Annotated in this window: 41 protein-coding genes, 1 tRNA gene and 1 pseudogene; 26 read left to right on the forward strand and 17 right to left on the reverse strand. The window is 69.0% G+C overall.

Annotation, left to right across the window (positions count from 1 at the left end):
• A partial coding sequence (topA, locus tag ACWDTP_RS11640; protein ID WP_450019696.1) for a type I DNA topoisomerase occupies positions 1-2,351 on the forward strand: 2,351 nt, incomplete at its 5' end.
• A gap of 6 nt (positions 2,352-2,357) precedes the next feature.
• On the opposite strand, the gene ACWDTP_RS11645 is transcribed toward topA, so the two are convergent.
• Complete coding sequence (locus ACWDTP_RS11645; protein WP_450019767.1) at positions 2,358-4,013, reverse strand: adenylate/guanylate cyclase domain-containing protein; 1,656 nt, start codon at positions 4,011-4,013, stop codon at positions 2,358-2,360.
• Positions 4,014-4,046: 33 nt separating this feature from the next.
• On the opposite strand from ACWDTP_RS11645, the gene ACWDTP_RS11650 reads away from it, so the two are divergent.
• Together ACWDTP_RS11650 and ACWDTP_RS11655 are read left to right on the forward strand one after the other, a co-directional pair.
• On the forward strand, positions 4,047-5,255 hold the full coding sequence (locus ACWDTP_RS11650; protein ID WP_450019698.1) for a DNA polymerase III subunit delta': 1,209 nt from the start codon (positions 4,047-4,049) through the stop codon (positions 5,253-5,255).
• A 74-nt stretch (positions 5,256-5,329) separates the two neighbouring features.
• Positions 5,330-5,402: transfer RNA gene (locus ACWDTP_RS11655), tRNA-Thr, on the forward strand.
• 25 nt (positions 5,403-5,427) lie between these two features.
• On the opposite strand, the gene ACWDTP_RS11660 is transcribed toward ACWDTP_RS11655, so the two are convergent.
• Positions 5,428-5,796 (reverse strand): carboxymuconolactone decarboxylase family protein, encoded by a 369-nt coding sequence (locus ACWDTP_RS11660; protein WP_450019700.1) that lies wholly within the window; start codon positions 5,794-5,796, stop codon positions 5,428-5,430.
• A 48-nt stretch (positions 5,797-5,844) separates the two neighbouring features.
• Here ACWDTP_RS11660 and ACWDTP_RS11665 point away from each other — a divergent pair, with 48 nt between their 5' ends.
• The 12 genes from ACWDTP_RS11665 (at position 5,845) to eccE (ending at position 21,430) form a co-directional block, all read left to right on the forward strand.
• A complete protein-coding gene (locus tag ACWDTP_RS11665) occupies positions 5,845-6,762 on the forward strand; it encodes a class I SAM-dependent methyltransferase (protein ID WP_450019702.1) in 918 nt (305 codons plus the stop codon).
• Between the two features lie 186 nt (positions 6,763-6,948).
• Entirely contained in the window at positions 6,949-8,718 is a 1,770-nt protein-coding gene (gene eccA, locus ACWDTP_RS11670) for a type VII secretion AAA-ATPase EccA (RefSeq protein WP_450019769.1), read from the forward strand.
• Positions 8,715-10,271, forward strand: coding sequence for a type VII secretion protein EccB (gene eccB / locus ACWDTP_RS11675; RefSeq protein WP_450019704.1), 1,557 nt, complete (start codon positions 8,715-8,717; stop codon positions 10,269-10,271). The genes eccA and eccB overlap by 4 nt, the downstream gene beginning before the upstream one ends.
• Positions 10,268-14,263 carry a type VII secretion protein EccCa gene (gene eccCa, locus ACWDTP_RS11680; protein WP_450019706.1) on the forward strand — a complete coding sequence of 1,332 codons (3,996 nt, stop codon included), beginning with the start codon at positions 10,268-10,270 and terminating at the stop codon, positions 14,261-14,263. The genes eccB and eccCa overlap by 4 nt, the downstream gene beginning before the upstream one ends.
• Positions 14,260-14,571 carry a PE family protein gene (locus ACWDTP_RS11685; RefSeq protein ID WP_450019708.1) on the forward strand — a complete coding sequence of 104 codons (312 nt, stop codon included), beginning with the start codon at positions 14,260-14,262 and terminating at the stop codon, positions 14,569-14,571. Before eccCa ends, ACWDTP_RS11685 begins: the two co-directional genes overlap by 4 nt.
• Before the next feature lies 1 nt (position 14,572).
• Positions 14,573-16,165, forward strand: a complete 1,593-nt coding sequence (locus ACWDTP_RS11690) for a PPE domain-containing protein (RefSeq protein WP_450019710.1) — start codon at positions 14,573-14,575, stop codon at positions 16,163-16,165.
• A gap of 49 nt (positions 16,166-16,214) precedes the next feature.
• Positions 16,215-16,508, forward strand: a complete 294-nt coding sequence (esxG, locus tag ACWDTP_RS11695; RefSeq protein ID WP_450019712.1) for a type VII secretion system protein EsxG — start codon at positions 16,215-16,217, stop codon at positions 16,506-16,508.
• 33 nt (positions 16,509-16,541) lie between these two features.
• Entirely contained in the window at positions 16,542-16,829 is a 288-nt protein-coding gene (locus tag ACWDTP_RS11700) for a WXG100 family type VII secretion target (protein ID WP_450019714.1), read from the forward strand.
• Positions 16,830-16,841: 12 nt separating this feature from the next.
• Positions 16,842-17,696, forward strand: a complete 855-nt coding sequence (locus ACWDTP_RS11705) for an ESX secretion-associated protein EspG (protein ID WP_450019716.1) — start codon at positions 16,842-16,844, stop codon at positions 17,694-17,696.
• Positions 17,697-17,727: 31 nt separating this feature from the next.
• Positions 17,728-19,140 (forward strand): type VII secretion integral membrane protein EccD, encoded by a 1,413-nt coding sequence (gene eccD, locus ACWDTP_RS11710; protein WP_450019718.1) that lies wholly within the window; start codon positions 17,728-17,730, stop codon positions 19,138-19,140.
• The gene (mycP, locus tag ACWDTP_RS11715) at positions 19,140-20,510 is read left to right on the forward strand and encodes a type VII secretion-associated serine protease mycosin (RefSeq protein ID WP_450019720.1); all 1,371 of its coding nucleotides are present in this window, start codon (positions 19,140-19,142) and stop codon (positions 20,508-20,510) included. The genes eccD and mycP overlap by 1 nt, the downstream gene beginning before the upstream one ends.
• Positions 20,507-21,430 carry a type VII secretion protein EccE gene (gene eccE / locus ACWDTP_RS11720; RefSeq protein WP_450019722.1) on the forward strand — a complete coding sequence of 308 codons (924 nt, stop codon included), beginning with the start codon at positions 20,507-20,509 and terminating at the stop codon, positions 21,428-21,430. Before mycP ends, eccE begins: the two co-directional genes overlap by 4 nt.
• Here eccE and ACWDTP_RS11725 read toward each other — a convergent pair.
• Positions 21,427-22,305, reverse strand: a complete 879-nt coding sequence (locus tag ACWDTP_RS11725; RefSeq protein WP_450019724.1) for an amidohydrolase family protein — start codon at positions 22,303-22,305, stop codon at positions 21,427-21,429. The two genes, eccE and ACWDTP_RS11725, sit on opposite strands and share 4 nt — an antisense overlap.
• A gap of 71 nt (positions 22,306-22,376) precedes the next feature.
• Here ACWDTP_RS11725 and ACWDTP_RS11730 point away from each other — a divergent pair, with 71 nt between their 5' ends.
• Together ACWDTP_RS11730 and ACWDTP_RS11735 are read left to right on the forward strand one after the other, a co-directional pair.
• Entirely contained in the window at positions 22,377-23,141 is a 765-nt protein-coding gene (locus tag ACWDTP_RS11730) for a trans-aconitate 2-methyltransferase (RefSeq protein ID WP_450019771.1), read from the forward strand.
• A gap of 66 nt (positions 23,142-23,207) precedes the next feature.
• Complete coding sequence (locus ACWDTP_RS11735; protein ID WP_450019726.1) at positions 23,208-24,056, forward strand: alpha/beta fold hydrolase; 849 nt, start codon at positions 23,208-23,210, stop codon at positions 24,054-24,056.
• Here the strand turns inward: ACWDTP_RS11735 and stf0 are convergent.
• From stf0 to ACWDTP_RS11750, 3 genes are all read right to left on the reverse strand, one after another.
• Positions 24,051-24,854: a trehalose 2-sulfotransferase gene (gene stf0, locus ACWDTP_RS11740; protein ID WP_450019728.1), complete on the reverse strand. Its 804-nt coding sequence runs from the start codon at positions 24,852-24,854 to the stop codon at positions 24,051-24,053. The genes ACWDTP_RS11735 and stf0 overlap by 6 nt on opposite strands.
• Before the next feature lie 78 nt (positions 24,855-24,932).
• Entirely contained in the window at positions 24,933-26,300 is a 1,368-nt protein-coding gene (locus tag ACWDTP_RS11745) for a sulfatase family protein (RefSeq protein WP_450019730.1), read from the reverse strand.
• Positions 26,301-26,379: 79 nt separating this feature from the next.
• Complete coding sequence (locus tag ACWDTP_RS11750) at positions 26,380-26,862, reverse strand: hypothetical protein (protein WP_450019732.1); 483 nt, start codon at positions 26,860-26,862, stop codon at positions 26,380-26,382.
• A gap of 57 nt (positions 26,863-26,919) precedes the next feature.
• Here ACWDTP_RS11750 and ACWDTP_RS11755 point away from each other — a divergent pair, with 57 nt between their 5' ends.
• Positions 26,920-27,579 carry a phosphatase PAP2 family protein gene (locus tag ACWDTP_RS11755; RefSeq protein ID WP_450019734.1) on the forward strand — a complete coding sequence of 220 codons (660 nt, stop codon included), beginning with the start codon at positions 26,920-26,922 and terminating at the stop codon, positions 27,577-27,579.
• Here the strand turns inward: ACWDTP_RS11755 and ACWDTP_RS11760 are convergent.
• Entirely contained in the window at positions 27,533-29,005 is a 1,473-nt protein-coding gene (locus ACWDTP_RS11760) for a bifunctional phosphatase PAP2/diacylglycerol kinase family protein (RefSeq protein WP_450019736.1), read from the reverse strand. The two genes, ACWDTP_RS11755 and ACWDTP_RS11760, sit on opposite strands and share 47 nt — an antisense overlap.
• A 59-nt stretch (positions 29,006-29,064) precedes the next feature.
• On the opposite strand from ACWDTP_RS11760, the gene ACWDTP_RS11765 reads away from it, so the two are divergent.
• The 3 genes from ACWDTP_RS11765 to ACWDTP_RS11775 are packed head-to-tail and all read left to right on the forward strand — an operon-like array spanning position 29,065 to position 31,184.
• Positions 29,065-29,664, forward strand: coding sequence for an ArsR/SmtB family transcription factor (locus ACWDTP_RS11765; RefSeq protein ID WP_450019738.1), 600 nt, complete (start codon positions 29,065-29,067; stop codon positions 29,662-29,664).
• Positions 29,655-30,479, forward strand: a complete 825-nt coding sequence (locus ACWDTP_RS11770) for an SRPBCC family protein (RefSeq protein WP_450019740.1) — start codon at positions 29,655-29,657, stop codon at positions 30,477-30,479. Before ACWDTP_RS11765 ends, ACWDTP_RS11770 begins: the two co-directional genes overlap by 10 nt.
• 51 nt (positions 30,480-30,530) lie before the next feature.
• Positions 30,531-31,184, forward strand: coding sequence for a L,D-transpeptidase family protein (locus tag ACWDTP_RS11775; protein ID WP_450019742.1), 654 nt, complete (start codon positions 30,531-30,533; stop codon positions 31,182-31,184).
• A 1-nt stretch (position 31,185) separates the two neighbouring features.
• Here the strand turns inward: ACWDTP_RS11775 and ACWDTP_RS11780 are convergent, their stop codons facing one another.
• The gene (locus tag ACWDTP_RS11780; RefSeq protein WP_450019744.1) at positions 31,186-31,644 is read right to left on the reverse strand and encodes a nuclear transport factor 2 family protein; all 459 of its coding nucleotides are present in this window, start codon (positions 31,642-31,644) and stop codon (positions 31,186-31,188) included.
• 226 nt (positions 31,645-31,870) lie between these two features.
• Here ACWDTP_RS11780 and ACWDTP_RS11785 point away from each other — a divergent pair, with 226 nt between their 5' ends.
• Positions 31,871-33,733: an Hsp70 family protein gene (locus ACWDTP_RS11785; protein WP_450019746.1), complete on the forward strand. Its 1,863-nt coding sequence runs from the start codon at positions 31,871-31,873 to the stop codon at positions 33,731-33,733.
• Here ACWDTP_RS11785 and ACWDTP_RS11790 read toward each other — a convergent pair.
• From ACWDTP_RS11790 to ACWDTP_RS11810, 5 genes are read right to left on the reverse strand one after another with little or no spacing between them, the layout of a single operon-like run.
• Positions 33,724-34,725 (reverse strand): ABC transporter ATP-binding protein, encoded by a 1,002-nt coding sequence (locus ACWDTP_RS11790; protein ID WP_450019748.1) that lies wholly within the window; start codon positions 34,723-34,725, stop codon positions 33,724-33,726. The genes ACWDTP_RS11785 and ACWDTP_RS11790 overlap by 10 nt on opposite strands.
• Positions 34,722-35,708 carry an ABC transporter ATP-binding protein gene (locus ACWDTP_RS11795; protein ID WP_450019750.1) on the reverse strand — a complete coding sequence of 329 codons (987 nt, stop codon included), beginning with the start codon at positions 35,706-35,708 and terminating at the stop codon, positions 34,722-34,724. The genes ACWDTP_RS11790 and ACWDTP_RS11795 overlap by 4 nt, the downstream gene beginning before the upstream one ends.
• Positions 35,705-36,667 (reverse strand): ABC transporter permease, encoded by a 963-nt coding sequence (locus ACWDTP_RS11800; protein WP_450019752.1) that lies wholly within the window; start codon positions 36,665-36,667, stop codon positions 35,705-35,707. Before ACWDTP_RS11800 ends, ACWDTP_RS11795 begins: the two co-directional genes overlap by 4 nt.
• A gap of 3 nt (positions 36,668-36,670) precedes the next feature.
• Positions 36,671-37,648, reverse strand: a complete 978-nt coding sequence (locus ACWDTP_RS11805) for an ABC transporter permease (protein ID WP_450019754.1) — start codon at positions 37,646-37,648, stop codon at positions 36,671-36,673.
• Positions 37,648-39,282, reverse strand: coding sequence for an ABC transporter substrate-binding protein (locus ACWDTP_RS11810; protein WP_450019756.1), 1,635 nt, complete (start codon positions 39,280-39,282; stop codon positions 37,648-37,650). The genes ACWDTP_RS11805 and ACWDTP_RS11810 overlap by 1 nt, the downstream gene beginning before the upstream one ends.
• Positions 39,283-39,734: 452 nt before the next feature.
• Between ACWDTP_RS11810 and ACWDTP_RS11815 the strand changes: the two genes are divergently transcribed.
• Both ACWDTP_RS11815 and ACWDTP_RS11820 read left to right on the forward strand, forming a co-directional pair.
• Positions 39,735-40,616 carry a glycoside hydrolase family 16 protein gene (locus tag ACWDTP_RS11815; RefSeq protein WP_450019773.1) on the forward strand — a complete coding sequence of 294 codons (882 nt, stop codon included), beginning with the start codon at positions 39,735-39,737 and terminating at the stop codon, positions 40,614-40,616.
• Positions 40,617-40,674: 58 nt separating this feature from the next.
• Positions 40,675-41,382 (forward strand): hypothetical protein, encoded by a 708-nt coding sequence (locus ACWDTP_RS11820; RefSeq protein ID WP_450019758.1) that lies wholly within the window; start codon positions 40,675-40,677, stop codon positions 41,380-41,382.
• Here the strand turns inward: ACWDTP_RS11820 and ACWDTP_RS11825 are convergent.
• From ACWDTP_RS11825 to ACWDTP_RS11840, 4 genes are read right to left on the reverse strand one after another with little or no spacing between them, the layout of a single operon-like run.
• Positions 41,363-42,388 (reverse strand): zinc-binding dehydrogenase, encoded by a 1,026-nt coding sequence (locus tag ACWDTP_RS11825; RefSeq protein ID WP_450019759.1) that lies wholly within the window; start codon positions 42,386-42,388, stop codon positions 41,363-41,365. The genes ACWDTP_RS11820 and ACWDTP_RS11825 overlap by 20 nt on opposite strands.
• On the reverse strand, positions 42,364-43,962 hold the full coding sequence (phnE, locus tag ACWDTP_RS11830) for a phosphonate ABC transporter, permease protein PhnE (RefSeq protein ID WP_450019761.1): 1,599 nt from the start codon (positions 43,960-43,962) through the stop codon (positions 42,364-42,366). Before phnE ends, ACWDTP_RS11825 begins: the two co-directional genes overlap by 25 nt.
• A complete protein-coding gene (gene phnC / locus ACWDTP_RS11835; protein ID WP_450019763.1) occupies positions 43,959-44,777 on the reverse strand; it encodes a phosphonate ABC transporter ATP-binding protein in 819 nt (272 codons plus the stop codon). Before phnC ends, phnE begins: the two co-directional genes overlap by 4 nt.
• A 6-nt stretch (positions 44,778-44,783) precedes the next feature.
• The gene (locus tag ACWDTP_RS11840) at positions 44,784-45,749 is read right to left on the reverse strand and encodes a phosphate/phosphite/phosphonate ABC transporter substrate-binding protein (protein WP_450019765.1); all 966 of its coding nucleotides are present in this window, start codon (positions 45,747-45,749) and stop codon (positions 44,784-44,786) included.
• A gap of 151 nt (positions 45,750-45,900) precedes the next feature.
• Here ACWDTP_RS11840 and ACWDTP_RS11845 point away from each other — a divergent pair, with 151 nt between their 5' ends.
• Together ACWDTP_RS11845 and ACWDTP_RS11850 are read left to right on the forward strand one after the other, a co-directional pair.
• Positions 45,901-46,614 (forward strand): GntR family transcriptional regulator, encoded by a 714-nt coding sequence (locus ACWDTP_RS11845; RefSeq protein ID WP_450019766.1) that lies wholly within the window; start codon positions 45,901-45,903, stop codon positions 46,612-46,614.
• Between the two features lie 138 nt (positions 46,615-46,752).
• Positions 46,753-47,083, forward strand: a pseudogene (locus ACWDTP_RS11850) (hypothetical protein); the annotation flags it as partial.

A 47,083-nucleotide genomic window follows, 5' to 3' on the forward strand; every position in this document is an offset into this window, starting at 1 on the left:
CGCAGGAAACCCGCCGCATCCTGGACCGGCTGTACGGCTACGAGGTCAGCCCGGTGCTGTGGAAGAAGGTGGCGCCGAAGCTGTCGGCGGGCCGCGTGCAGTCGGTGGCCACCCGTGTCATCGTGCAGCGCGAGCGCGAGCGGATGGCGTTCCGCAGCGCGGGCTACTGGGATGTCAGCGCCGAGCTGGACGCCGGCGTCTCCGACCCGCAGGCCACCCCGCCCAGGTTCACCGCCAAGCTCAACACGGTCGACGGGCGCCGGGTCGCCACCGGGCGCGATTTCGACTCGCTGGGCCAGGTCCGCAAGCCCGACGAGGTGCGGGTGCTCGACGAGAGCGCCGCCGTCGCGCTGGCCGCCGGTCTGCGCGGGGCCCAGCTGGCCGTCAGCTCGGTCGAACAGAAGCCGTACACGCGCCGCCCCTACGCGCCGTTCATGACCTCGACGTTGCAGCAGGAGGCGGGTCGCAAGCTGCGGTTCTCCTCGGAGCGCACCATGAGCATCGCGCAGCGGCTGTACGAGAACGGCTACATCACCTATATGCGTACCGACTCGACGACTCTGTCCGAGTCCGCCATCGGTGCCGCGCGTAACCAGGCCCGCCAGCTCTACGGCGAGGAGTACGTGCATCCGACGCCGCGGCAGTACACCCGCAAGGTCAAGAACGCGCAGGAGGCGCACGAGGCCATCCGGCCCGCCGGTGACGTGTTCCAGACGCCTGGGCAGCTGCACGCCCAGCTGGAGACCGACGAGTTCCGGCTCTACGAGCTGATCTGGCAGCGCACCGTGGCCTCGCAGATGGCCGACGCCCGCGGCACCACGCTGTCGCTGCGGATCGCCGGAGCCGCCCGGAGTGGTGAACAGGTCGTGTTCAATGCCAGCGGCCGCACCATCACCTTTCCGGGCTTCCTCAAGGCCTACGTCGAGAGCATCGACGATCTGGCCGGCGGCGAGTCCGACGATGCCGAGAGCCGGCTGCCGAACCTGACCCAGGGGCAGCGGGTCGACGCCGCCGAGCTCACCGCCGACGGGCACCAGACCAGTCCACCGGCGCGCTACACCGAGGCCTCGCTGATCAAGGTGCTCGAAGAGCTGGGCATCGGGCGGCCATCGACGTACAGCTCGATCATCAAGACCATCCAGGACCGCGGTTACGTGCAGAAGAAGGGCAGCGCGCTGGTGCCGTCCTGGGTGGCGTTCGCGGTGGTCGGCCTGTTGGAGCAGCACTTCGGCCGACTGGTGGACTACGACTTCACCGCGGCCATGGAGGACGAACTCGACGAGATCGCCAACGGCCAGGAGCGACGCACCAACTGGCTCAACAACTTCTACTTCGGTGGCGATCACGGCGTCGACGGTTCGATCGCCCGCGCGGGTGGGCTCAAGAAGCTCGTCGGAGGCAACCTCGAAGAGATCGACGCGCGGGTTGTCAACTCCATCAAGCTCTTCGACGATTCCGAAGGTCGCGCCGTCAACGTCCGGGTGGGCCGCAACGGTGCGTATCTGGAGCGGATGATCATCGATCCCGATGCCCCGGATGGCGAGCTCAAGCCGCAGCGCGCCAACCTCAAGGATGAGCTGACGCCCGACGAGCTCACCCTGGAGCTCGCCGAAAAGCTGTTCGCCACACCGCAAGAGGGCCGCTCGCTGGGTGTCGACCCGGCCACCGGGCACCAGATCCTGGCCAAGGACGGGCGCTTCGGCCCGTACGTGACAGAGGTGCTGCCCGCGCCGCCGGACGACGATGACGGCACCGCGGGAACTCCGGCCAAGAAGGGTAAGAAGCCGACCGGGCCGAAGCCGCGCACGGGTTCGCTGCTGCGGTCGATGGACCTGGAGACGGTGACCCTCGAGGATGCGCTGCGACTGCTGTCGCTGCCGCGGGTGGTGGGTGTGGATCCCTCCAACAACGAGGAGATCACCGCGCAGAACGGCCGTTACGGCCCATACCTCAAGCGCGGCACGGACTCTCGCTCGCTGGCCAATGAAGAGCAGATGTTCACCATCACGCTCGACGAGGCACTCAAGATCTACTCGGAGCCGAAACGCCGTGGCCGCCAAGCCGCCTCGGCACCGCCGCTGCGCGAGCTGGGCACCGATACCGCCTCCGGTAAGCCGATGGTGATCAAGGACGGCCGGTTCGGCCCGTACGTCACCGACGGTGAGACCAACGCCAGCCTGCGCAAGGGTGATGACGTGCTGTCGATCACCGATGAGCGGGCCTCGGAGCTGCTGGCCGACCGCAGGGCCCGCGGGCCGGTGAAGAAGGCCGCGAAGAAGGCGGCCAAGAAGACCCCGGCGAAGAAGGCTCCGGCCAAGAAGGCCGCGACCAAGGCGGCCAAAAAGGCCTGACCGGGGTCAGCCGGTCAGATCGCCCTCGGTGATATCGGCGGCGAGATCGCGTGGCAGCACCAGGTTCACCGGGCGGGCCAGCTGGGTCGGTGCGGTGCGGCCGCGCAGTTCGACGATCTCGCCGACATCCCAGCACAGCGCCTCGGCGTCGAGCGCGCCGCTGACCGCGATCGCCGAGGCCAGCACGTGGCCTTCCTCCAGTTTCGCCAGCTCGGTCAGCCGGGCGGCCTCGTTGACCGGATCGCCGATCACGGTGTATTCGAACCGGGCCTGCGCGCCGATGTGGCCCGCGATGGCCCGCCCCGCCGAGACGCCGATGCCGAATTCGGTGTCGCTGCCCAGCACCTTCACCAGCTCGTCGTGCAGTTCACGGGACGCCGCCAGGGCCCCGCCGGAGGCGTCGGGATGTTCGATCGGGGCGCCGAAGATGGCCAGGGCCGCATCGCCCTGGAACTTGTTGACGAACCCGCCGTGCTTGTTGACAGCGTCGACGATGACCCGGAAGAACTCGTTGAGCAGGTTGACCACCTCGCCGGCCGGGATCGTCGACGCCAGATGCGTCGACCCCACCAGGTCGACGAACAGCACGGCCACATCGCGTTCCTGGCCGCCGAGTTCGGTGCCGCGTTCCAGCGCCCGGCGGGCCACGTCCTCGCCGACGTAGCGGCCGAACAGGTCGCGCAGCCGCTGCCGCTCGGCCAGATCGCGCACCATGTCGTTGAAGCCGGCCTGCAGCAGGCCGAGCTCGCTGGCGTCGTAGATCTGCATGTGCGCGTTGTAGTTACCGCGCTGGACCTCGCCGAGCGCCCAACGCAGCTGGCGCAGCGGGTCGGCGATCGACATGGCCACCAGGACCGTGCTGGCCAGGCCGATCGCCAGGGCGGCGATGGCCAGGATCAGCAGCGGCGTGGTCAGCCGGTCGGCCGTGGCGGTCAGGATGGAGAACTTGCTGGCCACCAGGGCCAGCACGATGCCGAGGACCGGCACGCCGGTGGACAGCACCCAGGTCAGCACCTGACGCAGGATCACCCCCGGCGCCCGGAAGTTCTCCGGAACGCCGCCCCGCAGCGCGGCCACCGCGACCGGCCGCAGCACCCGTTCGGACTGCAGGTAGCCGATGATGGCGGTGGCGGTGGCGCCCAGCGCGGTCGCGACCGCGACGACCGGCGCCGACTGGCTGGCCACCGGCCAGCTGGCCACGATGAACACGATCGAGCCGAGGCACCAGTTGGTGACGCTGATCAGCGTCCGGAAGAAGGGCATCCGCAGCGCCCTGGTGCGGGCCAGCTCGGTGATGCCGGGGTCGCTCTCGGCCAGCAGGGTGTCCCGGCGCTGCCAGCGGATGACCGGGATGAGCAGCCGCAGGCTCAGGTAGGCGCCGAGGATGAACGACACGAAAAGGTAGCTCAGGAAGATCGCCAGGTTGGCCGCGGGCAGGTCCTGCAGCTGGATGCGGTCCTCGGGGGGCAGGCCGAAGCGCAGGAACCCGAGCACGAACAGCGCCCCGATGATGTCGGCCTGCAGCATGCCCAGCGTGAACACCGGCCACGGGGTGCGCGCCACCCAGCGCGCGAATGAACCTATTCGCGCGATCGGGATGGGCTCCGTGGTCACCCGTTCACCGTATCGGGCCACGGGGACGTTGAGCGCCGTCGTGAGCAGGTTGGGTCGGCCTGAGCACTACTGTTGGAGACGATGAGCGGGGTGTTTTCGCGTCTGGTGGGCCAGCACGCGGTGGAACAGGAGCTGGTGGCGGCGGCCGCCGCGGCGCGGGGTGATTCCGCCCACAACGGCGTGACCACGGGCACCATGACACACGCCTGGCTGATGACCGGGCCGCCCGGATCCGGGCGTTCGGTGGCGGCGCTGTGTTTCGCGGCCGCGCTGCAGTGCACCGCCGAGGGCAGGCCCGGGTGCGGGGAGTGCCGCGCCTGCACCACGACGATGGCCGGCACCCACGCCGACGTGCGGCGCATCGTCCCCGAGGGGCTGTCCATCGCGGTCCGGGAGATGCGCGAGATCGTTCAGATCGCGTCCCGGCGGCCGGGCACCGGCCGCTGGCAGATCGTGGTGATCGAGGACGCCGACCGGCTCACCGAGGGGGCGGCGAACGCGCTGCTCAAGGTCGTCGAGGAGCCGCCGCCGTCGACGGTGTTCCTGCTGTGCGCGCCGTCGGTCGACCCCGAGGACATCGCCATCACCCTGCGGTCGCGGTGCCGGCACGTGGCGTTGACGACGCCTCCGGTGACGGCCATCGCCGATGTCCTGATCTCCGGTGACGGGCTGCCCGCCGACGAGGCGCGCTGGGCGGCATCGGTCAGCGGGGGACATGTCGGCCGGGCCAGGCGGCTGGCGACCGATCCCGAGGCCAGGGAACGGCGAAAACGGGCGCTGGGGCTGGCCAGGGATGCCGCGACGCCGTCGCGGGCGTATGCGGCCGCCGAGGAGATGGTCGCGGTGGCCGAGGCGGAGGCGCTGGCCCTGACCGCCGGCCGCAACGAGACCGAGACCGAGGACCTCAAGACCGCGCTCGGCGCCGGGGGCACCGGCAAGGGCACCGCCGCGACCACCCGCGGCACCGCCGGGGCGCTCAAGGAGCTGGAGAAGCGGCAAAAGTCGCGGCAGACCCGGGCCTCCCGCGACGCGCTGGACCGTGCGCTGATCGACCTGGCCACCTACTTCCGCGATGCCCTGCTGGTGTCGTCGGGGGCGTCCGCGGTGACCGCCAACCATCCCGATATGGCCGACAAGGTGGCGGCGATGGCCGGTCACGTGCCGCCGGACCGGTTACTGCGCTGTATCGAGGCGGTGCTGGAATGCCGGGAGGCGCTGGCCGTCAACGTCAAGCCGAAGTTCGCGGTCGACGCCATGGTGGCCACCGTCGGGCAGGCGCTGCGCGGCTGAGCCAGGAACTGACTTTGGTTGCACAGTGGCGCTGCCGTAGACTCGTCCCGCCCGGAGCGCTCGTCGCCCGGCACGCCGCCTTAGCTCAGTCGGTAGAGCGATTCACTCGTAATGAATAGGTCGGGGGTTCGATTCCCCCAGGCGGCTCCGAAGTTCTCCCGTGCGCAGCGGATCACTCCCCGGACAGCGCTTCCCTGGCGACATTGCGGGCGGTGTTGGCGGCGGGGAAGCCGGCGTAGCCGGACGAGTGGTAGACAACCTCGGCGATCTCGTCCTCGGTGAGGCCGTTGTTGCGGGCGATCGTGACGTGGGACCTCAGTTCGTCTGTGGCTCGCAGGGCGATCAGGATGCCCAGCGTGACCAGGCTGCGGTCCCGGCGGCTCAGCCCCTCGCGGGCCCACAACCGGCCGAAGACGTTGTCGATACCGATCTCCAGCAGTTCGTCGGCGAACCCGCCGTCGCGGCCCAGCCCGTCATCGGGGACCGCATCCGGCAGCAGTTCGCGGAAAACCTGAAGACCCTGTGCGCGTACGTCTGTCATGGCAGTCAGCTTGGCACGCTGTCAGCTCGGCGGCGTACTCTCGCGGCGGTGCAAAGCGAGCTAAATCGATCAGATCGAACCGACACCGATTCCTGGGACATCACCACCAGTGTCGGGCAGACGGCGCTATTCGTAGCGGCGTCAAGGGCTTTGGAGCTGCGAAAGCCCGATCCGCTGGCCACCGACCGGCTCGCCGAGGTGTTCTGCCGGGCCGTCGGCGGCGAGTGGGTCGACGCCATCGACGGCACCGATCCCGACCATCCGCTGCGGACCGAGTTCGGCGAGCATTTCGTGAACTTCCAGGGTGCGCGGACCAAATACTTCGACGAGTACTTCCGGACCGCGGCGGCGGCCGGGGCCACCCAGATCGTGGTGCTGGCGGCCGGGCTGGACTCGCGGGCCTACCGGCTGGACTGGCCGGACGGCACCGTGGTCTACGAGCTGGACCTGCCCAAGGTGCTGGAGTTCAAGCGCGCGACGCTGGACGGCAGCGGCCGGACCCCGATCGCGGAGCGTCGCGAGGTCGCGATCGATCTGCGCGACGACTGGCCCGCGGCGCTCGTGGCGAACGGATTCGATCCGGCACGGCCCTCGGCGTGGATCGCCGAGGGGTTGCTGATCTATTTGCCCGCCACAGCACAGGAACGGCTGTTTGCCGGTATCGACGGACTGGCCGCACCGGGAAGCTTCGTCGCGGTCGAGGAGTCGGCGCCGATGCCGCGCGAGGCGTTCGAGGCCAAACGGGCCGAGGCGACGTCCGCCGGCGAGAAGGATTCGTTCTTCCGGCTGGTCTACAACGAGCAGCACGCCCCGGCCGGGCAGTGGTTCGGGGCCAGGAACTGGACCGCGGAGACGACGGCGCTGCCCGAGTATCTGCGCCGGGTCGGACGGCCCATCCCCGGGCCGGACAGCGAGGCGGCCCTGATGACGGCCACCATCAGCCTGGTGACCGCCACCAAGACGTGAGCTGATTCACCGTCTTCGCCCACTGGGTGCATCTCGACACTTAAGTTATGCAATGCTAACTTCAGCAAAAGTTAGCTTAGCCATACATAAGGGAGAGATCCGGGGGCGTCGTCGCTCCCGTATACGCATATGGGTAGTGACACGCTCTCGGCTCCGTCTCACGGAGCGCCCCGGCTGGACCGCGACGTGGTCAGCCGCTTTGCCACCTGCTGCCGCGCGCTCGGCCTGACGGTCAACGACCGGCAACGCCCGGCGGATCTGGCCGCGGCCCGGTCAGGGTTCGCTGGATTGACCCGCCTGGCGCACGATCAGTGCGACGCCTGGATCGGCCTGGCCGCCTCGGGTGACGTGTCGGCGCCCGTGATCGACGCGGTATGGCGCACCGCCGGCAACGCCGGGCTGCTGCAGCGCGAGATCGACCTGGCCGCCGGTGAGCTCGGCTTCGTCTACGACACCGGCCTGTATCTGCGCTTCCGCGCCACCGAACCCGACGACTTCCAGCTCGCCTATGCCGCCCGGCTCTGCGAGGCGGGCGAGCTGGCCAAGGCACATGAGCTGGTCGCCCAGGTGGCCGAGGCCAGGCCAGGCTGGCTCGACGCGACCTGGCTGCGGGTCGCGGTCAACTACCGCGCACAGCGCTGGTCGGATGTGGTCCGGCTGCTCACCCCGGTGGTCACCGACACCTCGCTGGAGGCCGTCACCACGCATGCCGCCCGCGTCACGCTCGGCATCGCGCTGGCGCGGCTCGGGATGTTCGCGCCCGCGCTGTCCTACCTGGAGGATCCGTCCGGGCCGGTCGCGGTCGCCGCCGTCGACGGCGCCCTGGCCAGGGCGCTCACCCTGCGCGGGCAGGGGGAGGACGAGGACGCCGGTGAGGTCCTGCAGGATCTGTTCGCGGCCCACCCCGAGAACGCCCAGGTCGAGGAGGCCCTGTCGGACCCGACGTTCGGCATCCCCACCACGACCTCGGCGCGGATCGAGGCCCGCAGCGACCCGTGGGATCCCGAGACCGAGCCGTCGGAGGCCGACTTCGTCGACCCGGGGGCCAAGGAGCGCAAGGCGCACCTGCTCATCGAGGCCGAGGCCGAGCTGGCCGAGTTCATCGGCCTCGAAGAGGTGAAGTTCCAGGTGGCCAGGCTCAAGAGCTCGGTGGCGATGTCGATCCGGCGCCAGGAGCGCGGTCTGACCGTCGCCCAGCGCACCAACCACCTGGTGTTCGCCGGGCCGCCCGGCACCGGGAAGACCACGATCGCGCGCGTCGTCGCCAAGATCTATTGCGGGCTGGGGCTTCTCAAGAAGGAGACGGTCCGCGAGGTGCACCGAGCCGACCTGATCGGTCAGCACATCGGTGAGACCGAGGCCAAGACCAACGCGATCATCGACAGCGCGCTCGACGGTGTGCTGTTCCTCGACGAGGCCTACGCGCTGGTGTCCACGGGCGCCAAGAACGACTTCGGCCTGGTGGCGATCGACACCCTGCTGGCCCGGATGGAGAACGACCGCGACCGGCTCGTGGTGATCGTCGCGGGCTACCGCAAGGACCTCGACATGTTCCTGGACACCAACGAGGGCCTGCGTTCGCGGTTCACCCGCAGCATCGACTTCCCGTCGTACTCCTCGCCGGAGCTCGTCGAGATCGCCGAGCGGATGGCCGAGAAGCGCGACAGCACGTTCGAGAAGGCCGCCCACGACGATATGGAGCGGCTGTTCGGCTACCTGGCCGAGGCCACCACTCCGGATATGAACGGTGTGCCGCGCCGCAGCCTCGACATCGCGGGCAACGGCCGGTTCGTCCGAAACCTGGTCGAACGGTCCGAGGAGGAGCGCGAATACCGCCTCGACCATTCCGACCACGACGACTTCACCGACGAGGAGATGATGACGATCACCGCCGGTGACGTGACCAATTCGGCTGCCCCGCTGCTGCGCGGCCTGGGTCTGACGGTGCCGGCATGACCGAGCCCGATATGGATGACCGCCGGTCCTTCTCCTCGCGCACACCGGTCAACGAGAACCCGGACGGGGTGGACTACCGGCGGGGTTTCGTCACCCGCCACCAGGTGTCGGGATGGCGATTCGTCATGCGCCGCATCGCATCCGGGGTGGCACTGCACGACACCCGGATGCTCGTCGACCCGTTGCGCACCCAGAGCCGGGCCGTGCTGACCGGTGCGCTGATCGTGATCACCGGCCTGATCGGCTGCTTCGTGTTCTCCTGGATCCGTCCCGGCGGTGCGGCAGGCGAGGATACGGTGCTCGCCGACCGGGCCACCGCGGCCCTCTACGTCCGGGTCGGTGAACAGCTGCATCCGGTGCTCAACCTGACCTCGGCCCGCCTGATCGCCGGCCGGGCCGACAACCCGACCACGGTCAAGACCAGCGAGATCGACAAGTACCCGCGCGGCAACCTGCTCGGCATCCCCGGCGCGCCCGAGCGGATGGTGCAAAGCACCGCGCGCGACGCCGATTGGACTGTGTGCGATGCGGTTTCGGGCGCCGACGCCGGCGTGACACTGATCGCCGGGGCGCCCGCGTCGGGTGGTGAACGCGCCATCGCGCTGCCCGAGGAGCAGGCCGTGCTGGTGCACAACGGCGCGGGGCCGCACCCGGGTGACTGGCTGCTCTGGGACGGCAGGCGCAGCCCGATCGACCTCGGCAACCGTGCCGTCACCGATGCGCTCGGCCTCGGCGCTTCGATCCCCGCCCCGCGCCCGGTCGCGGCCGGGCTGTTCAACGCGATTCCCGAAGCCCCCGCGCTGACCGCTCCGCCCATCGCCGACGCCGGTGCGCCGACCGGCTACGAGCTGTCCACACCGGTGCCGGTGGGCGGTGTGGTGGCCGCCTACGACGCCGACAACACCGTCCGCTACTACGCCGTGCTGTCCGACGGGCTGCAGCCGGTCTCGCCGGTGCTGGCCTCGATCCTGCGCAACACCGACTCCCATGGGCTCGATCGGGCCCCGCGGATCGGGCCCGACGAGGTGTCGCGGATGCCGGTGTCGCGGGCCATCGACACCGCCCGCTATCCGGCGCAGCCGGTGAAACTGGTCGCGGCCTCGGCCGCGCCGGTGACCTGCGCCCAGTGGGCGAAGCCCGAGGGGGCCACCGAGAGCCGGCTTTCGGTGCTCTCCGGTGCGGCGCTGCCGGTGCCCGACCGGCCGCACACCGTCGGACTGGTCGGGGCGGGCAGCAACGGCGCCGCCAGCCGGGTCGCACTCGAGCCGGGCAGCGGATACCTGGTGCAGACCGTGGGCGCCGAACCGGGGTCACCGACCGCTGGCGCGCTGTTCTGGCTGAGCGACACCGGTGTGCGGTACGGGATCGACACCGCCGGCGACGATAAAACCGTTGGGGCACTTGGCCTCAACCCGCCGGCCCTGCCCATTCCGTGGTCGATGCTGACCCAGTTCGCGGCCGGCCCCACGCTGTCCCGCGGCGATGCGCTCGTCGCGCACGATGCGCTGTCACCCGATACGAATTCCGCGCGCATGGAGGCCACCACCCGATGAGCAGGCTGATATTCGAGCACCAGCGTCGCCTGGCTCCGCCCGTCGCCCGCAAGGGCACGATCGCCATTGAGCCGCCGCCCCAGTTGCCCCGGCTGGTCCCGCCGTCGTTGCTGCGCCGGGTGTTGCCGTTCCTGATCGTCATCCTGATCGTCGGCATGATCGTGGCGCTGGTCGCCACCGGGATGCGGCTGATCTCGCCGACCATCCTGTTCTTCCCGTTCGTGATGTTGCTGGCCGCCACCGCGCTGTACCGCGGCGACGGTAAGAAGATGCGCACCGAGGAAGTCGACGCCGAACGTGCCGACTATCTGCGCTACCTGTCGGTGGTGCGCGACAACGTCCGGGCCCAGGCCGCCGAACAGCGTGCGGCCCTGGAGTGGTCGCACCCCGAACCCGGGCTGCTGGCCGCCATCCCCGGGTCGCGCAGGCAGTGGGAGCGCGATCCCCGCGACCGTGACTTCCTGGTGCTGCGCGCCGGGCTGCACGACGCGCCGCTGGACGCCGCGCTCAAGGTGAAAGACACCGCCGACGAGATCGACCTGGAGCCGGTCTCGCACAGCACTCTTCGCGGTCTGCTCGACGTGCAGCGCACCGTGCGCAACGCGCCCACCGGTATCGACGCCGGCAAGCTGGCCAGGATCACCGTGATCGGCGAGCCCGACGAGGTGCGCGCGGCCCTGCGGTCCTGGATCGCCCAGGCCGTCACCTGGCACGACCCGAGCATGCTCGGGGTGGCGCTGGCCTCACCCGATATCGATTCCGACGCCTGGTCGTGGCTGAAATGGCTTCCGCACACCGACGTTCCGGGACAGGCCGACGGTGTCGGCCCAGCCCGCTACCTGACCGCGAGCGTCGCCGAGTTGCGCGGGCTGCTGGAACCCGAGCTGGCCGACCGGCCGCTGTTCCCGGCCGAACCCGAGCACGCCGTCAAACATCTGCTGGTGCTGCTCGACGATCCGCAGGCCGACCCCGACGACATCGCGCGCCGGCCCGGCCTGACCGGCGTGACCCTGATCCACCGCTCCGAGCAGCTGCCCAACCGCGACCAGTACCCGGACCCGGAGCGCCCCATCCTGCGGATCGCCGACGGGCGCATCGAGCGCTGGCAGATCAGCGGATGGCAGCCCTATGTCGACGTCGCCGACGCGTTGTCGGCCGCCGAGGCCGCCCACATCGCGCGCCGGCTGTCGCGGTGGGACTCCAACCCGGGCTACATCCGGTCCAGCTCGACCGGGGGTGCCACGTTCAACACACTGCTCGACATTCCCGACGCCTCGGCGCTCGATGTCGCCGCGCTGTGGGCGCCGCGCACCCGCGACGAGGAACTGCGGGTGCCGATCGGGGTCACCGCGACCGGGGAGCCGCTCTACTTCGACCTCAAGGACGAGGCCGAGGGCGGTATGGGCCCGCACGGCCTGATGATCGGGATGACCGGCTCCGGCAAGTCCCAGACCCTGATGTCGATCCTGTTGTCGTTGTTGACCACGCATTCGGCCGATCGGCTGATCGTGATCTACGCCGACTTCAAGGGTGAGGCCGGCGCCGACATCTTCCGGAATTTTCCCCAGGTCGTCGCGGTCATCTCGAATATGGCCGAGAAGCGGTCGCTGGCCGACCGGTTCGCCGACACCCTGCGCGGTGAGGTGGCCCGGCGCGAGCAGCTGCTCAAAGAGGCGGGCCGCCGGGTCCAGGGCAGCGCCTTCAACTCGGTCACCGAGTACGAAGCCGCGATCGCCGCCGGCCATGACCTGCCGCCGATGCCGACGCTATTCGTCGTGGCCGACGAGTTCACCCTGATGCTCGCCGATCACCCGGAATACGCCGACCTGTTCGATTACGTCGCGCGTAAGGGCCGGTCGTTCCGGATCCACATCCTGTTCGCCTCACAGACCCTGGATGTGGGCCGGATCAAGGACATCGACAAGAACACGTCGTACCGGATCGGGCTGAAGGTGGCCAGCCCCACCACCTCCCGCCAGATCATCGGCGTCGAGGACGCCTACCACATCGAGTCCGGGCGCGAACACAAGGGCGAGGGCTTTCTGGTCCCCGCCCCCGGCGCGGTGCCGATCAAGTTCCGCAGCACCTACGTCGACGGTATCTACGACCCGCCGCGGGCCCAGAAATCCATTGTGGTGCGGGCACTTCCGCAGCCGCGAGTGTTCACCGCGTCGCGGGTGGAGCCGGAGCCCGACACCGTGATCGCCACCAACGGTGTCGAGGTCGAGCCGGCGCCGCCGCGAAAGCTGATCGCCACCGTCGGCGATCAGCTGGCCGGCTACGGCCCCCGGGCACCCAAACTGTGGCTGCCGCCGCTGGACGAGTCGATCCCGCTGGCCGAGGTGTTGAGCCGTTCCGAGGTCGAGCCCGGTGCGCTGCGCTGGCCGCTGGGCGAGATCGACAAACCGTTCGAGATGCGTCGCGATCCGCTGATCTTCGACGCGAACTCGTCGGCGGCGAACATGTTGATCCACGGCGGTCCGCGGTCGGGCAAATCGACTGCCCTGCAGACGTTCATCCTGTCGGCGGCCGCCCTGCACTCGCCGCGTGAGGTCAGCTTCTACTGCCTGGACTACGGCGGCGGCCAGCTGGCCGGCCTTGGCGATCTGGCCCATGTCGGCAGCGTCGCCTCCCCGCTGGAACCCGAGCGGATCCGCCGCACGTTCGGCGAGCTCGAGCAGCTGTTGCGGGCCCGTCAGCGGCAGGGGGCGGCCGGCCGGCACAGCGCGGGCCCGGCGGGGAGATTCGACGACGAGTACGGAAACGTATTCCTGGTCATCGACAACCTGTACGCGTTCAGCCGGGACAACACCGACACGTTCAACACCCGTAACCCGTTGTTGGCCAAGGTGACCGAACTGGTCAACAGTGGTATGGCATACGGCATCCACGTGGTGATCGCCACGCCGAACTGGCTTGAGGTGCCGTTGGCCATGCGCGACGGTCTCGGGCTGCGGCTGGAACTCAAACTGCACGATTCGCACGACAGCATCGTGCGGGTGGTAGGGGCGCTCCGTCGGCCCGCCGACGGTGTGCCCGCCGATCAGCCGGGCCGGGGCCTGACCATGGCCGCCGAACACTTCCTGTTCGCCGAGCCGATGCCCACCGATGTCGCCGTGATCAACTCGCGCTACCCGGGGGTCGCCGCACCGCCGGTGCGGTTGCTGCCGACCGATCTGGCGCCCGGCGTCCTCACACCGCTCTACCCGGCGCCCGAGCAGATCGTGATCGGTCAGCGCGAGGAGGACCTGGCGCCGGTCACGGTCGACTTCAAGGACAACCCGCTGCTGTTGGTGTTCGGCGATTCCAAGTCGGGCAAGACGACGCTGCTGCGTCACCTCATCCGCACGGTCCGGGAGAACTCGCGCCCCGACGAGGTCGCGTTCACGGTGATCGACCGGCGGCTGCATCTGGTGGACGAGCCGTTGTTCCCCGACAACGAGTACACCGCGAACATCGACCGGGTGCTGCCGGCCATGCTGGGACTGTCGTCGATCATCGAGAGGCGCCGTCCGCCCGCGGGTTTGAGCCCACAGGAACTGCGCGGCTGGAGCTACCCGTCGGGACCGGACGGCCACACCCACTACCTGATCATCGACGACGCCGACCAGATCCCCGACGGTCCAGCGGTCAGCGGCCCGTTCGTGGGGCAGCGGCCGTGGACCAACATCGTCGGTCTGCTCGCCGAGGCGTCCGATCTGGGGCTGCGGGTGATCGTCACCGCGCGGGCCACCGGATCGTCGCATGCGGTGATGACCGCGCCGCTGCTGCGCCGCCTCAACGATCTGCAGGCGACCACGCTGATGCTGTCGGGCAATCCCGCCGACAGCGGCAAGATTCGCGGGCACCGGTTCGTCCGGTTCCCGGCCGGGCGCGGCATGCTGCTCGGCGACGGGGACGCGCCCGATTACGTCCAACTCGTCAACCCGCTGGGCGATACCGCGCTGTCAGCGAGCAACGGGGCCAACAACACAGGGAAGGAATACCGATGACACTGCGTGTAGTCCCCGAGGGGCTGACCGCGGCCAGCTCGGCCGTCGAGGCGCTCACCGCGCGGCTGGCGGCGGCCCACGCCGCGGCCGCACCACTGGTTTCGACCGTGGTCCCACCCGCTGCCGATGCGGTCTCGCTGCAGACCGCCACGGGCTTCAGCGCGCACGGTGCGCAGCACGCGGCGCTGGCCGCCCACGGCGTCGAGGAGCTCGGCCGTTCCGGCGTCGGCGTGGCCGAGTCCGGCGCCAGCTACGTCACCGGCGATGCGATGGCCGCGTCGTCGTATCTGATCGCGCGCGGCGGCTGAGATGACCGCCCCCATCTGGATGGCGCTGCCACCCGAGGTCCATTCGGGGCTGCTCTCCAGCGGCCCCGGGCCGGGGTCGCTGCTCGCCGCCGCGGGGGCGTGGCAGTCGTTGAGCGCCGAATATTCTGCTGCCGCAGCCGAACTCACCGGAGTGCTGGGTGGGGTTCAAGCCGGTTCCTGGCAGGGCCCGAGCTCCGAGCAGTACGTCGCGGCGCACGGGCCCTATCTGACCTGGCTGGCTCAGCAGAGTGCGAACAGCGCCGTCGCGGCCCTCCAGCACGAGGCGGCGGCCGCCGCCTATACGACCGCGCTGGCCGCCATGCCCACCCTGCCCGAGCTGGCGCTCAACCATGTCATGCACGGTGTGCTGGTCGGCACGAACTTCTTCGGGATCAACACGATTCCGATCGCGCTGAACGAGGCCGATTACGTCAGGATGTGGGTCCAGGCGGCCACCACGATGAGCACTTACCAGGCGGTGTCGGGGGCCGCGGTCGCCGCGTCCCCGGTCGCTACCCCGGCCCCGTTCCTGCTCAAACCCGGTGTGGGGGAGGCGGGGACGGCTTCCGCCGACGTCCAGCAACTGGCTTCGCAGGCGCAGGCCACCGATTCCGGTTCGGCGCTGAACTTCTCGGACTGGCTGTCGGATCTGCTCGAGCAGTATCTGCAGGGCGTGCCGGGCGGACAGGACATCATCGACTTCCTCAAGGATCCGCTGGGCAACCTCGGGCAGTTGATCACCGACTTCCTGACCAATCCGTCGGCGGCGCTGACCACCTGGGGACCGTTCCTGTTCGCCGTGGCCTATCAGGTGTTCTTCAACCTGGTCGGCTGGCCCACCTGGGCGATGATCCTGACCGCGCCGTTCCTGATCCCCGTGTTGGTCACCCTGGGGGTCACCGGGCTGGTGCTGCTCATCGACCATGTTCAGCAGCCGCCTGCCGAGGCCGCCGCGCCCGCCGAGGTCCCCGCCGAGGCCGCCGCGACGCCGAGGTCCGACCATCCGGCCCTGCCGGTCGCCGCGATCTCGCCCGCCGGGATCGGCGCGGCGGGATCGGCCGCGGCCGCCCCCGGTGCGGCGCCGACGGCGGCCACCCCGGCCGCGCCCGCGGCGGCGGCGTCGCCGTTCGTGCCCTACGCGGTGGCCGGCGGCGATCCCGGTGAGGGGTTCACCCCGACGCTGCGGGACAAGACCAGTGCCCAGGCCCCGGCCTCCGGCATCCCGGCGGCCGCCTCGGGTGTCGCGGCCTCGCTGGCCTCGCGGCGCAAGCGCAGGCGCAAACGCGGTGCCGAACTGGAGGATCACGCCTACGCCGACGCGTATATGGACTACGAGGAGTCACCGGACCCGGATCCGGCACCGCGGCCCGACACCGGGGTCCGCGCGTCGGAACGCGGCGCGGGCCCGATGGGATTCAGCGGCACCGCGACCAGAACCGGCGCGGCGGCCACCGGGCTGACGACGCTGGCAGGCGACGGCTACGACGACCGCCCGGTCAGTCCGATGCTGCCGGGGACCTGGGAGCCCTCCGAGAACGCGGCCTCGGACGCCGAGGCGCCCCCGCCCGATCCGGAAGGGGGAACGCGCAGCTGACCGCTTCACATCTGCCGATGCACCACCACCCGTCACGAAAGGAAAAACCATGAGTATGTTGGACGCCCACATTCCGCAGCTGGTCGCCTCCGAGGCCGCGTTCGGCGCCAAGGCCGCGCTGATGCGCAGCACGATCGCCCAGGCCGAGCAGGCCGCCATGTCGGCCCAGGCCTTCCACATGGGCGAGGCCTCCGCGGCGTTCCAGGCCGCGCACGCCCGGTTCGTCGAGGTCTCGGCGAAGGTCAACGCCCTGCTCGACATCGCGCAGGTCAACCTCGGCGATGCCGCGGGCACCTACGTGGCGCAGGATGCCGCCGCGGCCAGCACCTACACCTCCGTCTGACCGATCTAGATCCACACGGATACAGGAGTTTCGATGTCTCAGATCATGTACAACTACCCGGCCATGCTCGCGCACGCCGGTGAGATGAACACCTACTCGGGTGCGCTGCATGCCGTCGGCGCCGACATCGCCAGTGAGCAGGCCGCCCTTGGCAGCGCCTGGCAGGGTGACACCGGTATGACCTATCAGACCTGGCAGGCACAGTGGAACCAGGCGATGGAGGAACTGGTTCGTGCCTACCGCTCGATGGCGATAACCCACGAGACCAACACCATGTCGATGAGCGCCCGCGACCAGGCCGAAGGGGCCAAGTGGGGCTGATGCAGCCGAACCGTGGGAGCTAACGCTGTCGAGCTGACCACCGACCAGGCCTGGTATCTCGCCGATGTGCTCGGCGCCGGTGCCTTCCCGTGGGTGCTGGCGATCACGCCGGCCTACAGCGAACCGGCGCAGCGGTCCGGCTTCGCGGCCGAACAGACCGCCGACCTGACCCGGATGGGTGTGCTCGGCCCCGGTGGTGAGGTCAACTCGCAAGTCGCCCAGTGGATTCGGCTGGTCTGCCGGGCGTCGCAATGGCTGGACCTGCGGTTCGTGTCCGGTCCCGGTGATCTGCTGCGCGGCATCGTGGCGCGGGCGGCCGACGGCCGCACCGTGGTGGCGCTGCGCAACGCGCAACTGGTGACCCTCACCGAGATGGACGTCGGCCACCCACACGCACTGGTGCCGGTGCTCACCGCCGGCCTGTCACAGCGCAGGCCGGCCCGGCTCGAGGAGTTCGCGTTGCCCGCCGCGGCGGGGGCCCGCGCCGACGAGCAGATCCGCAACGGCACACCGTTGGGGGAGGTGCTGGAATTCCTCGGGATTCCGGCGTCAGCCCGCCCGGTGGTGGAGACGGTGTTCGACGGACGGCGCACCTACGTCGAGATCGTCGCCGGGGAGCACCGTGACGGTCACCAGGTCAGCACCCAGGTGGGGGTCAGCGTGATCGACACCCCGGCCGGGCGGATCCTGGTCTCCCCGTCGAAAGCCTTCGACGGGGAATGGGTTTCGACCTTCTCTGCGGGCAGCGCCGATGCGATCGCGGCTGCGGTCGAACGGCTCACCGCATCGCTGCCCAGCGGCTCCTGGTTCCCCGACCAACCGCTCACCCGTGACTTCAACGAGTCGCGGTACTCGAAATCCCCCTAACTCCCGAGAATCACCCCCAGAAAGCATAGGAATGTCCGAGAACACTGTGATGCCGATCGTCCGGGTGGCCGTGCTGGCCGCCGGAGATGACGGCGGCCGGCTCACCGAGATGGCTCTTCCGTCTGAACTGCCGCTGCGCGAGATCCTGCCCGCGGTCCAGCGCATCGTCCTACCCGCCAACGGTGAGGGGACGGACGCCCCGGACCCGGTGCGGCTGAGCCTGGCCCCGGTCGGAGGTGTGCCGTTCAGCCTGGACGCCACGCTCGACACCGTGGGGGTGGCCGACGGTGATCTGCTTGCCCTGCAAGCTGTTCCGGCCGGCCCGCCGGCCCCGCGCATCGTCGAGGACATCGCCGACGCCGCGGTCATCTTCTCGGCCGCGCGTCGACGCCCATGGGGGCCTTCGAGTATCGCGCGGGGCGCGGCACTCGCGCTGATCGGTTTGATCCTGATCGGCACCGGCGTGGCGCTGGCCCACCGGGTCGTGACCGGCGAACTGCTGGGGCTGTTCGTGGTCAGCGGCATCGCCGTGGCCGCGGCGCTCGGTGCGTTGGCGGTCCGGGGCCGGTCGCCTGCCATGGCGACCGCGCTGGCGGTGACCGCGCTGATCCCCATCGCGGCGGCGTTCGCGCTCGCGGTGCCAGGCGATTTCGGTGCCCCGAACGTATTGTTGGCCGCGGCCGCGGTGACCGCATGGTCGCTGATCAGTCTGGCCAGCCTGCCCGACGAGCGCGGGATCGCCGTGTTCACCGGATCTGCGGTGAGTGCGACCGGCGTGCTGCTGGTCGCCGCGGCGGCCACGCTGTGGGAGCTGTCCTGGACCGTCCTCGGCTGCGCCCTGGTGCTGCTGGGGCTGGTGGTCACGGTGCAGGCCGCCCAGCTCTCGGCGATGTGGGCCCGGTTCCCGGTTCCGGTCATCCCGGCACCGGGCGATCCGACGCCTGCCGCGCAACCGCTTTCGGTTCTCGCGGACCTGCCGCGCCGGGTCCGGGTCAGCCAGCTGCATCAGATCGGTGTGATCGCGGCGGGTGTGCTGCTCGCGGCCTGCGGTTCGCTCGCCCTGGCCGGCGGGCCGTCCGTCTCGCCGTGGGCCTGGTACATCGTGGTGGCCGCGGCTCTCGGCGCCGCGCTGCGGGCCAGGGTGTGGGATTCGGCGCCGTGCAAGGCACTGCTGCTCGGCCAGTCCTACCTGGTGACCGTCGTGCTGTTGGTGGCGTTCGCGGTCGACGGGCGCTATCAGGCCGCATTGTGGGCGCTGGCCGCGCTCGCCGGGCTGGTACTGGTCTGGGTGGTCGCGGCACTCAACCCGAAAATGGCCGACCCGGAGACCTACTCGCTGCCGATGCGCCGCCTGGTCGGTTTCGCGGCCACCGCGATCGACGCATCGCTGATCCCGGTGATGGCGTTCCTCGTCGGGCTGTTCAGCATGGTCCTCGACAGGTGATGAGCAAGAGCCTGGGCGTCCTGGCGACGGCCGGCCTGGTGCTGTTGACCGGCTGCCCGGCGGCGGGTGCGGTCACCCCGCCCGAGGTCGACCCGCAGGTCGCACCGCCGTCCGGTGGTGCGGGCCCGGTGCAGCCGATGACACAGCGCGGTGCCTGCGTGACCACCAGCGTGCTGCCGGGCACCGATCCGGGGATGGCCAGCCCGAACCAGCTGGCGCTCAACCTGTCCGGTGCCTGGCAGCAGAGCCGCGGGCAGGGGCAGACGGTCGCGGTCATCGACACCGGTGTGCAGCCCGGCCCGCGGCTGCCGAATGTCGATGGCGGCGGTGACTTCATCGAATCGACCGACGGCTTGACCGACTGCGACGGGCACGGCACCTCCGTCGCAGGCCTGATCGCCGGTCAGCCCGGCCCCGACGGCTTCTCGGGGGTGGCCCCGGCCGCCCGGCTGATCTCGATCCGGCAGAACTCGCCCCGGTTCGCACCGCGCACCCCGGCCGCCGACGCCGCCGAGGCACGTGCCGCGGCCGACGTCGGCAACCTGGCCAGGGCCGTGGTGCGGGCCGCCGATATGGGTGCCCGGATCATCAACATCTCCGTCGTGACCTGCCTGCCCGCCGACAAATCGGTCGACCAGGCCGGACTCGGTGCGGCACTTCGCTATGCCGCGGTGGAGAAGGACGCCGTGATCGTCGCGGCCGCCGGGAACACCAGCGGCGGCGTCACCACGGGATCGTCGTGCGAGTCCAATCCGCTGTCGGGCAGCCCGATCGATTCCCGCAACTGGGGCGGCGTCACCTCGGTGTCGATCCCGTCGTGGTGGCAGCCCTATGTGCTGTCGGTCGGCTCGCTGAACTCCGCGGGCCAGCCGTCCGGATTCACCATGGCCGGTCCGTGGGTGGGGATCTCGGCCCCCGGCGAGAACATCGCCTCGCTGAGCAATGCGCCCGGTGGCGGACTGTCCAATGCGGCACCGACCGATCAGGACAAGCTGGTCCCGCTGAGCGGCACCAGCTACGCCGCGGCCTATGTGTCGGGCGTTGCGGCGTTGGTGCGCAGCAAGTTTCCCGATCTGACCGCGCGCCAGGTGGTGCACCGGCTGACCACCACCGCGCAGGGCGCGGCCCGTTCGCCGTCCAATGTGATCGGCGCAGGGGGTGTCGATCCGGTGGCGGCGCTCACCTGGGATGTCACCGATATCCCGCTGGACGGACCGGCGGCCCCCGAGGGGAAACCGATCGCGGCGCCACCCGAACCGGCCCCCCGTGACAACACCCCGCGGATCATCGCGTTCGCCGGTGCCGGGGCGCTGACCCTGGTGGCCGCCGCGGCCTACGCCGCTTACCGACGGAAGGACAAGACCACATGACCGCCCGCATCGCGTTGGCGTCCCTGTTCATCGTGGCGGCCGTGCTCGCCCGACCGTGGCAGACCATCACCGAACGGTGGGTTCTGGGCATCTCGGCCGGCGTGGTCGTGGTGCTGTTCGCCTGGTGGGGTGGACTGTTCCTGACGACGCGGATCGCGCGCCGGTTCGCGCTGCTGGCCCGCAGATTCGCCAAGGGCGCCGGCCCCGACGGCTCGGCCACCGCCGCCACCGTCGTGCTGCGGGTGGATCCCGCGGACCCGGCCCAGCTCCCGGTCGCGGTGAGCTATCTGGACCGGTACGGGATCCGTTGCGACACGGTACGGATCACCCACCGCGATGCCGACGGCGTGCGGCGCAGCTGGATCAGCCTGACCGTCGCCGCCACCGACAACCTGCCCGCGTTGCAAGCCCGGTCCCGCCGAATCCCCTTGCAGGACACCGCCGAAGTGGTGGGCCGTCGGCTCGCCGACCATCTGCGCGAGCAGGGCTGGACGGTGACGATCGTCGACGGCGTCGACACACCGCTGCCCGACCCGGGCAAGGAGACCTGGCGCGGTGTGAAGGACGAGACCGGATACGTCGCGGCGTACCGGGTCCCGGCCACCGACTCCCTCGACCAGACGCTCGCCGCGATCGGCGCGCTCGAGGCCCAGGAGACCTGGACCGCAATGGAATTCAGCGGAACCCCGGCCCGGCCGATGCTGGTGGTCGGCTGCGCGGTCCGTACCGGCGAGCGGCCGCGCGCCAAGGCCCCGGTGCGGGGGCTCGGCCCGGCGCGGGGGCGACACCGGCCCGCGCTGCAGGCGCTCGACCCACGATCGCCGGCCCGCCTGGACGGTAAGCCGTCGGCGCCGCCGGAGGCCGTGCTGTCGGGACCGTCAGCCGAACCTGAACTCCCGCAGGAAGCGGGCGCGATCTAGGTCAGGCCGAACAGCCGTGCGGCGTTGTCGTGCAGCACGTTCCGCAGCCAGGTGTCATCGGCGCGGGGCAGGTCGATCAGGGGCTGGATGGCCTCGGCGTAGCCGTAGGGGATGTTGGGGAAGTCGCTGCCGAAGAGGATCCGGTCGCCCAGGGCGTGCAGCCGGTCGGTATCCGCCGCCGGGAACGGCATATCGGCTTCGACGAATGGCGTGAACGCCATCGTGGTGTCCAGCCTGACCTGGTCGAATCGTTCGGCGAGACGGAGAAACTCCGAGTACTCGGGCATGCCCATATGCGCCACGATCAGCGACAGCCGCGGGTGGCGGGCCAACAGCCGGGCGATCCGGTCCGGGCCGGTGTACTCCCCGGGCACCGGGCCCGACCCGCAGTGGATCACCACCGGGACGGCGGCGTCCTCGATGATTCCCCACACCGGGTCGAGCAGGGGATCGTTGGGGTCGTAGTGACCCACCTGGATGTGGGCCTTGAACACCCGGGTGCCCGCGGTGATCGCGTCGGCGACGTAGTCGGCGGCCCGCGGCTCGGGGTAGAAGGTGGCGGTGGCCAGGCAGTCGGGGGTGTTCGCGGCGAACTCCATCGCCCACCGGTTGAGCCAGGCCGCCATCTCGGGCTTGTGCGGATAGACCAGCGAGGTGAACCGTCGAACCCCGAACGACCGCAGCGTGGCCATCCGCTGCTGCTCGTCGGTGCGATAGGCGATGGGCCACTCCCGGCCGATCAGCGGCCCCTGGCTGTCGAAGTACTGCCACACCTTGTCCATGACGTTCTTCGGCATGAAATGGGTGTGGACGTCGACGATGCCCGGCAGGCCCAGCGACATCCAGATCTTCCGCACGGAGTCCGACTCGTTCATCGTCAGGGATCATCGCACCCGAACCCGGGGACGGTGACCGGGGCCCACCTCAAGGGAGGAAAATGGGCATCATGTGGAATCCCGACACCTACCTGGCGTTCGCCGATCATCGAGGCCGCCCGTTCTTCGACCTGCTGTCGCGGGTGGCCGCCGAGGAGCCGCGCCGGGTGGTGGACCTGGGCTGCGGGCCCGGCAATCTCACCGAGACGCTGAAGGGGCGCTGGCCGGATGCGGCGCTGGAGGCGTGGGACAGCTCACCAGAGATGGTGGATGCGGCCAGGGGGCGCGGAATCGACGCGCGCGCCGGGGCGATCGAGGACTGGACGCCGCAGGCCGACACCGACGTGGTGGTGTCCAACGCCGCACTGCAGTGGGTGCCCGGCCATCGTGAGCTGCTGACCGGTTGGGCCCGGCGGCTCGCGCCAGGGGCGTGGATCGCGTTCCAGGTGCCGGGAAACTTCGATTCGCCCTCGCACCAGGCGGTGCGCACGCTGGCGCGCAGCCCCGAGTTCGCCGATGCGTTGCGGGATATGCCGTGGCGGGACACCGGCCAGGTCGACACCCCCGAGCAGTACGCCGGGCTGCTCACCGATGCCGGGTGCACGGTCGACGCCTGGGAGACCACCTATGTGCACCAATTGACCGGTCAGACACCGGTTCTCGACTGGATCACCGGCACCGCGCTGACCCAGGTCAGGGGCCGGCTCACCGAGGACGCCTGGCAGCGGTACCGCGAGGCGATCATCCCGCTGTTGGCGCGGGCGTACCCGGCCAGGCCGGACGGGATCACCTACTTCCCGTTCCGGCGGATCTTCGTGGTCGCCAGGACCAGCTGAGCGCGGGCCGCGACGCTTACCCCGGAGGTAATCGATATTCGCCGACCCGTCGGCCACGATGGGGACATGCCCACCTTGATGACCGCGGACCGCACCGAACTTCACTACAACGACGCGGGGACCGGACCCACCGTCGTCTTCACCCACTCGTGGGGGCTCAACGGAGGACAGTGGGACCGGATCGCCGAACGCCTGGTGCACAACGGTTTTCGGTGCGTCAGCTACGACCGGCGCGGACACCGGAACTCGGGCGCCCACGACGGCGAGTGGACGGTGGACCTGCTGGCCGACGACCTGGCCGTACTACTCGACCGGCTCGACCTCGATGATGTGACCCTGGTGGGACATTCGTTGGGCTGCGGTGAGGCGGTGCGCTACCTCAGCAGGCACGGCACCGGGCGGGTGCACCGGGCGATGTTGGTGGCGCCCCAGTTGCCGCTCACGGTCAGGACCGCGGACAACCCGGACGGCATCGACGCGGCGATGGTGGACGCCATGGTCGCCGAGCTGGAACGCGATGCGCGGAAATGGTGTGTCGACAACGCGCCGCCGTTCTTCGGCGCCGGGTACACCGTGGAACCCCAGATCGTCGAGTGGACGGTTGATCAGATTGCGGCCGTGCCGGTGGACACCCTGGTCGCCACCCAGCGGATGGGCGCGGGCACCGACTACCGCGCCGAACTCACCCGCCTGGATCTGCCCGTTCTGGTGATCCACGGCGATGCGGACGTGTCGACGCCGATCGACCTGACCGGCCGCCGCGCGGCCGCGCTGTTGCCGCATGCGGAGTTCATCGAGATCCCCGGCGCCGCACACGGTCTGTATGTCACGCATGAGGATCGGATCATCGAGGAACTCGAAGCGTTCTGCGCCACCCATGCCGAGGATGAGAGCCGCGTACCGGGCCGGTCATAACGGCAGGCCGTCCTTCTCGGCGTCGCAACGGTACCGGTCCACCCACGCGTCGGAACGCTGATCGGCCTGGCGCTCCAGCACCGGGGCCGGGGCCAACCGCGGGTCGAGGCCCAGCGCCTCCAAGACCGTGGCCACCACCTCGGTGAGGTTGCGCCACAGGTAGGGGTAGGAGACCCGGATCGGTTCGACGCCCTCCTCGTCGAACCAGGCCCGCCAGCCCTCCTCCTGTGCCCGCAGCATCGCGATGACGTGCCCGATGGCGCCCGCGTGGTATTCGGCACGGGCGTCGCGCACGGGATCGGGCCTGCCCCGCCACACCCGGGTCTGCACGGCACGCCAGAACGAGACCGCCTGCGACACCACATCGGGCCGGTACACGTGGATCAGCACCGGATCGCTGCCCACCACGTCGCGGATCGCCGCCAGCAGACCGGCGCCGGACCGGTCCGGCAGGTCCGCGGCGCGATCCAGCAGGAGCGGGGTCTGGTTCCACATCAGCTTGCCGCCCCACACCCCGTTCGGCGTGCGGCCCACCGTCTGGATGTAGTCGCGCCAGATGTGCGCCGGAGCGAGATCGGGTTTGCCCTCGTCGAGCGGATCGAGCAGCCGCAGGATCGATTCGTCGTCGATGCCGGTGAACCACTGCCGTGGCTGCGGGGACTGGCTGGTGGTCGGCAGATACTGGAAGAACTCCTGCGGCTCACCGGCTACCCCGGTGGCGCGCAAGGATTCCACCAGCAAGGTGCTGCCGCTGCGCTGGGACGCGAGCACCAGATAGGCCGTCGGGTGGTCGGGCATGCGCGTGACTGTAACCGCATCGGATATGCGGCGCCTAGCTGCCGGGCGGTCAAGTGTTTTCGTTTGCCGTGAATAAAATTACCCGTGGGTTTCGGCGATACCTCGATCGTGGGCCGCCGCCGAGCGGCTGGTCGCGGGCCTGCCGTGATTGTGCAGATATGTTTCGGTGTACCGCTCCGATATTCGGGTCCCGGCGAAGTCGGAGGGAATGACGTCGTGCGTCTGCTGCCGCCAGTCGTTGAGCAACAGCGCGAGTTCGTCGGCGACCGCCTCGGCCTTGTCGCTGGCACCCGGTCCGAGCAGGTTGGTGGCCTCGTGCGGATCGGTGGTCAGATCGTAGAGTTCGCGGCCCGGTCTCGGCGTTCGCGCATCGGGGGCGACGATGCGTCCCGGTGGGCTGTCGGCGATATCCCAGGGCAGGTCCAATAATGGCCGGGCCGTGTAGTTTTCGATATAGCTGTACTCCTTGGTCCGGACCGCGCGGATGGGGTCGAAGGAATCGTGGTAGGTCTTGGTGGTGTAAACCTCGCTGCGCACCCGGGCCGCATCCGTCGCCGCGAGCAGGTTGCCGGCGTGCGAAAGTCCGTCGATGTCCGCGGGAACGGCGACGCCGAGCAATTCGAGCAGCGTGGGCAGCAGGTCGACGCCGCTGAACAGGTCGTCGTAGCGCCGGGGCGCGACACCGGCGCCGCGGGGTGGGCGCACCATCAGCGCGATGCCGGTACCGGCGTCGTAGAGCGTCGATTTGGCCCGCGGCAACGCAGGCCCGTGGTCGGTCATGAACACCACCCAGGTGTCCGCGTCGAGCCCGGTCGCGGCCAGACCGTCGAGCAGTTCGCCGACCTTGGCGTCGGCGACGGCGATCGAACCGTAGAACTCGGCGAGATCCTCGCGTACCTCACCGGTATCGGGTAGATAGGCCGGGACGGAGACGGTTTCGGCGTCGGCGGGCTGATAGCGGTCGCGCGGGTACGGGCGGTGCGTCTCGAAGAATCCGGCGGTGAGCAGGAACGGCTGCCGGGGTGGATCGGCCAGCCACCGGGTGGCCCGCTCGACGACGTACTCGCAGTACGAGCTGGACACGTCGAACTCGTCGAATCCCAGCCGCTCCGGATACGAGGTCTCGTGTTGCATGCCGAACAACGCGGTATACCAACCGGATTCGGACAGGATCTGCGGCAAAGTCCGCACCCCGGCCCGGTACTCCCAGCCGTGGTGGGCCAGGCCCAGCAGGCCGTTGCCCTGCGGATAGCGCCCGGTGAACAACGACCCGCGCGACGGTGAGCACAGCGGTGCCGTGGCATGGGCCCGGGTGAACACGATGGCATCGGCGGCGAACCGGTCGAGCCGGGGGCTCGTGACGTCGGGGTGACCGTAGACGCCCAGATAGCGCCCGAGGTCGTGCCAGTGCACGATCAGTACGTTCTGCCGTCGCGGCTCGGTCACGTCATGCCCTCTCTGATCACTCGACGACCGAACAGCCCCGGCGCCCCGCAGGCAACCGTTCGGCTCATCGAGATCCAACCTAGGGGTGGTAGGGAACGCCGATCGCGCGGAACACGTACTCGGGCGGTACGTCGAAGGCCAGCGACCGGCACGGCACCCGGCGCAGAACGTCCTCGGGGATCTCGGTCTTGTACTGCAGCGACAGGTGCCCCCGGCAGCGCGGGTCGACGTCGTCGAGTTCGACGTCGACGGTGAGTCCGGTCGGTGCCAGCTCGGCCTTGACCGCGCCGGACTGCGCCGACGCCCATGGCTGGTCGACGCTGCGGCCGGCCAGCTTGGGCATGGTCGACATGGTGGCCAGCACCCGCTGCCGGGTCAGTACCAGCGTCCCGGCGTAGCTGGCGATGCTGCCCGCGGATCGATGGCCCGGGATCGTCCCGGTGAAGCGTCTGGTGACCGGGACGTATTCGGCGAGGAACAGGATCCCCTCGGCCTCGGTTTCGGCGCGCAGGTCACCCGGCAGGGCCCCGATGTGCAGCAGCTTTCGCAGCAACAGTGCCATCTCTGCACGCTAGCTCGACTTCATTGCACGAGCATCGGACCTGGTAGAGATGGTCAGATGGGGACGCGGGCCAGTTGGCTGAGCGCGACGGCCGTGGCTGCCGTCGGCCTGTACGCGGTGTTGTGGATCGGGTACCGGCTGCGGTGGTTGACCGCGCTCGACGATGCCGGACTGGGTCCCGCCTATCGGTACGGAACGGCCCACCCCGGGTGGATCGCCGGCTGGGACGCGTTCTGCACGGTCCTCGGGCCGTTCGGTTTCCGGGTCGCGGTCCTGGTCGTCATGGCGCTGCTGCTGGTCCGGCGCCGGTACCGGATCGTGCTGTTCCTGCTGCTGACGGTGCAGCTCAGCGGCATCGTCACCGAGATCGCCAAGGGCCTGGCCGACCGCCCCCGTCCCGACACCGCCATGGTCCATGCCCTGTCCACCTCGTTTCCGTCGGGACATGCGCTCGGGGTGCTGGTGAGCGTGCTCGCGCTGCTGACCGTGGCGTGGCCGGTGCTGCGTGCCCCGCTGCGCGGCTGGCTGGTCGCGCTCGGCGCGGTGGTCGTGGTGGCGATCGGGGTGGGCCGGGTGGTGCTCAACGTCCACCATCCCTCCGACGTCCTGGCCGGGTGGGCGCTGGGGTACGCGTTCTTCGTCCTCGTGGTGGTGTTGTTACCGCCGGGGGTCAGCGCCGTGGACGAAACACCGGCAGGGCCCGGTAGCCGACCTTGAACGTGGCCGCATCGCACAGCTCGCCGACCTCGCCGTCGTGGGCCAGCACCGTGGGGCCGTCGACCGTCACGAACCCGAACTCGGGCACCAGCAGTTCGTGGTAGAGCGGGCTGCGTTCGAGCCGGCCCATCGCGATGGCCGCGGCGATGCGCAGCCGGCTGAACCGCCTGCCGGTCTCCAGGATTCGCACGTCGATCAGGCCGTCGTCCATGCGGGGCCGCAGTGCCGGTGCGAACCCGGAAGGGAAGTACGTGCCGTTGCCCAGGAAGAACAGCGATGTCTGCAGGGTCTTGTCGTCATAGCTGATGCGCACCGGGGCGTCGCGGCGCAGGGTCAGATACATCGCGTAGACGCCGGCCAGCCGCTTGCCCATCCGGTGTTCGAGCCGTTCCCGCATCCGGACATAGGTCGGGTACGCGCCGATGCTGGCGGTGTTGACCACGGTCTGGGTGTCGTTGAGACGAACCAGATCCACATACGAGGCGTCCCCGCGCCGGATGGCCTCGACGGTACGGGCCACCGAATCGCAGCCGATGTCCTTGGCGAAGTGGTTGAACGTCCCGCCGGGAAACACCGCGAGCGGAACACCCGCGCCGACGGCGGCATCCGCCGCGCAGGCCACCGTGCCGTCGCCGCCGCTGATCGCGAGCACCTCGCACCTGGCCGCGGCCTCCCGCAGGGCGGCCTCGATCGTGGTGTCGTCGGAATCCCCGGTGACCTCGACGATCTCGGTGCGGGGCAACGCCTCTCGGACCTCTTCGATCACCGTCGCGCCCGCGCCGCCGCCGGAGGCGGGATTGACGACCAGCACCACACCGGCCCCGTCCGGGCGGGCGGGTGTCTTGAACGGCAGCGGGTCGGCGGTCGGCAGGCTGGTGGCCGGAATGGTCGGCACCACCCGGGCGCCGAGGATGGCGATGCCGGCGCCGATGCCGAAGCCGGCGAACACGTCGCCGGGATAGTGCGCGCCGGTGGCCACCCGGGACAGCCCGACCAGGCCGCCGAGCAGCGCCAGCCCGAGGCCGACCGGTGGGCTCTCCAGCCCGACGCCCACCGCGAACGCCGCGGCGCTGGCCGAATGGCCGGAGGGCAGCGAGTTCGACGTCGGCAACCGGCGGGTTCTGCGGGCGAGCGGGATCAGGGTGTGGTCGGGCCGGGGCCGGACCCAGACCCGTTTGGCGACCTGATTGGCGAACAGGCTGGTCACCGCGAGGCTGACGACGCCGCGGGCCACGCCCCGGCGGACCGAGGTGTTGCCGACCGCGGCCAGACCGGCCGCGATCGCGAACCACAGTTTCGAATGATCGGCGGCCCTGGTCAGCCGGGGCATCACGGTGTCCAGCAGCGGGCTCGGTGATTCGGCAACGGCCTCGAAGATCTCACGGTCCAGGGTGCCGAGTCCCTTGCCGATTCGTCGCACATCCATGCCGGCCAACCTAGCCGGAGCTATTGACAAATAATCTTTTCAAAGAGCACGATTCCTCTGTGCTCGACCTCGAGGTGATCGACGATCCGGCGGCGGCCGTCGTCGCGCTGGACCCGATCCGCAGCCGGCTACTGGCCGAACTGGCCGAACCGGCTTCGGCGGCGACGCTGGCGGGCCGGGTGGGAATCGCCCGCCAGAAGGTCAACTACCACCTGCGCACGCTCGAGCAGCACCGGCTGGTCACGGTCGCAGGCGAACGCCGGTGGGGTGGGCTGACCGAGCGGCTGCTGGTCGCGACGGCGTCGTCCTATGTGGTGTCGCCCGGGGCGCTCGGCCCGGCGGCGGTCGATCCCGGCCGCACCCAGGACCGGCTCTCCGCCGGCCATCTGATCGCCCTGTCCGCACGTGCGGTGCGCGAGGTCGGCGACCTGTGGCGCAGCGCCAGGGCCGGAAACAAGCGGTTGGCGACGCTGTCGATCGACACCGCGATCCGCTTCCGCACCCCGGCCGAGCGCGCCGATTTCACTCGCGAACTCGCGCAGGCCGTCACCGCCCTGGTGGCGCGCTATCACGATGACGGTGACCCCGCCGGACGCGAGTACCGGCTGGTCCTGGCCGCATACCCGAAACCGAATACTGAGGAGCCGAAATGCCCTTGAGGAAAGACGATTCCGGACGACGATGGGTCGAGCTGGAATTCCTGGTACCGGGCACCCCGGAACAGGTCTGGCACGCCATCGCGACCGGTCCCGGCATCAGTGCCTGGTTCACACCGACCACCGTCGACGAACATGTGGGTGGGGCAATCACATTCGACTTCGGCGAGGAAAACTGCGGTGCGCCGTCCCCGCCCGGTGTGGTCACCGGCTGGGAGCCGCCGGTCCGGTTCGGCTACGAGGAGCCGGGGTGGAACGGCGAGGCACCGCCGGTGGTTACCGAAGTGGTGGTCACGAGCCGTTCCGGGGACCGCTGCGTGGTGCGGATGGTGCACAGCCTGTTCACCGAAAGAGACGACTGGGACGACGAGTTGGAGAGCTTCGAAAACGGCTGGCCCGGCTTCTTCGAGGTGCTCAAGACCTACCTCAAGGATTACCCGGGGCAGCCGGCGGCCTCAGTGAACGCGATGGCGGGCGGCCCGGTGCAGATGGGGGCACTGTGGACCCGGTTGACCGCCGCGCTCAACCTCACCGGGCTCAATGTCGGCGACCGCGCCGAAACCCCGCAGGGTGCACCACGGCTGGCGGGTGTGGTGAAACGCGTCCATCAGGACGCGCGGAGTCGTGAGATCATGATCGGCCTGGACGAGCCGTGCGGTGGCACCGCGGTGATCGGCAGTTGCCCGGTGGGCGAGGAGGCGCGTGCGATCGTCAGCATGTACCTCTACGGTGCGCAGGCTGCCGCGACCGCGGCCGCCGAACAATCCGGATGGTCGGCGTGGATCGGCGAATTGATCGGTGCCGAGGCCGCGATCTGATCGTGTCTCAACCTTTATCGGAACTATAGGGTCGGCGTCGACGATGGATGCGTGCGTCAACTGCTGGTCGTGCTGTGCGCAGCCGCGCTCGCGTTGACCTGTGCGCCGTCCGCCAACGCCGTCGACCCGCCCTGGTTCGCGCCGTCGGTCGGCACCGCCAGTCAGGTGATTTCCGTTGTCGGCGTGGGCGGTTCGAAAGCCAAAATGGATGTGTGGCAACGCGGGCCTGCCGGATGGCAACCCGTCGCGGCCGGCATAGACGCCAACATCGGCTCGAACGGTATGGCCGCTCAGACCCACGACGGTGAGATGAAGACGCCGATGGGGGTCTTCACCCTGGACTTCGCCTTCGGCACTGCACCCAATCCGGGCGGTGGGCTGCAGTACGTCCAGGTCGGACCCGACCACTGGTGGGACGGGGATATGAAAAGCCCCACCTACAACACCATGCAGGTGTGTCAGAAGGCGCAGTGCCCGTTCGACACCGATCCCAGCAGCGGCACCGAGAACCTGCAGATCCCGCAGTACAAGCACGCCGTGGTGATGGGGGTCAACAAGGCCAGGGTGCCCGGCAACGGCGGCGCGTTCTTCGTGCACACCACCGACCGCGGCCCGACCGCGGGATGTGTGGCCATCGACGATGCCAGCCTGGTGCAGATCATCCGCTGGCTGAAGCCCGGCGCGCTGATCGCCGTCGCGAAGTGATTCAGAGATGCAGTGCCGCACCGCGTTTGAGTTTGAAGTTGAGGCCATCCAGCGACATGGTGGCATCGTAGGTGCGGTCGTAGCCGGTGGCGCTGATCTTCCAGCCGTCGCCGGTCCGGCGGTAGGCGTCGTGGTAGAACGCCGCCCCGATCAGCATGAAGTTGAAGTCGGGCGCGATCACCCGGTCCTGCAGGTACCAGGTGGCCGTGGCCTCGTCGCCGGTCACGGTGATCTCCGGATGCGCCACGCGATGTTCGGTGATGATCTCGGGGCCCAGCGAGCGCTTCATGAACTCCACCAGGGTGTCGCGCTCGGTGAAATGCAGCGCCTCGCCCAGCGACTGCCCGTAGTCACCGGCGACATCCTCGGTGAGGGTATCGGCGAACTCGTCCCAGTTCTTGGTGTCGAGGGCCCGCAGGTACCGGTACTTGACTTGCTTGATCTCGTCGATGTCGCCCATGCCCGTCATTGCAGCACACCGGTAGCCGAGTGAAGTCGGGGTAGCGGAAAATGGCCGATCGGCCCCTGCGCGTCCAGCCGGCTCGCCACGCGGCCGGGATTGCTATGCGATGCGTGAGAGCCCGCTGTGGCGGCAGTCCAAAACGTAGGCGGCTGAGCCGACTTCGCGTCTGGCGCGGAGTGTCAAATGGGCATCTGCGGCGCGAGCGGCTATGGTGGGCTGCGTTATGAGCGACCCGTTGGGGTTGTCGATCGGGACCACCAACCTGGTTGCGGCGCGTGTCGGCAATCAACCTGTCAGCCGGCGAGCGGTGTTGACCCTGTCGACAGACCGCACGCCGCAGGTCGGCGTGCCCGCATCCGGGTCCGGCGTCACCTTGAGCGGGTTCGTCGACCGGGTGGGCGACCCGGTCCCCCTGGTGGCCCCCGACGGGGCGTCCTACCCGGCCGATACCCTGCTGGTCGAGGCGCTCGACGCGATGGTCGATGCCGCGGGCGGGCCGTCCCCGCAGGTGGCGATCTCGGTCCCGGCGCACTGGGGCGCGCCCACCCTGCGCGCCCTGCGCAATGCGCTGCGCAGCAATCCCAATCTGTCCCGCGACGGGATGCCGGCCCGGCTGGTCCCCGACGCCGTGGCGTCGCTGACCGCGCTGCGGGCCAATCCGGGCCTGCCGCCCACCGGCGTGGTGGCGTTGCTGGACTTCGGCGGCGGTGGCACCAGCATCACGCTCGCCGACGCCGCCTCCTCGTTCGAACCGATCGACGAGACCACCCGGTACCCGGACTTCTCGGGCGACCAGATCGACCAGGCACTGCTGGCCCATGTGCTCGACGGCGTCGCCGAGGCCGGTGGCATCGATCCGGCCGGCACCGCGGCCGTCGGATCGCTGGCCGTGCTGCGCGAGGAATGCCGCCAGGCCAAGGAGCGGTTGTCGGAGCAGACCTCGACCGACCTGCGGGTCGACCTGCCGGGATACTCCGAAACGGTGCGGGTCACCCGCGCCGAACTCGAAGCGCTCATGCGGCAGCCCTTCGCGGGCGTGCTGTCCGCATTGGACAATGCGTTGGAGCGCAACCGGATCAACTGGGCCGCGGTGTCCTCGGTGGTGACCATCGGCGGTGGTGCGAGTATTCCCCTTGTCACCCAACAGCTTTCGGAACATTCCCGGGCGGCCGTGGTCACCACGCCGCAACCGGCGCTGGACGCGGCGATCGGTGCCGCCCTGGCGGCGGCCTTCGCCGCCGATGCCGACGCCATGACCGGGGCGGCACCTACCCTCGGGGTGGCCGCCGCGCCCGTCCCCGACGTGCCTGCCGAGCAAGCGGGTTCGTCGACCTTCCGGGCGCTGGCCTGGTCGCAGGACGACACCGACGACGACGTCGTGCCCTACACCGGACCGGATCTCGTCGACTCCTACGGCAGCGAGACCTCGGCGCGCCCCGCGGTGCAGTACGTGGCGCCCACCGGGCCGATCGAGCAGCCGCGCGGCGGCGCCAAGCGCCTACCGCTGACGGTGTTCGCGGTGGCCGGGGTGTGCGTGCTGCTGGCCCTGGGCGGCGTGACCTACGCGTTGACCGGCTCGACCCAGAGCACCACGACGACGTCCGAGGTCAAGACCGCCGAGCCGAAACCGTTGACCGAAACGCCTCCGCCGACGCCCAGCCCGGCCGAAATCGCGCCCCCGCCACCGGTTACCGAGGCACCGCCACCTCCGCCGGTGACGATCACCGAAGAGCCGCCACCACCACCCCCGCCGCCGGTCACCGAGACGCGGGTGGTCACGCAGACCACGACGCCACCGACGACGACCACGACAACCACCACGACCACAACAACGACGCCGACGACGACCACGACCACACCCACGCCGACGACCACGACGACGACACCCACCACCACGACGACCACGACCAATCCGATGACGACGACGTACGTCACGGTGCCGTTCGTGCCGGTACCGATCCCGATCCAGGTACCGAACCAGGGCACAACGCAGAATCCGTACCCGCGGAACCCTTACGAGCAGAATCCCTACCCGCAGAACCCGTATCAGCAGCAGCCGCAGTATCCCTACCAGCCCTACCCGTGAGGGTTGGCGTCCTCCAGGTTGCGGGGATGGTGGCAGGCCGCCGCGTGCCCGCCGACCAGGTCGACCAGGGCCGGGGCCTCCGAACCGCACACCTCGGTGCACCACGGACAGCGGGTGTGGAAACTGCAACCCGAGGGCGGATTGATCGGGCTCGGCACATCGCCTTCGAGAACCAGCCGCTCCCTGGCCGCGTTTCGCCGCGGATCGGGTATGGGCACGGCCGAAAGCAGTGCGCCCGAATACGGATGCAGCGGCCGGCTGTAGAGCCCGTCGGCGTCGGCACTTTCGACGATCTTGCCAAGGTACATCACCGCCACCCGGTCCGATACGTGGCGCACCACACCCAGATCGTGCGCGACGAACAGATAGGACAAGCCGAACTCCTGCTGCAGATCCTTCAGCAGATTGATGATCTGGGCCTGCACCGATACGTCGAGGGCCGAAACCGGCTCATCGGCGATGATCAACTTCGGTTGTAGGGCAAGGGCTCTGGCAATACCGATGCGTTGGCGCTGACCGCCGGAGAACTCGTGCGGGAACCGGTTGTAGTGCTCGGCCGCCAGGCCGACCCGTTCGAGCAGCTCGTGCACGCGCCGCCGGAGCTCCGAACCACCGGCCAGGCCATGCAACTCCATCGGGTCGCCGATGATCTGACCCACCCGCTTGCGCGGGTTCAGCGAGGCGAACGGGTCCTGGAAGATCATCTGCATCTGCCGGCGCACTCGACGCAGGTCGCGCTGGGATCGGCCGACGAGTTCCTCACCGTCGAACCGGACCGAACCCGAGGTGGCCTGGGTCAGCTGCAGGATGACGCGGCACAGGGTGGACTTCCCGCACCCCGACTCGCCCACCAACCCGAGCGTCTCGCCCTTGTCCAGGCTGAGGCTGACGCCGTCCACCGCCCGCACCCGCGCCACCTCGCGGTCGATGACGACACCGGACTTGATCGGGAAGTGCTTGACCAGATCGGTCACCTCCAGCAGTGCGGTCACCGGAGGCTCCTCTTCTCGGCGGGGGACAGCCAGCAACGGTCCAGATGCGTTCCGCCGTCGTGGTTCTCCAGTGGCGGGGGTTCTGAACACCTGTCGAATCTGTGGGCACACCGGGCGGCGAACCTGCAGCCGGTCGGCGGATCGAGCAGCGACGGTGGCTGTCCGGGGATCTGAGGCAGTCGTCCCGGCTGGGAATCCTCCACGCGGGGCAGCGATCCCAGCAGACCCCAGGTGTAGGGATGTTGCGGATCGTAGAAGATCTCGTCGAGCGTGCCGTTCTCCACGATCTGCCCCGCATACATCACCATGACCCGGTCGGCGGCTTCGGCCACCACGCCGAGATCGTGGGTGATCAGCACCACGGCCAGGTCCCGGTCCCGGTTGAGTTGGTCGATCAGCCGCAGGATCTGCGCCTGCACCGTCACGTCCAGCGCGGTGGTCGGCTCATCGGCGATCAGCACCTCGGGCTCCAGCGCCAGCGCCATCGCGATCATCACCCGTTGCCGCATGCCGCCGGAGAACTCGTGCGGATAATCCGACACCCGGCGTTCCGGATGCGGGATACCCACGGCCCGCAGCAGTTCCACCGCCTGAGCCCGGGCGTCGGCCTTGGACACCTCGCGGTGCGCCCGGATCGCCTCGACGATCTGATCGCCGACCCGATACACCGGATTCAACGAGGTCATCGGGTCCTGGAACACCATGGCGACGTGCTCACCGCGGATGTCGCGCAGCCCGTCGTCGTCCATGCCGTTGATCTCGCGCCCCCGGAAGTCGACAGATCCGTCGATCACGGCGTTGGCGGAGCGGGTCAGGCCGATCAATGTCTGTGCGGTGACGCTCTTGCCGGACCCGGATTCGCCGACCACGGCCAGGATTTCGCCGGGTTTGAGGTCGAAGGACACCCCGTCGACTGCTTGCACCACGCCGCCCTCGGTGACGAAGGCGACCCGCAGACCGGTGACCTGAAGTATCGGGCTCATGCCGCGGCCGCCTCTCCGAGTCGAATGCGTGGGTCGAGGTATGCGTAGAGCAGGTCGACGATCGTGTTGAACAGCACGATGAAAAAGGCGCCGTACATCGTCACCCCGATCAGCGGCGGCAGATCCAGGGTGCGGATCGCCTCGCCGGCGTACAGGCCGACTCCGTTGATGTTGAACACCGTTTCGGTCAGGATCGCACCCCCGCCCACCACCGCACCGAAGTCCAGCCCGAACAGCGTGACGATCGGGATCAGCGAGTTGCGCAGGATGTGGCGCAGCCGCACCTGCCGCTCGGCGATGCCTTTGGCCCTGGCGGTGCGCACGTAGTCCTCGTTGGCCACGTCGAGCATGTTGGTCCGCAGCACCCGGCTGTAGAACCCGACGAAGAGTACGGCCAGCGTGATCCAGGGCAGGATCAGGTGATACGCCCACTGCAGCGGATCTTCGGTGAGTGGCACATAGCTGCTGGCCGGAAACAACTCCACCTTGTAGGTCAGGAAGTACAGCAGGATGGCGGCCAGCCAGAACACCGGCATCGAGATACCGACGAGCGAGAGGATGGTCAGCGCCCGGTCGGTGAACTTGCCGGCATGCACCGCGCTGAGATAGCCGAACCAGATGGCCAGGGCCATCCACAGCACCGCCGCGCCGATGCACAACGACATCGTGGCGGGCAGACCATCCCAGATCTGTTCGGCCACATTGCGGTCGCTGGCATACGAGGTGAGCTTCCCCGTGAGGATCTGCTTCATCATGGTCAGGTACTGCACCGGTATCGGCTGGTCGAGGCCGAGGTCGTGGCTGACCCTGGCGATCAGTGCCGGATTCGCGTTCTTGCCGGCGATGCGGGCCGCGGGATCGGAGTTGGGGATCACGTTGAAGATGACGAACACCAGCATCGAGATCGCGAACAGCACCGCGACCATGCCGAGCACACGTCGGACGAGGAACCGGATCATTGTCTAGTGCTCCAGCCGGATCTTGGATTTCGGATCGAGCGCATCGCGCAGCCCGTCCCCGAAGACGTTGAGCGCCAGCACCGTTATCACGATCATCAGGCCGGGAACGATCGTCAGGTGCGGTGCGGTGTAGATGGTCTGGTAACCGTCGGCGATCATGGTGCCCCAGGATGCGTTGGGCGGGCGCACCCCGGCCCCGAGGAACGACAGCGCCGACTCCAGCAACATGTTGTTGGCGATGTTGAGGGTGAAGAACACGATGATCGTCGACACGATGTTGGGCAGCAGTTCGGAGACCATGATCCGCAGCGGACCCTTGCCCATCGCGACGGCCGCCTCCACGAACTCCTTCTGCCGCAACGAGAGCACCTCACCGCGGATCGGCCGCGCCATGTACGGGACGTAGACGCAGCCGATGATCAGGATCGGAATCCAGATCGAGTCACCCGCCACCTTGACCGGGCCGAGCTTGAACCCGCCGAGGGCCAGCGCCGTGCCCAGTGCGATCCCCAGCAGCAGCACCGGGAATGCCCACACCACATCCATCGCCCGGGACAGCAGGGTGTCGATCCAGCCCCGGTAGTACCCGGCGAGCAACCCGATGATCACCGCCAGCACGGTCGTGGTGAGGGCGGCGGCCAGGCCGATGTAGATCGAGGTGCGGCCCCCGTACAGCAGTCGCACCATGACGTCTCGGCCGTTCTGATCGGCCCCCAACAGGTACCGGCCGTGCAGGCCGGGCCCGATCGGAGTGCCGTCGGGGGAGACCACGTTGGTCTGCACTCCGTCGATGAGGACCTTGTCGGTGATGTGGTTCTCGTTGGGGGAGGTGTGCGCCACGTGGTCGGCCCATAGTGGTGCCGCCAGGCACAGCACCACGATCAGCACGAACAGAACTCCGCACGCGATCGCCAACTTGTTGCGGCGCAACCGGACCCAGGCCAGGTACCAGGGGCTGCGCCCCTCGATGGCAACCGTCATCACTTCAGGGCGAACGAGGTGAAGTCCTGGTTGAACAGTAGATGACGGTAACTGGTGTCGAAGTCCATCCGATCCGACAGGAACGTGGTGAACTCCTCGTTGCCGTAGGGCGCCCACACCGCCTGCTCCATGTAGGCACGGTCCAGGTCCGCGTAGCCCTTCTTGACCTCATCCGACATCTGTTGGGTGCGCAGCTGGTCCATCCTGGCGTCGAGTTCGGGGATGTTCACCCGGGAATAGTTGTTGCCGTTGGTCGGCAGGATGCTCTTACCGTTGATCAACGGGCGGAAGAAATCGTCGGGATGGGGGAAGTCCTGGAACCAGTCCGCGAACCCGGTGTCGAGATCGGGTGTGGTCTGGTTGCCGATTGTCGTCCAGTAGACGTCTCCGGCAATGACTTTGAGCGTGGCGTTGAAGCCGAGCTGGGTCAGCACATCGTGGTAGTACTCGCCGATCCGCTTGCGGTCGGGCTCGTCGTCGGTCCACACGGTGATCGCCCGGTCGGCCGGATTGGCCTCCGCGATAAGCGCTTTGGCCTTGGCGATATCCGGCCCCGGATACAGCTTGTACTCGTCATAGCCCGGCATGCCCGGCGGCAGGATCTGCTGGGTGGGGTGTAGGCGGCCACCGAAGATCCGGTTGAGCGCCTCGGGGTCGATGGCGTAGTTGATCGCTTGGCGGACCCGCAGGTCGTTGAACGGGGCCTGTTGGGTGTTCATCCAGAAGTAGTAGGTGTTGATCGAATCCTCCATCCGGAACCGATCGCTGAAGCGGGCCTTGACCTCCGGCAGTCGGTCGGCGTCGGGAGGATCCGACATGTAGTCGATCTTGTTCTGCTCGATGCCGGTGACCTGGGCGCTGTTGCTCTTGTTCTGGGTGACGATGATCTTGTCGACGTGGGCGTCGGCCACATCGTCGGCACCTGCGTCCTTGACCGTGTGGAACTGCGGATTGCGTTCCATCGTCAAAGTGTGCGGTGCGTCGACCTTCGTGATGGTGAACGGCCCGCTGCCCGGCGGCGGAGTGTTGGTCGCGTCCTTGTCGAGGGGTGTCGTCGGCGGTACCGGCGCGGCGAACGGCAGTCCGAGCAGGTTGTCGAAAGTACCGTTGGGGGCGTTCAGGGTGATGGTTATGTCACCGGTGTCATCATCCGTCTTGATGCCGCTGATGTCCTCGGCCTTACCGTCGGCGTAGTCGTCGGCGCCGACGATGACGCCGTAGAACACCGAGCCGCCGGAATCGGCCTTGAACAACCGTTTCACGGCGTAGGTGAAATCCGATGCCTTGATGGGGGTTCCGTCGGCGTACTTCATGTTCGGGCGCAGCGTGAGCTTGTAGGTCTTGCCGTCGGGGGATACCTCGGGCATCGCCTTGGCCAGGCCGGGCACCACCTCCGTGCCTTCCTCGCCCTTGGCGTGCTTGTAGGTCAGTAGTGGGGTGTAGGCGTTGTAGAGGACCTCCCAGCCCTCCAGCGTGTAGGACAACTGTGGGTCGACGTAGTCGGGGAACGAGGTCATGGTGACGTTGATCTCGCCGCCCTCCTTGGCGCCGGAGCCTCCGCCGCCGCAGGCGGCGCTGAACGCCGTCAGCGCGGCGATGCTGGTGATGGTCAGTAGTCTGCGCGGCGCGAGCATCTATTCCCCTTGATCTCCAACCCGGTTTACTCCGGGTACAGCTGTACGCCATTTCGATGAGTCGTTGAGCATCTTTCGGGAAATTCCACGGCCTGCAACTCGAACGGCCGAATTTTCTACTGCGCAGCCCGGGGTGAGCAGAAGTTCAGGCGAAACGGTCGTGGCCCGCGGGGTTTCGTGGAATCTATGACGAAATTGTGACGCCGGGGCGGGGCGCCGCCCGTCCCGGACGCGGTGGCGGACGACACCGTCAATAACGGCGCCGGGGTGGCCGGTATCGTCGTGACCGACACCCTGCTGCCTAAGTTGCGCTGGGCACCGATCGCCGTCGAGCGCCCTCAGCTGCACGTTTGCCATGAGACGGCGGATCCGGCAGGGGTTCGAAGGCCCGTTTGGCACCCCGAAATACGCCGTATCCATGGCCGCCCCTCTATTGTGTGCGTGTGCCTGAAATGGATCGCCGCCGTGTGATGTTCATGATGGGTCTGGGGGTGGCAGCCGCAGCGATGCCGGCCGGGGTGGCCGGTGCCGATCCGGCCATCGGGGACAACCCGGCCCCGCCCGGACCGGCCGCGCCGGGGGCGCCTGAGGCGGCAGCCGATGCCGGTCCCGCATTCATCTTCCAGGATGAGTTCAACGGTCCGGCCGGGTCGCCGCCGGATCCGGCGGCGTGGCATCTGGTACCGGCGCGCGAGACCATCAAGAACCCGGTCGAGTGGGATAAACCGTTCAACATGGGTCGCTACGTGACCGACCAGGAGCACGCGTTCCAGGACGGCAACGGCAACCTGGTGATCCGCGCGACCCGCGGGCCGGGCACCACGATCCAGGAGAAGTACGCCAGCGCCAAGGTGGTCGGGAACTGGCGCGGTGGCATCGGCACCACCTGGGAGGCGCGGGTCAAGCTCAACTGCCTGACCGACGGCGCGTGGCCGGCGTTCTGGTTGCTCAATGAGGATCCCGTCCGCGGTGGCGAGGTCGACCTGGTGGAGTGGTACGGCAACCGGGACTGGCCGTCGGGCACCACGGTGCACGCCCGGCTGGACGGCGAGTCGTTCGCCACCGACCGGCACCCCATCGACAGCGGCTGGCACACCTGGCGGATGTCGTGGACCCCGCAGGGGATGTACTTCTGGAAGGACTACGCCCCCGGCATGGATCCGTTCTTCGAGGTGCCGGCAAACTCGTTGCAGGACTGGCCGTTCAACGATCCCGGCTACACCCTGGCGCCGGTGTTCAACATCGCGGTGGGCGGCTCGGGTGGCCGCGACCCCAGCGGGGGCGACTACCCGGCCGAGATGCTGGTCGACTGGATCAGGGTCTTCCAGGGCTGACCGATCGATCGGCGCGTTTAACGAACACCCTTCAGGTTCTTCGTTAACCTTGTCGACGATGATCGTCCTGGCACGCCGTGTCGCCATGGTGCTGGCCGCCGTCATGCTCGTTGGCTGCGGCACGGCGGCCGCCGACCCGCCATCCAATGCCTTTGGCTACCAGCCGCTGTGGCCGTTCGCATCGCAACACGAGGCCGACCGCTGGCTGGACGGCGATGCCGCCGAGGGGCATTCGCCCTGGCATGCCGATGCCGAGGCGACCGCGCTGTTCTTCACCCAGAACTACCTGGGCTTCACCGAGATCGACCGGACCACCACCGTCACCGAACAGCCCGGTGAGGCCTGGATCGGCGTCGGCTACCAGCTACCCGAGGCCGATTCCGCTGCCGACCCCGTGACCGTCGCGACGATCCACCTGGCCCGGTTCGGCGACCGGCCGGGCGCCCCGTGGGAGGTGGTCGGCACCCGCGACGACGTACTCACCCTGCAGACCCCGCCGTACGGCAGCGCCGCGGGGCCCGACATCGAGGCGGGCGGGACCATCACCGGGGTGGACGAAAGCCTGCATCTGCAGGTGCGGCAGAGCACGCAGGACGATGTGCTCGGCGACTACTGCTGCCTGCCCGCGGGAGGACAGCAGCGCCCCTGGTCGGCCCGGGTGGAGCTGGCGACTCCGGCCAGGCCCGGCGCGCTCACGCTGGTGGTGTGGACCGGCGGGCATATCGCGTCCGTCGAGAAGTTCGCCGTCACCGGTCTGCGGGCGTGACCGCGGTGCGCAGCGTGCCTGCCCGCGGCGCCCGCAGCGCGGTCTCGATCTCCTCGAGCGGGACGGGGTCGCCCACCAGCGTTGCCCACGGATGACGTTCGCGGGTGCGGGCCAGGAACTCCACGGCCCGGTGCAGGTGACGTGGTTCGTAATTGTGGACACCGGTGATGGTGAGCCATTGCCGGACAACCGCTTCGGGGTCGATCGTCAGCGGCGGCCCCGGGGCCACCGACCCGGCCAGCACCAGGGTGCCACCCACGTCGAGCCGGGCGAGCGCCGCCGCGACGGCGTCAGTCGATCCGGTGTAGTCGATCGCCACATCGACGGTATCGCCGGCGGCCGCCCGGCCGCCGAATTGCGTTGCCTGTTCCAGACGTTCGGGGTCGCGGTCGACCACCTGGACGTCGGCGCCGGCCTCGGCGCAGGCCGCGACCGCGGTGAGCCCGAGCATGCCGGCCCCGCCGATCAGCACCCGGCGGCCGGCGAGCGGGCCCGCCGCCTCCAGGGTGGCCATCACCGTGGCCGTCGCGCAGGCCGCGGGTGCCGCGACGGGGTCGGGCAGCTGCGCGGGGACCGGCGTGATCGCGGTGCCCTTGGGCAGCACGACATGCTCGGCGTATGACCCCGACAGCGGCCAGTCGCCGTCGAAGGGTTCGTGTCCGATCTTGCGCACCGAAATGCATTTGGCGGTCAAACCCGCACGGCACCGCGGGCATTCGCCGCAGGCGACGGTCACCGACCAGACGATCCGCTGCCCGATCGTGGCCGCGGCGCGGTTGCCCGCCCCGACGACCTCGCCGACCGCCTCATGGCCGAGGATCGACGGGCAGGGCGACGGCCGCCTGCCGGACACGGTGTGCAGATCGCTGCCGCACACCGTGGCCAGCCGCACCCGGACCAGGACGTCGCCGTCGCCCAGTTCGGGGATCTCGACCTTGCGCAACTCGACGCCGGAGCCTCCGGTCCAGACCGCGGCCGTGGTCACACGAGGCGGGACCGGATCCATCCGGACAACCTTTCGATGGCGTAGACGATGACGAAGATGACGATCACGATGGCCCCGGCCACATCGAAGTTCAGCGTGCGGATCGACTCGAACAGCAGGAAGCCGACACCGCCCGCGCCGACGATGCCCAGGATGGTCGAGGTGCGCACGTTGACGTCGAACAGGTACAGGCTCGACCCGACCATGGCAGGCATGGATTGCGGAATCACCGCGGCGAACAACGTGTTCCACCAACCGCCGCCGACCGATCGGACGGCTTCCATCGGGCCGGGATCGATCTCTTCGACGGCGTCGGCCACCAGCTTGGCCAGGAAGCCCACCGATCCGATGGCCAGTGCGCACGTGCCCGCGATCGGCCCGAGACCCAGCGCCGCGACGAACACCACGGCCAGGATCAGTTCGGGGACCGCGCGCACCAGCAGGATCCAGCCGCGCGCGAGCCAGTACAGCGAGGCGTGCGGCGTGACGTTGCGGGCGGCGAGGATGCCGACCGGGACCGACAGCACGATGCCGATGGCCGTCGACACCACGCCGATCGCAACGGTCTGTGCTGCGGCGACGAACAGTTCGCCGCCGAGGGCACTGAAGTCGGGCGGGATCATCCTGGCGAACACCTCGACGGATCCGAACACCCAGGTGACCAACGACAACGGGTGGATCTTCAGCACCACCAACGCGGCCAGGCAGGTGCCGGCCAGCAGAGCGGAGAACGCGAACCGGGTGATGCGATCGCGGGCCGGGCTGGACAGCCCCGGTGTCAGCAGCATCCTGCGGATGACGATCGCCAGCAGTTCCATCGCCGCGATGATCACCAGGATCACACACACGATGCCCAGCGCCCGGGGATAGATCAGGCCCCGCAGCGCATCCTGCAACGCGAAACCGATCCCGCCCGCGCCGACGAACCCGAGCACCACCGACATGCGCAGGTTGATGTCGATCCGGTAGACGAACGTGCCGATCCAGGACGGCACCACCTGCGGGATGACGGCGTTCACCATCTCGCGCAGATACCCCGCCCCGGTGCTGCGCACCGCCTCGCGGGGACCGGGGTCGGTCTGCTCGATCGCATCGGCGAACAGCTTGCCGAGCATGCCGATCGAGTGCAGGGCCAGCGCCAGAATGCCGGGCAGCACGCCGATTCCGAGCGCCCGCACGAAGAGCACCGCGAACAGCAGGTCCGGCATGGCGCGGCAGAAGGTGATGATCGCGCGGGCCACGGCGTAGACCGCGGGATGCGGTGTGGTGTTGCGAGCGGCCAGGAATGCCAGCGGCACCGAGGCGACGGCGGCCAGCACGGTGCCAAGGACGGCCATCAGCAGCGTCTCGACGGCCAGACCCGCGATGCGGCCCGGATCGTCGAGCCGCGGCGGGACCATCCGCTCCAGCAGCGCGACCACATCGTCGAAACCGTCGAGGAGGGCGGCCGGGAAGAATTCGATCGACCAGGCCGAGGCCAGCGTGGCCAGGACGGCCGCGAGGGCGACCAGGTGCAGCAGACCCGGCAAGGGCGGCTTGCGGTTTCGTGGCGGCGGGGGCGGTACCGCCGGTCGCTCGGTGACGTGGGCGGTCATGACCTGCGGGCCGCCGAGGTGTCGCTGACTGCGGGGTCGACGCGCTGGTAGATCGCCATGACGTCGTCGCGGGCCATACCCACCGCGGGGCGGTCGAGCACTTTGCGGCCGCTGCGCAGGCCGACGATGCGGTGGGCCCAGCCGAGTGCCAGGTCGACCTGGTGCAGCGTGCACACCACGGTGAGTTTCTCCTCGATGCACACCCGGAACAGCAGATCCATGACGACACCGGCGTTTTCGGGATCCAGCGATGCCACCGGCTCGTCGGCCAGCAGCAGGCCGGGCTTCTGCATCAGGGTGCGCGCGATGGCGACACGCTGCTGCTGGCCGCCGGAGAGCGTATCGGCGCGGCGTTCGGCGAAGTCGGCCAACCCGACGCGGTCCAGGTGGGCCAGCGCCTCGGTCCGCATCCGTTTCGGATAGGTCAGCGCGCCGTAGCGGGGGACTCGCAGCGCTCCGAGCCCGCCGATCAGGACGTTCTCCAGACAGCTCAGCCGGCCGACCAGGTTGAAGTGCTGGAAGACGAACCCGACACGTCGGCGCAGTGCCCGCAGTTGGGCGCCGGAGGCCTGGTCCACCCGGATCCCGCCGACGTCGACGGTGCCCGACGTGACGGGGTGCAGACCGTTGAGGCAGCGCAGCAGCGTGGACTTGCCCGATCCGGAAAGGCCGAGCAGGACCAGCATCTCGCTGCGGTGCACGTCGAGTGAGACGTCCTGCAGTGCGAGGGTGTCGCCGAAGCGTTTGGTGACGTCGCGGGCGGATACGACGACGTCGTCGCCGGCGACGGGATGGTCGGGTGCCGGGGCGGACATCTCGGCTCAGCCCTTGCACTTCTCGGAGCCGGTCACATCGCACACGTGCCGCACACCGTCATAGTCCGAGTCCTTGGCCTCGACGACACCCCACGCCCGCTCGTCGGTGATCCGGCAGCCGTCGCCCTCACAGAACCCTTCTGCCTCCAGGGATTTCACGTTGGCCTTCTCGGTGAAGATGGTCTTGAGCTTGTCGGTGGCCTCGGTGCCCAGTGAATCGTTGGCGGCGAAGACCGAGCCGGCGATGGTGTCGGACTTCCACACCGTCTTGAGCTGGCCGGGCTTGAGATCGCCCTTCTCGACCATGGTCTTGTCGACCATGGTGTCGAACGCGAACCCGGCGTCGCAGTCACCGTTGGCGATCGCCAGCGCCGACGAGTCGTGGCCGCCGGCGAAGATGGGCGACATCGCCGCCGAGATATCGCCTTCGGCACCGGACTTGATCACCCCGGCCTCGATCAGCCCGGCGGTCGGGTAGAGGAAGCCCGAGGTGGAGCCCGGGTCGACGAAGCAGACCTTCTTACCGGCGAAGTCCTTGAGGCCGTTGATGTCTGCCTCGTCGGCGCGGGCCAGGCCGTAGGACTGGTAGCCGGGCGGGGTTCCCTCGTCCTTGATCACGGCACCGACCGGGGTGAGCTTGGCGCCGTTGATGCCGGCCACCACGTAGGCGAACGGACCGAAGAAGGCGAGGTCGACGTTGTCGGCGATCATGCCCTCGACCACGCCCGCGTAGTCGGAGGCCTGGACGAAGTCGATCTTGGATCCGGTTTCCTTCTCCAGCAGCTTGATCAGCGGCTCGTAGCTGGCCTTGAGGTCACTGGAGTTCTCGGCGGGGATGGCGGCCAGGGTGATCGTCTCGGGGAAACCCTGGGCGTTGGGCGCGTCGGTATCGGAGCCCGAGCCCGAACAGCCGGACATGACCAGGGCGACGGCGGCCGCGGCGGCCGCGAGTGGGCGGGTACGGAGTTTCATGGCGCGGGGACCTTTCGGGGAGGCGCGAGGACTGCCCATACCCTGAGTCTTGGTCTATACCAACGGGTGCATCGAATTCGAACGGCAGGTGAACAACGCTCCAAAAGTTGGTCTATACCATGGTATAGACCAACTTTGATATCGTGGGCGGGTGACTGCGGCGGCGCCCAGGGTTCTCAAACATCAGGTGGTCCGCGGGCAGCTGGACCGGCTGCTCGACGATATGGACGTCGGGGATCCGTTTCCGTCCGAGCGTGAGATCGCCGAGCGGTTCGAGGTGGCCCGCGAAACGGTCCGTCAGGCGATGCGCGAGCTACTGCTGTCCGGCCGGATCGAGCGTCGGGGCCGCAGCACCGTGGTCGCCCGGCCCAAGATCCTGCAACCGCTGGCCATGGGTTCCTATACCGAGGCCGCCAAGGAGCAGGGCCTGCACGCCGGGCGCATCCTGGTCGGCTGGAGCGATCTGGAAGCCGACGAGGTGCTCGCCGGGCAGCTCGGCATCGAGGTCGGCGCGCCCATCGTCCAGCTGGAGCGGGTCCTGACCACCGACGGGGTGCGGGTCGGTCTGGAGACCACGAAACTGCCCGCCGCGCGCTACCCGGGGCTGCGCGAGACGTTCGATTTCCGGGCGTCGCTGTACGCCGAGATACGCAGCCGAGGCATCCGCTTCGAGCGGACCTTCGACACCATCGACACCGCCCTGCCCGACGCGCGGGAGTCGGCTCTGCTCACGGTCGATTCCCGGACTCCGATGTTTCTGCTCAACCGGGTTTCCCACGATCAGGACGGTATTCCGATCGAGCAAAGACGGTCGCTGTACCGCGGCGATCGGATGACGTTCACGGCCGTGATGCATGCTCCGTAACGAGGCCGATTTGTAACCATTTTGTGATTAATGACCTGCGGAAACGCTGAAAGCGTAGTCTTGACAGAACTCTGAGGAATCTCTCAGATCCCCCTGAGGGTTGCTGCAATGATCTCCAGCTACCCGTAGGGTGCCGGTGTGGGCAGACACCAGAAAGCCGGGCCCAGCCGGCGGCGGTCGCCTGGTGTCGCAGCTGCGCTCATCGCTCCGGCCGCCGCGTTCTTCGCGCTCGGCGGTGACGTACAACCGGTACCCGAAAAGCCACCCGCCAAACCTGTTGTGGCCGACGACGGACCGCCGTGCTGCATGGAGGTGGTCAACGCACCCCGCGGGCAGGCGTCGGGTCCCGTCGTCGAGCAGGCGGGCGTGAACATGGTGGCCGCGACGCAGCCCGCCACGGCGTCGCGGTGGCGGGTCATCAACATCCCGCAGCTGCTGCCGGTGGGACTCGCCCCGGAACGCGGCCTGC

Source organism: Mycobacterium sp. NPDC003449 (genome assembly GCF_053588415.1).

What these genes read in the sequence shown, in the direction of transcription:
- ACWDTP_RS11815 (WP_450019773.1), top strand. Translation starts at nt 39,735, where the DNA reads ATGGATCGCCGCCGTGTGATGTTCATGATGGGTCTGGGGGTGGCAGCC.
- ACWDTP_RS11820 (WP_450019758.1), top strand. Translation starts at nt 40,675, where the DNA reads ATGATCGTCCTGGCACGCCGTGTCGCCATGGTGCTGGCCGCCGTCATG.
- ACWDTP_RS11805 (WP_450019754.1), bottom strand. Translation starts at nt 37,648, where the DNA reads ATGACGGTTGCCATCGAGGGGCGCAGCCCCTGGTACCTGGCCTGGGTC.
- esxG (WP_450019712.1), top strand. Translation starts at nt 16,215, where the DNA reads ATGAGTATGTTGGACGCCCACATTCCGCAGCTGGTCGCCTCCGAGGCC.
- phnC (WP_450019763.1), bottom strand. Translation starts at nt 44,777, where the DNA reads ATGTCCGCCCCGGCACCCGACCATCCCGTCGCCGGCGACGACGTCGTC.
- ACWDTP_RS11650 (WP_450019698.1), top strand. Translation starts at nt 4,047, where the DNA reads ATGAGCGGGGTGTTTTCGCGTCTGGTGGGCCAGCACGCGGTGGAACAG.
- ACWDTP_RS11825 (WP_450019759.1), bottom strand. Translation starts at nt 42,388, where the DNA reads ATGGATCCGGTCCCGCCTCGTGTGACCACGGCCGCGGTCTGGACCGGA.
- ACWDTP_RS11730 (WP_450019771.1), top strand. Translation starts at nt 22,377, where the DNA reads ATGTGGAATCCCGACACCTACCTGGCGTTCGCCGATCATCGAGGCCGC.
- mycP (WP_450019720.1), top strand. Translation starts at nt 19,140, where the DNA reads ATGAGCAAGAGCCTGGGCGTCCTGGCGACGGCCGGCCTGGTGCTGTTG.
- eccD (WP_450019718.1), top strand. Translation starts at nt 17,728, where the DNA reads ATGTCCGAGAACACTGTGATGCCGATCGTCCGGGTGGCCGTGCTGGCC.
- ACWDTP_RS11770 (WP_450019740.1), top strand. Translation starts at nt 29,655, where the DNA reads ATGCCCTTGAGGAAAGACGATTCCGGACGACGATGGGTCGAGCTGGAA.
- eccE (WP_450019722.1), top strand. Translation starts at nt 20,507, where the DNA reads ATGACCGCCCGCATCGCGTTGGCGTCCCTGTTCATCGTGGCGGCCGTG.
- ACWDTP_RS11785 (WP_450019746.1), top strand. Translation starts at nt 31,871, where the DNA reads ATGAGCGACCCGTTGGGGTTGTCGATCGGGACCACCAACCTGGTTGCG.
- ACWDTP_RS11685 (WP_450019708.1), top strand. Translation starts at nt 14,260, where the DNA reads ATGACACTGCGTGTAGTCCCCGAGGGGCTGACCGCGGCCAGCTCGGCC.
- ACWDTP_RS11780 (WP_450019744.1), bottom strand. Translation starts at nt 31,644, where the DNA reads ATGGGCGACATCGACGAGATCAAGCAAGTCAAGTACCGGTACCTGCGG.
- eccB (WP_450019704.1), top strand. Translation starts at nt 8,715, where the DNA reads ATGACCGAGCCCGATATGGATGACCGCCGGTCCTTCTCCTCGCGCACA.
- ACWDTP_RS11735 (WP_450019726.1), top strand. Translation starts at nt 23,208, where the DNA reads ATGCCCACCTTGATGACCGCGGACCGCACCGAACTTCACTACAACGAC.
- ACWDTP_RS11800 (WP_450019752.1), bottom strand. Translation starts at nt 36,667, where the DNA reads ATGATCCGGTTCCTCGTCCGACGTGTGCTCGGCATGGTCGCGGTGCTG.
- ACWDTP_RS11760 (WP_450019736.1), bottom strand. Translation starts at nt 29,005, where the DNA reads ATGGATGTGCGACGAATCGGCAAGGGACTCGGCACCCTGGACCGTGAG.
- ACWDTP_RS11700 (WP_450019714.1), top strand. Translation starts at nt 16,542, where the DNA reads ATGTCTCAGATCATGTACAACTACCCGGCCATGCTCGCGCACGCCGGT.
- ACWDTP_RS11690 (WP_450019710.1), top strand. Translation starts at nt 14,573, where the DNA reads ATGACCGCCCCCATCTGGATGGCGCTGCCACCCGAGGTCCATTCGGGG.
- ACWDTP_RS11725 (WP_450019724.1), bottom strand. Translation starts at nt 22,305, where the DNA reads ATGAACGAGTCGGACTCCGTGCGGAAGATCTGGATGTCGCTGGGCCTG.
- stf0 (WP_450019728.1), bottom strand. Translation starts at nt 24,854, where the DNA reads ATGCCCGACCACCCGACGGCCTATCTGGTGCTCGCGTCCCAGCGCAGC.
- ACWDTP_RS11660 (WP_450019700.1), bottom strand. Translation starts at nt 5,796, where the DNA reads ATGACAGACGTACGCGCACAGGGTCTTCAGGTTTTCCGCGAACTGCTG.
- ACWDTP_RS11795 (WP_450019750.1), bottom strand. Translation starts at nt 35,708, where the DNA reads ATGAGCCCGATACTTCAGGTCACCGGTCTGCGGGTCGCCTTCGTCACC.
- eccCa (WP_450019706.1), top strand. Translation starts at nt 10,268, where the DNA reads ATGAGCAGGCTGATATTCGAGCACCAGCGTCGCCTGGCTCCGCCCGTC.
- ACWDTP_RS11840 (WP_450019765.1), bottom strand. Translation starts at nt 45,749, where the DNA reads ATGAAACTCCGTACCCGCCCACTCGCGGCCGCCGCGGCCGCCGTCGCC.
- ACWDTP_RS11750 (WP_450019732.1), bottom strand. Translation starts at nt 26,862, where the DNA reads ATGGCACTGTTGCTGCGAAAGCTGCTGCACATCGGGGCCCTGCCGGGT.
- ACWDTP_RS11810 (WP_450019756.1), bottom strand. Translation starts at nt 39,282, where the DNA reads ATGCTCGCGCCGCGCAGACTACTGACCATCACCAGCATCGCCGCGCTG.
- phnE (WP_450019761.1), bottom strand. Translation starts at nt 43,962, where the DNA reads ATGACCGCCCACGTCACCGAGCGACCGGCGGTACCGCCCCCGCCGCCA.
- ACWDTP_RS11755 (WP_450019734.1), top strand. Translation starts at nt 26,920, where the DNA reads ATGGGGACGCGGGCCAGTTGGCTGAGCGCGACGGCCGTGGCTGCCGTC.